Consider the following 46,050-nt stretch of genomic DNA (forward strand, 5'->3'; position numbering starts at 1 on the left):
TAATAAAGCTGAAGAAGTTAGCGCGGCAATACAGAAAGTAACAAACACAATAATCAGTGTTTTTTGGATAAAAGGCTTTCTTAGTTTTTTAATGATACAAGAAAAAAACGCTAAAATTCTATTCAACTTTTTGCACATCATATCATAAGGTCCCTTAAAGGATAATTATAAATTTTATAAAGACTTATTTTGCGATAAAACAACATATTCTACAACCACAAAAGAAAAATTTAAGTTGGTTCTGTCGTTGTGGCTCCGAATAAAGATATTCGATCTTGCTAAAATAAATTGGAAATGAAGAACCCGAATAAATTAAAACAAATTTATTAAAAAGGTTCTTATGAAAAACCAAAAAAATATGATCGAGAATTTAAGTTAAATATAATAACGTAATATAGAGAAAGCGAGAAATCCATGACATCGATATCCCTTGATGAGGTGTCTAGAAGCAATTTTTATCACTTTCTTCATAGTTTGATTCTACATTCCGATCGCGGATCCCAATATACAAGCGAAGATTTTAAGGAAGAAGAAAAAATCAAGATACCTTAATGAGAAGATTTTAAACAGGCTCTAAGAAATGCTTTTTCTTTAGCTTGCTGATGACGGTATCCTCGTTGCCCTTTATTTCTCTTAAGTTCCCTACTAATAGTGCTATGAACCTATCTTGAATTAAATTTACTGTTTTAAAGATACTTGCCGACTTAAGAAATTCATCCAATATCCCAGTAGTCCAAACATTAATAGTCCGTTCCAATATATTGCCTTTCTTTCCCAGCGCACTGTAAGACGACGGAAGCATGTCTTTAACCAAGAAATCGTTCTCTCAACGACCCAACGTTGCTTTTCAAGGTAGCAAATGCCTTTTATCTTATATCCCTTAGTGTTTCTTTTCCGAGCTATCAGAGGAAAAACCTCATGGGAAAGAACATCGATACGTGTTTGCTCTGAGTCATAACCTTTATCTGCTTCAAGTATGGGTACTTTTCCCTGATTCCATGCTTTTTTAATGAAGGGAATGACTTTCCTAAGCAGAGGGATCACTTGTTTTTTCTCATCCCCGGATGCTGATGTAAAAGTGATTGCAAGAGGCTTTCCTGATTTTTCTACCAGTAAATGCGATGTCACGCCTTTACCTTTGTAGCCATAATCAACTTGCTCTCCTCCTCCGCGTCCGCTGGAAAAAAAAACCATCTACAGAGAGTCTCTGGGCATCAATACACCCCAGCTGTTCGGCAAGCTTAAGCAGCTCTTCTAAAAATTGATCTAAAAATCCAGCAGATTGCATTCTTCCAAGCCATGCGTGTGCTGTTGAGGGATGAGAAAACTCCTTGTTTCTAGGTGCATCTTTCCAAGGAGCTCCTGTCCGAAGCACCCAGAAAATAGTATTCACTACAGGTCTCCATGGCGCTAATTTTCTTCCATAATGGTTACGATTTACCCATTTTTCCATTTGAGGTTCGAGTATTTTAAACTGTTCTTCATTTAATCCTTGCTTGCTCATGTCATCTGTCTTTAGTTAAAAAATAAAAAGATCTGGTATCATAGCGAAAATTTATATTCAATTCAAGATAGGTTCATGATGAACTTTTAGAATGGTTGCTATTGAGCTAGATGTATCTCCTCTAGCTTGTAAAATATAAATCTGACATCTTTGGTCATAGGTTAGGTGATGGTAGCCTTTAAGCAAGGTCTCTTTTTGTGTTTGATTGTTAAAAATCACAATAGAGATTCTTTCATCGCTTGCCTATTCTTTTTTTAATTCTTCTGTGCACTTCAAACTTGAAAAGACTGACCTTTTCCTGAATATGAGGTACCTTGCATAGTTTTCCCATCAAAACTAACGATTTCTCCAGATTTTTTTTCTTTTATAAAATCAGATAAAGTTTGCTGTATTTTCTCAAACTCACTTGGATCCAATATGGAAAAAACACGTTTAAAAGTTCTTATGCATAGGACTCCGTTTGTCATATCTACAAACTGATTCAACCATTCTTTGATTGAATGGGCCTGTAACACAATAGCTTCCCAATCATCAGCACCACACAAAGAACAAACGATTGTGATAAAAAGTATCGTTATAAGAGGATGAATAAAATTGCAGGATGCTCCTCTAGGATCAGTAATGGTATCAAGAGTTTGAATAAGTTTAAGATCAGGCTGAGGAGTCACTCCTGAATGTTTTTGAATGTGCCTGGGTGGTAATCGTTTTTTATTCATGAAGAGATCCATATTGTTTTTTTCGCAAAAGAAACAATAGGGCTGATTTCTACAAAAATTCAAATTACTCTTTTAATGTCCTGCAGGGTACAGGACATTAAAAGAGTAATTTGAATTTTTCTGGAAATTGTCCATTCCTTATTTTCCGCAGCCCTTATTATTGAAGCTATATTAAAAAAAATCATCTCATTTTTAAGTAAATTTTGTTTAGTTTTTGACAAACTAGAACATTCATTAACCTAATTTTTGATTTATAGGCGTCAAAGAAGATGGGTTGTAGAGCGTTCTTTTGCGTGGATAGAAAAATGTCGCAGGCTATGGAAAAATTGCGAAAGAAAACTACATACAAGTCTGAATATGGTGGTTCTCGCTTTTATTGCTCTACTTTTGAAAAGATTTTAAACAGGCTCTAAGAGAATTTATATTCCCCTTGTGTGCAATTAGAGAACTAAAACCCAAAACTGAGGTTCTTACCTAGAAAAAACCCTCTAGGTTAGTTGACTTTAATCTCCACCCAAATATCTCGCATTTTCTGTTGAGGAAGAAGATTTTTAAAAAAATGATACTTTTTAAAATCCTCTGCTAAACCATAAAAAATCTTATGTGCTTGAAGATCAAAATCCAGATCCTGCTTATCGTCTAAGGCAGGGAAAAGTCTAAAGGAATCCCAGTATACGCGTATGGATTCTTTTTGGTAGAGGTGATTGATAAATTGATAGACTAAAATCTCTTTATCGCACGTTTTAGGGATACAGAGATTTTCAATAGAAATAAAAGATCCTTCTTTAGGAACAACAAAATCAATAAAGTCAAAATTGCGTTTTGAGCGAAAAATATAGGAGCTAGAAGCCACTGCTAGGGGGGAGTTTTTAGTAGCTAGAAAGTAATCTGCTCGCGAGGTTGCATAGGCTGCTACCCATGGCTTTTGTTGTAACAAAAGGTCTTTTACTTTTTCGGCTTGATTTTTGGAGAGAGAAGAAATGGGGCCACATAGGTAAAATGCAGCTATTTCAATGGCTTCAATGGGATCATTCACCATAACAATGCGATAATCTACTAATTTTGGGTCAAAAATCATGCTCCAAGAGGGTATAAAAAGTTTGGTAAAAAAATCTCTATCGATTCCTAAGCCATAAACCTCCCAAAAAAGTGGAATAGAATAATGATTTTCCGGATCAAAGAAATGCCCTAATAATTCGGGAAGGAGCTGATGAAAGAAGGGAAGTTTCTTTCGATCTAATTCTTTGATTAATTGATTTTTAACCAAAATACTCACTGCATAATCAGAAGGTATGACCAGATCATAGCCTTGCCCTTCTGTTGCTTTTAGCTTCAGAATCAATTCTTCATTAGAGGAATAGTTATTAACATTCACTCTAATGCCTGTTTTTTTCTCGAAGCTTTGAATGATCTCCTCATTTAAAATACCACCCCATGTAAAAACATTAATCGAGTCTTTAGAAGCAGAAGAAAATTTAGGCCCATATAAAAAACATGCTAATAAAAAAATCCAAATAGAGATAATGAGCACTCGAGTAAGGGATTTGGGCATAAAAACCTTTATTATATCTTTTAGGAAAGAAGGTTTTAATTTTAGGATTAAACTGTTTTATTGCATAGCATTTTAAAAACCTTAAATCTAGTTTTTATGGTAATAAATTGATTCTAAATCGATAAGCCCATAGAATGTCTTAGAAAATTACCCATGTTTTAACCCATGTCAAAAACATCTTGCTGGAGAGCTATACAAAAAAAGAGTTTTACCAATTGGAAGTCTTTACTTTCCTATTTAAAACTTCCTTTAGAAGAAGCGGAAAAAAAAGTACTGATTTCTTCTCATTTTGTACTCAATCTTCCTTATCGATTAGCGAAAAAAATAAAAAAGGGTGATTGGAAAGATCCTTTATTACTGCAGTTTCTTCCCCTTAAACAAGAACTCCAGGATCACCCATTATTTGTATCCGATCCTGTTTTAGATAGCTCTTTTACAAAAACCTCTAAGCTTCTTCATAAATATACAGGAAGAGCTTTACTTCTGTGCACAAGCGCTTGCGCTATGCATTGTAGATATTGTTTTCGACAAAACTTCGCTTATGAAAAAGAAACCCTTGATTTTAATAAAGAGCTTGAAGAATTAGCACAAGATGTAAGCTTAACAGAGATTATCCTAAGTGGAGGAGATCCTCTTTCGCTAAGCAATGCAAAACTTAAACATTTATTGGAAGGATTAAATCAAATCCCCCACATTCAGAAGATTCGCTTTCACACGCGTTTTCCGATTGGAATTCCTGAGAGAATCGATGCTGAATTGATTTCTCTGCTTTCTTGTTTGGATAAACAAGTGATTTTTGTCATACATTCCAATCACCCAAAAGAACTAGATAATGCTATTTTTACAGCACTAAAACGGATTCAAAAGCTGGGAATTCCCCTACTTTGCCAAACGGTTTTATTGCATCAAATAAATGACGATCTAAAAGTATTAGCCGATTTATTTACTATGCTTAGTAACCATGGCATTCTACCTTATTACTTACATCAGCTCGATCGTGTAAAAGGCACACAACATTTTGAAGCATCTATAGAAAAGGGACGGGAATTAATCAAACAACTCTCTGCTAGACTTCCTGGGTATTGTATCCCCAAGTATGTACAAGAAATCCCCAACCAACCGAATAAGACTGTAGTCGATCTACATTCTTTCCAAAGTTCGCAAACCTAAAATAGACAACCCTTTTTTTAAAACCTGAGCCGTTGCCTCTGATAGCAATAACCGGCTGTTTTCTTCACTACTACCTTCTACCCTACAATCACGGAAAAAAGCATGAAACTTTTCTGCCAAGGCGTACAGATAATCACATAAACGGTTTGGTAAAAGATCTTGCGACATCCTTTGTAGCGTTTCTGGAAAAAGGCATAAATGAAAAGCCATCGCCACTTCAGAAGGATGAGAAAGTACAATAGGCCCTTTTACAACTTCTTTCCCTATTTTACGCTTAATGCCTTGAATACGTACATAAGCATATAATAAAAACGCAGCGGTATTTCCTTCAAATCTTAACATCCGATCATAGCTAAAAACATAATCTTTGATTCTATGGCAACAAAGATCTGCATATTTTACGGCATCTATGCCTAAAATTTTAGCGCTCTTTTCTAATTCTTCTTCTGATAGAAAGGGAAGTCTTGTCTCTAGAATTTGTTTAGCTCTTTGAATAGCACCCATTAATAGATCGATCAGTTTTTCCGTCTCACCAGATCTAGTTTTAAATTTTTTCCCATCAGGGCCTAATACAACACCAAAAGGGACATGATCTAATTGTAATTGTTTGGGATCAAAATAATCGGCTTTTTCAGCTGCTTTAAAAATCATGGCAAAATGCAAACTTTGCCCTGCATCGGTTATAATAATAATCCGAGTCGCTTTTTCTTTTTGCACCCGATGATAAAGCGCTGCCATATCTGTGGTTTCATAATTGTAGCCCCCATCTGATTTTTGCACGATCATAGGCAAGGGAGCGTTATCTCTTCCTATAAAACCATCTAAGAAGATACATTTTGCTCCATTAGATATCGCAACTAACCCTTTTTGCTCTAAATCCGCAACTATTTGCGCAAGATAAGGACTATAAAAAGACTCTCCTCTTTCTATTAAACGAACATTTAAAAGCCGATAAATTTCTCGAAAAGCAGCCTTGGAAACCTCACAAATTCTCTCCCAAATCTGAAAAGAGCTTTTATTTCCTTGTTGTAATTTCACCACTTCTAGTTGAGATAGTTTTTTAAATTCCGGATCTTGATCAAAATGGTGTTTTGCTTTTTTATACCAGCTCATTAAAGTGGAAAGATCGATCGCATCTTGAAAAGTATTCAATTCATATTTTTGAATATAAGCAATTAGCATGCCAAATTGCGTGCCAAAGTCCCCTATATGGTTTAAACGCAATACCTCATAACCTAAAAACTCAAATAGTCTAGCGAGAGCATCACCGATAATTGTCGATCGCAAATGCCCAACATGCAGCTCTTTTGCAATATTAGGAGAAGAGAATTCTACAATAATTTTTTCTCTTTTTGCTAAAGGAACCCCTAAGCGCTCATCTGAAAGCATAGATTCGATTCGCTTAGCTAAAAAATCTGGAGATAGAAAGATATTAATAAAGCCAGCACCTGCAATCTCTATTTTTTCAATCATTTTATGACCTGCTGGGTCGTAAAGATCTATTACATCCACAATCTGCTTTGCAATCTGCCTAGGATTCCCCTTTACTATTTTAGCAATTTTTAAAGCGCTATTACATTGGTAATGCCCAAATTGAGGCTGTGTGCTCTCTGTAATTTCTGCTTGCAAAAGCATGGGGTCTACCATTTCAGTAGAAAAACGGTTAGCAATCGCCTGCGTTGCTTTTTCCTCTATTAAACTAATTAAATGAGTCATAAATTACATGGATGCATGATGAAAATAAGGAGGTTCTATGCGCTTACCAATTTGATACTTTAGACGATAATCGCCAAAAGAAAGCGCTGCCCTATGAGTGGAGAAGCGATTTTGCTCGGCAATTTTATAAATAACCATGAGCTGGTCATAAATGCGATTTACGCGATTACGAGCTCGAATCGGACTATACCCTTCTGCCTCTAGCTCTAGCGATACATTGATTAATCCTCCTGCATTGATAATAAAATCAGGAGCATACAAAATGCCACGACTAGCTAACTCATCAGCATCGCTATCATTAAGTAGTTGGTTATTAGCACAACCAGCAACAGCTAAACAGCGCAAAAGAGGAATGGTGCGAGAGTTTAATATCCCACCCATAGCACAAGGCGCTAGCACATCGCATTCTGCTTTTAAGATTTCTTCTGTAGAGAGAATAACAGCACCGGTGAGCTGCTGAAGCTCTAAACATCTTTTTTGATCCAGATCGCTAATGATGAGATGGGCTCCAGCCCAAAAGAGCAACCTAGCCAATTCAAAACCTACCGTACCTATACCTTGAATTGCTATCTTACGACCTTCTAAATCAGAAGAATTGTATATTTTCTTGAGGGCGGATTGTATCCCTCTAAAAGTTCCCCAAGCTGTAAAAATAGCAGGATTTCCACTGCTTTTTTCATGAGGCAGACCTACTACATAAGGAGTGGTTTTGCTAATAAGCAGAACATCTTCAGGAGAACAACCTACATCTTCTGCACAAATGTATTCTCCTTTAAGTTGATGTACTGCTTCTGCAAAAGCAGAGAGTAGTTCTTTTGTCTTATCCACTTTAGGATCTGCTATAATAACAGCTTTTCCTCCCCCCCAGGAACACTCAGACAGAAGAGACTTATAAGTCATGGCTTTTGCAAGGCGCATTACATCTTTTAAAGCTATTTCTTCATTGGGATAGGGATAAATGCGTATACCACCTAAAGTGGGTCCTATAACGCTAGAGTGTATACAAATAATTGCATGTAGTCCCACTTCTGGATTTAGCACTCTAATTATTTTTTCATAACCAGAAACCGAAATTTCTTCTAAAGTAAGCGTTTTTTCACAGGCTTGGGCCATTAGATGCCTCCTAAAATAGCTAACAGAGGTTTTTTATACCTTTAAAGTAAAACAAGACGTTAAAATAATTTTTTTTGTTTACAATTTCTGCTAAAATAAACATTTTCACGGCATGATAACATAAACAGAAATGATTATCTACAAATTATTTATTTGTTAAGAGCCTTAGCAATGAACAAACACAATTATGTTTAGAGAGGCAATAGTTCTCGAACATTAGATTTCTTGCATAACCCCTTATTTTAAAGCTTTCATTTATAGATTCCTATCTTAACAAAAGCATTTCCAGCTATATCGCTTAAACAATCATATCTCATGGATTAAAATACTTTAAAATTTTAGATTGCTTATTGGTTATGCAAGAGATCTATTAACTTGAACATTAAATAGATCCTAAGATACTCTTTTCTTTTCCACAAATTTAATGATTTGACTGTAAGAGGGAAAAATGTCGGTTATTGCAATTCCAGAAACTATTAAAAGCGAAATGCTTAGATTCTTAAAAAAGAATAAAAAAGCGGATTTAATCACAACTTATCTCTTTTTTTTAGAAAAAAAATTTAACTTAAAGCCCGTACTCTTCATACGAGATAAAATGATCTATCAGAGCAGAGAAGATCTTATTCATAGATTGGAAGAAGCGGGTAAGCTTTGGCGTGAAACAGAAATTAAAATTCAATATGGACAGGAAAGTGTTAACGAACAGAGTAAAAAAATCTATATATGTCCATTTACAGGAAAGGTATTTGCAGATAATACACACCCTAACCCGCAAGATGCCATCTACGATTGGGTTTCCAAATGCCCTGAAAATACCGAACGGGTCGGTGGATTGAAAGCAAAAAGATTCTTGGTTTCAGAAGACTTCGACGTGATAAAAAACTATATTGTCAAGCGCAAAGAACCCATTAAAAAAATTGTCTTTTCCTCTGCTGTTACTGGTAAATTATTTAACAGTAAAGAAGCGGTAATTCAAGACTTTGTTCAAAACCAGCTAAAAAATATTCCTTTAGAAGAAGTGCCCAGTCAAAATCGCTATCAGATTGAAGAGCACTTCATGTCTTTTATTCAGACTCATTTAGAAGAAGGAAAAATTAATGCTTTTGTAGAAACCCTTGCTAATTACGATGAATTTTCTGCCTTTGTAGACTTATGGCTAGAAGAAGAGAGGGAAGAGACTTAAAAAGAGATTTTTGATGGAGCAGAGTTTTATTAGTAGGTCCGCTCAAGAAACGCTCTGCATCGGACAGAAAATCGGATCACTTCTTATTGACCTACATCCGATAATTGGATTATTTGGGGATTTAGGAGCGGGGAAAACAACGCTGCTTAAAGGAATTATTTACGGTGCTGCAGGGATTGATTCCCAAGATGTTTGTAGTCCAACATTTAACTATCTCAATATTTATCAAGGAAAACTTTCATCTGTGTATCATTTTGATCTCTATCGCCTTCTCGATGCAACCCAGTTTGTATCTGCTGGATTTGATGATTTCTTTTACTTAAAAGGGCTCTGTTGTTTGGAATGGGCTGAAAAAATTGATTCCTTGCTACCTAAAGAAACCATTCGCATCTACATGACCCATCTTAATGAGGCACAAAGGCAAATTGTAGTAATGGGGTTGCATGTCTAAAAAATCTTTTTTTTACAATGCACAATTTATCACAGCCGCTGCTTGCGTTTCTGACTTCCCCCATATTAACAATCCCCAAAAGCTCCCCCTTAAAGAAGTTGCTATTGTAGGAAAATCTAATGTAGGCAAATCCTCTCTAATCAACTACCTTCTTAATAATTATACGATTGCTAAAACATCTTCAAAACCAGGAAAAACACAAACCATTAATTTTTTTACTGTTGATCAGCAATTTCTTCTAGTAGATCTTCCTGGTTATGGTTATGCAAGAGTAGACAAAAAAACCAAAGAAAAATGGAGCGAATTAATCGATCTCTATTTAAAAACACGTTCGAGTTTACGTTTGATTTTATTTTTAGTAGATATTCGACGATCTTTTACTGAAGATGATTTGAGCTTCATCAAATGGGCTCATTTTTATCATAAAAACTTGTTAATTATTTTTACCAAAAGCGATAAACTGAAAATCCAAGAAATAAAAAAGCAAATCCATGCTGCTTCCAAAACACTCTCATCTGTTTTCCCCATGCAGTCTTTTGAATTTTTCACTTGCTCTATTAAGGAGCCACAAAACAGAATAATTCTTACCGAAAAGATCAAATCATTACTCCAAGAAAAATCATGACCTTACTTCACAAAGATGTGTTTGTTTGCCTAGACTGCGAAACAACTGGGCTGGATCCAGACAAAGATGAAATTATTGAATTTGCTATTGCACGCTTTAATTTTGATACCATCATAGATTCTTTTGAAACATTAATTGAACCCTCTTTTTCTATACCAGAAGAGTCAACAGCTATTCACCATATTACAGATCAAATGGTAAAAGGAAAGCCAAAAATTCAAGAAATTCTACCTCGCATTTTTGAGCTTATTGACAATTATATTGTTATTGGCCATGGCATTACTAACGATATTTCTTTCTTAAATGCCTCTGCAAAAAAATATGCTGTTCCCAATAATCTTTCCTCTATCCGCTATGTAGATACCTTGCGATTAGCCCGTTTATATGGAGAAAGTCCTACCAACTCATTAGAAATGTTACGCAAACATTTTAACATCGCAGAAGAGGGTGCCCATCGAGCTATGAATGATGTTATAGTAAATATTAAAGTGTTTAAATTTCTTGCTAAACGTTATAAAACAGTCACGCAAATCCTTGAACGTTTAAAAAGACCTATTTTATTAAAAACCATGCCTCTTGGAAAACATAAAAGACGTAAATTCTCTGAAATACCTCTTGAGTATCTACGATGGGCTGCGCGTCAAAACTTTGATCAAGATTTGCTTTTTTCGATCCATCACGAACTAAAAAAACGCAAACAAGGTACACGCTTTTGTCAAGAAGCAAATCCTTTTTCTTCACTTTAAATAAAAAGTATTCTGATGAATAAACTCTCCTTAAAACAGCTTGATGTAAAAAATAAAAAAGTACTCTTGCGTGTCGATTTAAATGTCCCTATAAATGAAGAGGGAATCATTACAGATGATACGCGAATTAAAGAAGCACTAAATTCCATCCAGTATATCTTAAGAAATAAAGGATCTGTCATCCTAATGAGCCATCTTGGTAGACCAAAGGGGAAACCCGATCCAAAACTCTCATTAGAGCCTTGTGCCAAAGCTCTTGCCTTTTTACTCAAACGCCCTGTTTTAATGGCTAAAGACTGTATAGGTCCTAGCGCACAAAACTTAGTTACTCATCTACAACCAAATCAAATACTTTTATTGGAAAATCTACGATTTGATCCCGCAGAAGAAAACCCTTCAAGCAATCCAGAATTTGCTAAAAAACTAGCTAGTTTTGGAGATTTATATGTAAATGATGCCTTTGGAACAGCGCATCGAGAACATTCTTCGACTACAACTATTACAAAATACTTTCCTGGTAAATCCGCTATGGGATTTCTCATGCAAAAAGAAATCGATTCCTTAAGTTCTTTAATAAAAAATCCACAGCGTCCTTTTTATGCAATCATTGGTGGGGCAAAAATTTCAAGTAAACTGGGCGTGTTAAAGTCTCTCTTAAAAAAAGTAGACGGCTTGTTTATTGGAGGGGGGATGGCTTATACTCTATTAAAAGCCCAAGATTATCAAATTGGAAAATCTATTTGTGAAGAAAATCAGCTAGATGAGGCCCTGCAACTGATCAAAAGCTGTAAAGATCAAAAGCTACCGCTTTGGCTGCCTGTAGATTTGCTAATAGCAGATAACTTTTCCAAAGAGGCAAACAGCAAATACATCCAAGTTAATCAAGGAATCCCAGATGGTTGGGAAGGAATGGATATAGGAGAAGAAACCATTGCTATTTGGGAAAAAGCTCTTACAAAAGCTTCTACTATATTTTGGAATGGGCCTCTAGGAGTTTTTGAATTTCCTGCGTTTGCAAAAGGAACAGAAGCAATTGCTCGATGGATTGCTTCTTCAAAAGCCCTTTCAGTAGTAGGCGGTGGAGATTCAGTTGCTGCTATCAATCAACTGCACCTTGCTAGCTCTTTTTCGCATATCTCAACAGGAGGCGGAGCCTCTCTAGAATACCTAGAGTTTGGGCATCTGCCTGGAATAGATGGATTATCAGATAGTTAAATAAAATATTTTAAACAATTGCCTTTTATCTGCTTTTTTTTTTTATTATTGAAAAATAAGTAAAAAAGGTTATAATTTAAGGCAACTTCAAGGCAGGAATATGTTTGCGGCAGCAAAATTTAGCAAGTTACGCGCTTGTATATGGCCAATCTACCGCCATGAGCTGCTCAAGTTTGTGCCTCTTTTGTGTTTATTCTTTCTTATTGGATTCAATTACAGTCTCTTAAGAGCAACAAAAGACGCTCTTGTCATAACAGCCCCTTCCTCTGGTGCTGAAGCCCTCCCTTTTATTAAGGTCTGGGCCATTGTTCCCATGGCCTTTCTATTTACCTTCTTATTTACTAGAGTATCGAATCGTCTCTCTAGAGAAAAAACCTTCTATGCTATGATGAGCATCTTTATCGGGTTTTTTACGATATTTCTCTTCTTTCTATATCCTTTCCAAGACACACTGCATCCACACCATTTAGGCGATCGCATACAACAATCCCTACCTATGGGCTTTCAAGGCTTTATCGCTTTATTTCGCAATTGGACATTCACCTTATTCTACGTCATGTCAGAGATGTGGAGCACAATTATTATGACGGTCTTGCTCTGGGGATTTGCTAATGACGTGACCTCTGTTGATGATGCTAAACGCTATTATGGTCTACTTGGAATTGGAATTAATATATCGGGAATCGTTGCTGGTCAAGTCGCTACCTCGATGTCTCGCTTAAATTATCACCCCTTCCTGCCTTTTGGTAATAACGCTTGGGACCAAGCAGTCTTTTTTCTTACCTCTTTAGTAATTATAAACGGGATTTTATGCATGTTGATTTTCCGCTATATGCATAAAAAGAAACAAGGCTATAACTCAGAAAGTTACTTTGCTCAGAATGGAAATGAAAAAATTAAAATGGGTATGCGTAAAAATTTTGGCTACCTAGCTAAGTCTCCCTATCTTATCTGTATTGCTGTCATTGTGATAACCTATAATATCGCGATTAACTTAATTGAAGTGGTATGGAAGGATCAAGTGAAACAACTCTATCCCAACCCTGCTGACTTTAATGCCTATATGGGGCAAATCCTTAAGTGGATCGGCATTGTTGCTACGGTAACCAGCATCTTTATTTCCAGCGTGATCATTAGGCGGTTCAGTTGGACTTTTAGTGCTTTAGCTTCTCCTTTTATTCTTTTATTTACCGGAGTCGCTTTCTTTGCCTGCTTTTTCTTTAAAGATGTAGGTTTTGCTTCTATCTCTGCTTTCTTAGGAATTACCCCTCTGGCGCTTTGTGTCTTTTTTGGTTCCCTGCAAAACTGTTTAGCTAGAGCTTCTAAGTACACCTTATTCGATGTCACCAAAGAAATGGCCTTTACCCCTTTAAGCAAAGAATGTAAACAAAAAGGGAAAGCAGCTATTGATGGTGTGGGTTCTCGTCTTGGAAAATCAGGAGGCGCCCTCATCCATCAAACCCTTCTTATGTTCTTCGGAACCGTTGCTCTCAGCACCCCTTATGTTGCTATCATTCTCTTAGGAGTAATCAGCGCCTGGATGGTCTCCGTTCGTTCTTTAGGCCACCAATTTGATAACCTCATTGCCCATCAAGAGACATTAAAAGATCCCTATGAGGAACTATCTACAGAACCTGTGCTTGCTGAATCTAGCAATACTTAACAAGCGTCTTTTCTATTAGAATATTTGAACAATATCTTTTATTTAGTTATTCTTATAAGGGATTGGTCTTGTCCGTTTTTATGATGAATCACTCTTGCAGGTTGTTAGAGAGGTTATTAGCAACATTAACGCAATTCGAAAGAAAGTCATTTGCTTGTTTGGAGAAACGATAATTCAAATCTATGGGCTAATTCCAAAAAAATGCCCTAGGGCTGGGAATGTAGGTTATATTCCCCTTATGTGCAATTAGAGAACTCAAATCTCTTAGATGTTTAGTTCCAAAGTGTGATGGAGTGGGTTAGTTCTAAAACTTTTTGGTTTTTTTTGCCAACTTTTGATAATATGTTCAAATGGTGTCAATCCCTTTAGAGCCTGTTTAAAATCTTCTCATTAAGGTATAATGATAGTTTTCATAAAACCTTTGGAGGTAGTTATGACCCGCTCTTATCCAAGCGATATTTCTCGTAAACAATTTAGCAAAATCCATCTAATACTTGAGTCTACACGCAAAAAAACACGTCCACGAAGAGTTGATCTATATGATATTTTTTGTGGAATTTTGTACATTTTAACAAGTGGTTGCCAGTGGCGTATGTTACCCATAGAATATCCTAAATGGGAATTATGTGATTATTATTTCCCTCTTTGGAATAAAAAAGATGATAAAAATTCTAAGAGTATTCTTGAAATAGTTTTAAAAAAAATTAGTTGGCGAGGTCAGAAAAAGCAGTGGTCGGAAAGAGAAAACAAGCTTTGTAATTATTGATGCTCAAAGTGTTAAAAATACTGATACAGCGGAGAAGATAAGGATATGATGCAGGGAAAAAAATATCAGGAATAAAAAGACATATAGCAGTCGATACCCAAGGGCTTCCTCATGCGATTCACATTACCACCGCTAATATCACTGACAGAAATGGGTGTATAGAAGCATTTTCACTACATAAAAACCATTTGTTCGTTGTAAAAAGTGTTTTAGCAGATGGAGGATATTCTGGAGAAAGATTTGCAAAGAGTGTGCAGGAAATATTAGGATGTATATTAGAAATAGCCAAAAGAAATGCACTTCACACTTTTACAGTTATCCCCAAAAGATGGGTTGTAGAGCGTTCTTTTGCGTGGATAGAAAAATGTCGCAGGCTATGGAAAAATTGCGAAAGAAAACTACATACAAGCCTGAATATGGTGGCTCTTGCTTTTATTGCTCTACTTTTGAAAAGATTTTAAACAGGCTCTAAGATGTCTGATAAGGAAAGTTTAGAACTAGTTATTTTCTAGAAAACCCAAAACTGAGGTTCATAGGGACAGGACATAAAGGCATAATTGTATCAATGGTAGAAAGAACTTCCAAGCTAACCTATGAAGGTTGAAAGGTCCATCTATTATAATGTTTTATTCTTTCCACAAATCTTTTAATCTCTGTTTTCTACCTGAATAGAAAGAATAGGATTCATATCTTGCAGGATCTTTTTTATAAAACTGTTGGTGATATAGCTCTGCCGGATAAAAGGTTTGCATTGGCAAAATTTGTACTAAGCAGGATAAGGGTAGCTCGTTTTTAGAGCACTCTGCTAACTCTTTTTGTTGTGCGTTGTGATAAAAAATCGTTGGTCGATATTGCGAACCAATATCACAAAATTGGCCATCGGATCTTGTAGGATCAATATGATGCCAATAAAAATCTAGAAGTTTTTCATAACTAATCTGCCTTGGATCATAGAGTATTTGAACAGCTTCTACATGTCCTGTTTTTTCTGAGCAAACCTCTTTATAGCTGGGATTTTTTATATCCCCTCCTGTATAACCAACCTGTGTTTGTAAAACACCTGACAAATGATCAAAATCATGTTGTATACACCAAAAACACCCTCCTGCAAACGTCGCTAATTCTTCCATAGTTCTCTTATAATAAAATAAATTTTTGGTAAATTTTCTCTGCAAAAGCGTAGCCTATTAAAAAAAAAGCCCCTCCCAAAAAACCCCAAAAATAGAGAGCAGAATGTTTTATCTGTAAAAGATAAGTCATGCTTAAACCAAGAACAAAAAAGATAAGATCTAAAAAAAAATACAGTGAAGAAGCGTGCGGAATGAGTGTTCCCATACAAGCACAGGGAAGTTTAATGCTATACCAAAAAATAGAATACCCAGCGAATGAAGCAAACATCACAGCTGTAATCACCCACATGGGCCAATGATTTCTGTAGATAAAAAGAGCTATGATAAAACATATTTCAAAAAAACTAACCCAATGCTCTAACTTTTTGATTTTTTCAGAGGGGTAAAAAACCTTTCCATAAATGGCCAATAATAAAAAACAAGAAATGAGAATAGTAGCGCTTAAAGCAATAAGGTTTTTATTTTTTTTAAAAAGCATACTCCCCTCTTTTAAAGTATATTCCTTACTAGGATATAATAAAAAGTTTTTTTATACAAGCTTAGCTCCGAGTTTTTAATGGATATTTTGTTTGAACAAATATCCAATTAATGGAAAGTGTGATATAAGGGAAAGCATATGGAATGTTTGTTGGAACTGATTACGCGCCATGCCCATAACGCACATTGGTATGTATTTGGAGGGATTATTTTAGCTGGTTTTAATATACCGTTAAGCACAGACCTGTTGATTTTGCTCAGTGCTTTTATCGCTGCTACTATTCTACCAGAACACACCTGGCATTTATTGATAAGTGTTATCCTTGGCTGTTACTTTTCCGCTTGGTGTGCTTATTGGATGGGCCGTCTTTTTGGCTTACAGCTGTCTCGTTTTAAGTGGTTTCAATCGATCTTTCATGTAAACCGGATGAAAAAAATCAAAAATTTTTATGAAAGATATGGATTTTTAACCCTTCTTATTGGACGCTTTATCCCCTTTGGAGTACGTAACTGCATTTTTATGTCTTCTGGAATGAGTCGATTTAATTTTCTTCGATTTATCTTTATGGACGCTTTTGCATGTCTTATTTGGAGCGGGGTCTACTTTTATTTATTTTACAGCTTTAGTCAATTTTATAAGGTCATATGGCAACACTTTAAAACCGCCAATATTTTTGTATTGATAGTTTTCGGTGTGACGGTAATTGCAGGAATTTGGTATAAGCAATGGAAAAGGGTCCAAAAGGCAAATCCTTCTATAAACTAGAACTAGCTTTTAAATCAAAATGAGTCAAAAACTAATATGATTGGTTTATCAAATAGCTTATCACTTTTGCGCGCTCCTTTAGCATTTTTATTTCTGTATGAAAGTATTCCTGTACGTATCACTGCTATTATTCTAGCCATGATAACCGATATCGTAGACGGTTACTTAGCACGCAAGCGTCGAGCTGTTACAAGGCTTGGAGCTATTTTAGATCCTGCCATGGATAAATTCTTTGTATTTTTTATTTTATCTATTTTGCTAATGGAAAAAAGATTGCCTATCTGGCAAGCTTGTGCAATTGTTTCACGTGATTTTTTCTTGTGTTTATTTGGGATCTATTTAAGTTTTCGATCAGCCTGGTCGGGATACCGTTTTGAATCGATTCGATGGGGCAAAGTATCTACAGCGTTGCAATTTTTTATTTTAATCGGGTTAGCTATGAGATATCGATTCTCTGCTTATTTATATTTGCTATTTATAACGCTTGGCCTTCTAGCTTTTATAGAGCTCTTTAAAAGACAACTATTAGTTGTTAAGCAAAATAAATCTTAAATCATTTTTCAATAACCATTATAGGGTTTGGCACCTGAATGCCCATTTGCTGAATTGTTTTATATAAAAGACACAGAATTTCTTGTTTTACTAGTAAATACTGTTCGTATCTTGTCTGTTTGGTATAGATTTCTACAAATAACTCTAATGAATACATTCCAAAAGAAGAGAAAATCACATTAATCGGTAAATAAGCATCTACCGATAGATGCTTTTCAAATACTTCTTTTAAGGTTTGTGTCAACTCTCCTAACTTCGCAAAATCCTCTTTTCTAATACCCACCGTAATTTGAATACGTCGATGACTCATTCTCGATATATTAATGACATGGATCGTAGAAAAAATGGCATTAGGTAAATAGGCCAAGCGTTTATCTCTATCTCTTATTACAGTTAAATACCAACCTAGTTCCTCTACAATCCCCTCTAAACCTCCACGATCAGGTAAGGAAATGGAATCGCCTAACACAAAAGGACGATTGATCCAAAGCATCATGCCTCCAAAAAAATTGGCAATAACCTCTTTAGCTGCAAATCCCAAAGCTGCTGCACCTACACCTCCAAAGGCAATTAGAGGAACTATATCTAATCCCCAAATTTGTAAAATGATCAACGAAAATATACAAATAACAACAATGGAAATTAATCGACCTATCATGAAAACATGTGGCATATCGATTTTTTTTTTGGTCTGCTTAAAGTAAATAAAATCTTTCTCTATTTCTTTTTTCCAACGCAAAAACACCCAAACTAAGGTAAAAATAACGATTGTTTTAAAAAAAGAATGACTATATTCGTAGATAAGAGGGAGTCGAAAATGAACTGCAACAAGAGAAGTGATCAAACAAATAGCACAAATCCATAGAAAAAGAAAACTGGGTAAATAAAAAATAGTATCGATCCTGCCTTTCCAACAATCTAAAGGAAAACGTCTTGCTATCTTCCTAAGGATTTTCTTGAGAAAAAAACTGATAAAAATTAGCAGCCCAAGATAAAATACAATTTTTAACCACCAAAACCGTTGCAAATCTGTAAAAGAAAAACTGATCATGTCTATTGCTCTATAAAAAAGTAAATCCTAGTATATAGTGGTTCCGATTCAATCGGATAGAAAAATACAGGATTAACGACAAGTTTCAAGTCGTTGACTTGAACCCCATTAAGCTAGCCGTTTGAATTGGCACTACTATATACTCTATGCGATTTTCTTAGACAAGGTAAAAAGCTGGATCAAAAAACTATACTTCTCTAAGATTCAAGAACCCATAATATCTATTGGAGATAAGAAATATGCACTACCCTAGAGAATCGATTATAACTTCTACTATTCGTTCTTTTTTTCGTTCTTTTGCTGTTTTTATCGGTTTTTTTACAGCCCTTATGCTTATCTTATTTGGTTTAATCAGTCTTTCTTCTCCCTATATACAACCAGAAAAAAGTACGCTTTTGCTCAGCCCAGATGCCAAGGGTCAAAGACAACTAATAGGCCCTACTTCCGATGTCATATTGAAGTTGGATATCTCTGGAATAATAGGCATAAAAAATCTTACCACAGAAAAAATCACTTCTTTATTAATCGATGCCCAAGAAGGTGTATTGAAAAACGATCGAGTAAAGGCGGTTGTGCTTTACATAAATACACCAGGAGGAACTGTAACGGATTCCGATGGGATTTATCGCGCTATAATGAACTTTAAAACAAAGCATAAATTATCTGTTTATGCGTATGTAGATGGCATGTGTGCATCAGGTGGTATGTATATTGCCTGTGCTGCAGATAAAGTGTTTGCCTCTTCTAATAGTGTTATAGGGTCTGTCGGAGTGCGTTTTGGTCCGGCTTTTAATTTCTCTACTTTGATGCAATGCTACGGAGTAGAGGCTTTGACAATCACACAAGGTAAAGATAAGGATGCGTTAAATCCTTTTAGACCTTGGAAAGAAGATGAAGACCTCTCCTATCGCAACTTAACCTCCGCCATGTATCAGCAATTTGTAAATCTTGTTACATCAGCACGTCCTGCTTTGAACAAACAAAAACTCATTTCCGATTATGGTGCTCATGTATTTATATCTGAAGAAGCGTTGGAGTATGGTTACATAGATGTAGCAAATAGCAGCTATAATGAAACGCTAGAAGCACTTGCCAGCCGAGCAAACTTAGAATCGTATCAAGTGATGACTATCCAACTCGCTCATAATTTTCTATCAGAATTATCCCAGGCTAGATGTTCTTTCATAGAAAAAATGAGTCATTTATTTTCCCCTAGACCTCATTCTCTTCATCCAGAATTAGAAGGTAAGTTTCTTTATCTTTATCAACCAGGACAACTTCTCTAACCCTGCTTTTTCCTCCCTAAAAGTAGGGAGGGTTTTTTATATTCATGAATAAAATTTATATTGTCGACGCAGTTAATCTTTTGTTTCGAGCCTATTACGCCATTTCTCCTATGACCAATTTAAAAGGAGAATCCACTCATGCGTTATATGGGTTTATTCGCTCTCTCTATAAATTAATCAAAGATTTTTCCCCTGAATATGTAATCTGTGTCTTTGATGGTCCAGATAATAAAAAATCACGAACCAAGATCTACAGCGAATATAAAAGCCATCGTACTTCTATGCCGCTAGATTTGGTAGAGCAATTACAAAGGTCTCTATACTTTTGTGAAATCGCAGGGATCCCTTTCCTGTCAATAGAGGGAATAGAAGCGGATGATACAATGGGAAGTATTGCAAAATGGGCTGAAAAAGAAGGCTCTGAAGTATTCATTTGTTCCAGTGACAAAGATTTGTGCCAACTTATTTCAGATAAAATCCATATCATTCACCTACACAAAGATAACCTACTAATCGATGAACAAAAAGTAAAAGATCAATATGGAGTTGAACCATCAAAAATCGTTGATTTTCTGGCTATAACAGGGGATTCCTCCGATAATATTCCTGGATTAGAGGGTTTTGGACCAAAAACAGCATCCTTGTTGCTCAATCAATATGGTTCTCTAGAAGGAATTTTAGCAAACGTTAGCAAGATCAAAGGGAAAAAAGGAGAAATCCTGCTTAAACAAGAAGAAATCGCTTTGATGAGCAAACAACTCGCAAGAATTGATATACATATTGAAACCCCCACGCAACCATCTTTTTTTCAACTTAAGAACCCCGATACTGCAAAAATTAAGCAATTTTTTCAAGAGATGGATTTTCTTTCTTTATTAAAAGAGCTTCCTCTTAATACAGAGGCATCCCAGGAAAACTATTCCCTAGTCAATGATGTAGAATCCTTAGAACAGCTTCTTAAAAAATTAGAACGAGAAACAAAGATCTGCATAGATACAGAAGCAACTCATTTACATCCTATGTTAGCCCAACTGGTAGGGATTGGATTTGCTGTTCAAGCAGGACATGCTTGGTACGTCCCTTTAAATGGATTTTTAAGTAAAGAAGTTGTCATTAAAAAAATCAAACCCCTTTTAGAAAAAAAAGAAATTGGTTTTATAGGCCATAATATTAAATATGATCTGCATGTATTAAAAAACGAGACTATTTCTCTGCAATCGATTCACTTTGATACCATTCTAGCCTCTTATTTGTTACATCCTAATACACAGAGACATAGTCTCGATGAACTATCTCTAAAACGATTAGGCAGAGAAAAAATATCTATTGAGAGCTTAATAGGTAAGGGGAAAAAACAAACATCTATGTTAGACGTCTCTCTTGATCTGATAAAGGATTATTGTTGTGAAGATGTAGATTGCACTCTGCAATTAAAAGAACAATTGGAGCCAAAACTACAAGAACAAGGCTTATTTACTTTATTTACAGAAGTAGAGATTCCTTTAATTTTTGTTCTTGCAGAAATGGAACGCAATGGTATTTATATAAATGTAAACACTTTAGAAAAGACATCTCTTGCTCTGTCTTCTAAAATTTTACATCTTGAGCAACAAATTTATGAACTATCAGGTCAGAAATTCAATGTAAATTCACCTAAACAATTAAGCTCTGTTCTATTTGAAAAACTACAAATCAAACCTCCTAAGAAGACAACAACTGGTTACTCTACATCTATAGATGTGCTAGATACACTTAAAAAAGAATATCCCATCGTTAAAAAAATTATAGAATACCGAACTCTTGAAAAACTGCGCTCTACTTATGCCGATTCATTACCTCTGCAAGTAAATCCTGTAACAAAACGGGTTCACTGCACATTCAATCAATCTACAGCAGCAACAGGGCGTCTATCTTGTCAAAATCCCAATTTACAAAATATTCCGGTTCGAACAGAAGAGGGGAAAAAGATCCGCCAAGCATTCGAGCCTCAAGAACTCGATTATAGTTTTTTATCCGCTGATTATTCACAAATCGAGCTAAGAATCTTAGCCCATCTCTCAGAAGACCCTGCTTTAATTCGAGCATTCAACAATCAAGAAGATATCCATAGCTATACCGCGTCCTTGGTCTTTGGAGTGCCTCTTTTGGAAGTAACTCCTACCATGCGCTATCAAGCAAAAGCGGTTAATTTTGGAATCTTATATGGGAAACAAGCTTTTAGCTTATCTCAAGATCTTAATATTTCCTACAAAGAGGCAGAAATCTTTATTGTAACGTATTTTCAGCGTTATCAAAAAGTAAAAGATTTTATTGAATTTTGTGAAGAAACCGCTCGAAAAACAGGTAAAGTTGTAACCATTACCGGTCGTCAGCGCCCTATTGCAGAGATTCATAATAAAAATCCCTCTATTCGAGCATTTGCAAAAAGATTAGCTATTAATACCCCTCTTCAAGGAAGTGCTGCGGATTTAATTAAAATAGCGATGATCCGAGTAGATAATTATTTAAAACAGTCTTCTAAAAAAGCTAAAATGCTTCTGCAAGTTCATGACGAGCTCTTATTTGAAGCTCCCGACCAAGACATTTTATTACTGGGAAAAGAAGTAAAACAGATTATGGAGAGTGTCATGTCTTTAAAAGTTCCTTTAGTAGTAGATATTGCTATTGGAAAAAATTGGAGTGAATGCTAAAATTGAAAAAGCTAGCTATAACTGGTGGGCTATCCTCTGGAAAAACAACTGTGTGCCATTTATTTAAAGACTTGGGTGCCTTTGTTGTAAGTGCTGATGAGATTGTCCATAATTTACTAGTACCGGACAGCATAATTGGTCAGAAGCTTGTCCAATTATTTGGTCCAAGCATTGCTGAAAATAATTATTTAAATAGAAAAAAAATTGCACAACAAGCTTTTATTGATATAAGGCTTTTAAAAGTCTTAGAAGCATTAATTCATCCTGTTGTGTATACTGAAATTGAAAAAGAATATCAACATGCTAGGCAGGCTGGTAAATACCCTTTATTTATAGCTGAGATTCCCTTACTTTATGAGCTATTTAAACAAGACGAATTTGATATTGTCATTACAGTTACAGCTGATCTATCCATATGCCAAAAGCGATTCATCAAACAAACACATCAAACAATAAGAGAATTTGAGCAACGCATGGCTCAACAAATCGATCCTGAAAGTAAAGCAAAAAAGTCTGACTATGTGATTAAAAACAATGGAAGTTTAGCCTACTTAAAAGACCAAGTGACCAAATTGTATTCCTTGCTAACCACTCAATAAAAATTTATGGGCAATTTAAACGAAGGAGCCTTAACTTCAATGACAAACGAAGACACCACTCAAGGGTTCCAGGACCCAGAACAAAATAATTCTTCCCTTTTCATGACCACTCCCGTCGAGTCGATTACGAAAATAGCAGATCTTCAAAGAATGAATATGGACCAACTTACCCTTTTTGCACGCAATATTGGTCTGAAAAATCTGGGTGCGCTCACAAAATCTCAGATGGTTTTCGAAATCGTAAAGTTTTTATCTGAAAAACCTCAAGAGGTTTTGGTAGGAGAAGGAGTTCTTGAAATTCTGCCAGATGGATTTGGCTTCTTACGTTCTCCTAATTATAACTATCTTCCTTCTGCTGAAGATATCTACGTTTCGCCAGCACAGATTCGTCGTTTTGATTTAAAGAAAGGAGATACGGTGTATGGAACCATCCGCTCTCCTAAAGAAAAGGAAAAATACTTTGCTCTGTTAAAAGTAGAAAAGATTAACAATAAACCCCCTGAAAAAGCAAGAGACCGTATTTTATTTGAAAACCTTACCCCTCTTTATCCCGATGCTCGCCTTGTGATGGAATGTGGTAAGGAAAAACTCAGCCCGCGAGTTCTTGATTTAACAGCTCCTTTTGGAAAAGGACAAAGAGGGCTTATTGTAGCCCCTCCTCGTACGGGGAAAACAATGATTTTACAGACCATTGCTAATTCTATTGCTGTCAATCATCCAGAAGTATTTCTCATGGTCTTATTAATTGATGAGCGCCCAGAAGAGGTCACTGATATGATCCGTAGCGTCAAAGGAGAGGTTATTTCCTCTACTTTTGATGAGCCTCCCGAAAGACACGTTCAAATAGCTGAAATGGTGATTGAAAAAGCAAGGCGTCTTGTTGAATATGGCCATGATGTACTGATTCTCTTAGATTCTTTAACCCGTCTAGCGCGTGCTTATAACACCGTTCAGCCTCATTCTGGTAAAATTTTAACAGGAGGAATCGATGCAAATGCTTTGCATAAACCGAAAAGATTCTTTGGCGCAGCAAGAAATATAGAAGAGGGTGGCTCTTTAACAATTATTGCAACTGCATTGATTGATACCGGATCTCGTATGGATGAGGTAATCTTTGAAGAATTCAAAGGAACTGGAAATATGGAGTTAGTTCTAGATCGACGCTTAGCGGATCGTCGAGTATGGCCAGCTATTGACCTGATTAAAAGCGGAACTCGTAAAGAAGAACTTTTATATCATCCAGAAGAGCTTGAAAAAATTTATGTTATGCGCCAAGCATTAGCAGATCTAGCTCCTTTAGATGCTATGAACTTGCTGCTTGGCCGTCTTAAGAAAACCGGTAGCAATGCTGAGTTTCTTCTCACCATGAAAGAATAATTTTCCTTTAAATTACACATCTTAATTCCTTATTAAGATGTGTTTGTTTTTTTGTGCTTCAACACTGTGATCTTTTAGGTTATAGAAAACCATATAAGGGGTGCCCCTTGAGAAACTGCAATACTGATATTCGCAGATTTCTCTTAGGTACTTTTCTTCTTTTTCAGAGGACGGTTCCTTTCTTCCTACAAACCTCAATGTTGAGTTTATCTCTTTGTTTTTCAAATAGATAAGATGAAATAGCAACATGAAACTTTTGGAAGTAAACCAATCACTAGCGATAGCACATGCTATGAAGGAACAGATCAGATTATAAGTTATGCCCAAATTCTTAGCTATCTCTAATCTAGTTTGTGCGCCTGATCCTAGTTCTCGTGCTTGAATATCATGAAATAGAAACAAAATGAATAGATTGCTAAGTCAACCTTATTGTACAATAATTGGTAACATATCAAAGATTTTGCACACACACTAACAGCAGACAACGGAAAAGAATTTGCCTATCACCAAATGTTTAGTTTCGAGCTAGAGACAGACTTCTACTTTGCAACGCCCTACCATTCTTGGGAAAGAGGCTTAAATGAGCATACAAACGGACTTAGTTAGGCAATATTTTCCTAAAACACAAAGCTTTTTAGAGCCTGTTTAAACTCTTTTCAAAAGTAGAGCAATAAAAGCAAGAACCACCTATTCAGGCTTGTATGTAGTTTTCTTTCGCAATTTTTCCATAGCCTGCGACATTTTTCTATCCACGCAAAAGAACGCTCTACAACCCATCTTTTGGGAATAACTGTAAAAGTATGAAGTGTATTTCTTTTGGCTATTTCTACTATACATCCTAATATCTCCTGCACACTCTTTGCAAATTTTTCTCCAGAATATCCTCCATCTGCTAAAACATTTTTTACACCGAACAAATGGTTTTTATGTAGTGAAAATGCTTCTATACATCCATTTCTGTCAGTGATATTAGCGGTGGTAATGTGAATCGCATGAGGAAGCCCTTGGGTATCGACTGCTATATGTCTTTTTATTCCTGATATTTTTTCCCTGCATCATATCCTTATCTTCTCCGCTGTATCAGTATTTTTAACACTTTGAGCATCAATAATTACAAAGCTTGTTTTCTCTTTCCGACCACTGCTTTTTCTGACCTCGCCAACCAATTTTTTTTAAAACTATTTCAAGAATACTCTTAGAATTTTTATCATCTTTTTTATTCCAAAGATGGAAATAATAATAACATAATTCCCATTTAGGATAATCTATGGGTAACATACGCCACTGGCAACCACTTGTTAAAATGTACAAAATTCCACAAAAAATATCATATAGATCAACTCTTCGTGGACGTGTTTTTTTGCGTGTAGACTCAAGTATTAGATGGATTTTGCTAAATTGTTTACGAGAAATATCGCTTGGATAAGAGCGGGTCATAACTACCTCCAAAGGTTTTATGAAAACTATCATTATACCTTAATGAAAAGATTTTAAACAGGCTCTTAGATACGACTTCCAAGGATATGGAAAGGGTGGAAACTTATACTAAATAACAGACCTAGAAAGGCTCTCAACTTCGAAACTCCACTAGAAGTGTTTAGGAGATTATCTACAAACATGCTATGCTCGGTTGCACAATAGATGTTTTTTCAAGTATTTATATGTTCTTTTTTGTGCACTTCGAGGTTGAAAGGGCCCTTCAAAGAACTCTATTCTAATTGTATAAATCTAAAAAAAGTTTCTTTTCTATAAATATTTCACTTAAAGATCTCCGGCTAGATTTCTAAAAACTTTCTTGGTTGGCCCTTTCAACCTTGAAGTGCACAAAAAAGAACATATAAATACTTGAAAAAACATCTATTGTGCACCCGAGCATAGCATGTTTGTAGATAATCTCGTAAACACTTCTAGTGGAGTTTCGAAGTTGAGAGCCTTTCTAGGTCTGTTATTTAGTAAAGTTTCCACCCTTTCTATATCCTTGGAAGTCGTATCTAAAAAGCTTTGTGTTTTAGGAAAATATTGCCTAACTAGTCCGTTTGTATGCTCATTTAAGCCTCTTTCCCAAGAATGGTAGGGCGTTGCAAAGTAGAAGTCTGTCTCTAGCTCGAAACTAACCATTTGGTGATAGGCAAATTCTTTTCCGTTGTCTGCTGTTAATGTGTGTACAAAATCTTTGATAGGTTTAAGTTGTTCAATTAACGCTTGACTTACTTCCTCTGCAGTTTTATGAGAAACTTTGGCGAGCTTAGTTAGCTTGGAAGTTCTTTCTACCATTGATACAATTACGCCTTTATGTCCTGCCCCTATGACTGTATCTAGTTCCCAGTCTCCTAAACGAGTCTTTTTTTCTACAATACAAGGCCGTTGCTTAATATCTATACGACCAGGCATGTTCCCTCTTCCAGAAGCTCCCTTTCTCTGCTTGTTATATTTTTTCCCTCGATGACGGAGCTCTCTATAAAGCTGTCCTCCCTGTCGTTTATCTTTCCAGATATGATTATAGATGGTCTCATGACTAACATGTTCTTTACCATGTCTTTTAAGCCATCCGGATATTTGTATAGGGCTCCATTGCAACTTGATTTTTTCTTCAATACGGGTAACTATTTGAGGAGTCATTTTTTTATTGGGCTGAGAATTTTTTCTAAGAAATGCTTTTTCTTGAGCTTGCTGATGACGGTATCCTCGTTGCCCTTTATTTCTCTTAAGTTCCCTACTAATAGTGCTATGATGAACTTTTAGAATGTTTGCTATTGAGCTAGATGTATCTCCTCTAGCTTTTAAAATATAAATCTGACATCTTTGGTCATAGGTTAGGTGATGGTAGCCTTTAGGCAAGGTCTCTCCTTGTGTTTGATTGTTAAAAATCACAATAGAGATTCTTTCATCGCCTGCCTATTCTTTTTTTAATTCTTCTGTGCACTTCAAACTTGAAAAGACTGTTTAAAAAAACTTAAGAAAATAAAATTAACTTTCCCATTTTGAAACCATCCTTAGTTAAAATTAAATTACATCTTTATGATTTACAAATAATCTTATAAAAGATTATGCTCGCCCTTTTTTTGATACGTCAATCTAAGGATATCTCCTATGAAAAAGATGATATTTTTTCTATTTCTTATTGTTTCTACTTTTTTTTTCATTAAACGTCAAAATCTAGAGCGACAAACTCAAAAACTTCATTTACATATGAAAGCAGAGCCAAAAACAATGGATCCTCGTAAAGGAGGAGATTGGTATTCCTCGCAAATGCATTCTCTATTTTTTGAAGGACTTGTAAAACTCTATCCAGACCAATGCTTTAAACTAGCTCAAGCCGAATCGTACGAAGTATCAGAGGATTATCTCATCTATACTTTTCACTTAAGAGATACGGTTTGGTCTAATAACACTCCCGTTACGGCCTATGATTTTGAGCAGTCTTGGAAAGATATTTTAAATCCTAATTTTCCCTCCATGAATGCCCAATTATTTTATCCGATAAAAAACGCAGATTTAGCAAAAAAAGGACTTATTTCTCTTGATGAAGTAGGAATTAAAGCAGTAGATACAAAAACCCTTGTGATTACTTTAGAAAAGCCTACCCCTTATTTGATTAATTTGCTTTCTTTTTGTGTTTTTTCGCCTGTCAATATCAAAAATGATAGAGAAAATCCTAATTGGGCTCACTCTGCAGGCCCTAACTTTATATGCAATGGTCCTTTTGTATTAGAAAAATGGGAATATGGGGATGAAATTATTGCTACCTCTAATCCTCATTATAGAAAAACAGAAGATGTGCATTCAGAAAAAATTATCTTCCACATCGTTGAAAATGAAGCAACCACTTTACAAATGTTTGAAAAGGGTTTAGTGGACATCATTGGAGATTCTCTAACCTCTATTCCTTTAGAAGCCATTCCCGATCTAGAGAAAAAATGGAAAATTTCTAGAGAATCAACTCCTACTACTATGATCATTGCTTTCAATACTGATAAAGCTCCTTTTCACCATTCTAAAATCCGTAGAGCTTTTAGCTTAAGCCTTAATCGTCAAGAACTAGTAGATAATATCGTCTATCAAGCAAGTTCCATTGCAACAAATATGATTCCTCCTTTTTTAAAACAAAATCGCAACCGTTCTTTTTTTAAAGACAATGATGTAAGCCAAGCTAAGATCTTACTAGAAGAAGCAATGGAAGAACTAGGCATTACTAAAGATGCCTTTGATGGGGTTACCTTATATTATCAATCTCTCTCTTCTACAACAAGCAAAGTCATGCAAACCATCCAACAGCAGTGGTTAGATGCTTTAGGCATCTTTATTAAAATAGAATCTTTGGACTATAGAATTGTTGTGGATAGGCTAACAAGTGGAGATTATTTCATGTGTTATACTCTTTGGAGCGCGATGTATCACGATCCCATGAGTATTCTTGAGAGATTCAAATATAGAACCTATGCGAAAAATTTTACAAATTGGGAAAATGCAGAATACATTCAACTACTCGATCGTTCTTTTTATGAGCAAGGCAAAACACGCTTTCGCACTCTAGAACAAGCAGAGGAGCTTTTCTTAAAAGAAATGCCTCTCATCCCTCTATATCATATGGACTTTGTTTACATTGTAAATCCACGCTTGAATATACCGTTGTGGGGAGATCGATTATTACTGCCGATACCTTCTAAAGATAAAAAAAGTAGAAAGAAATGAATATGCTTATGTATCCAGATTCTGATTCTATGAAAAAACCTTGCAATTTGAGTGATTATATAAAAATTGTAATCGCTGCTGACGAAAAAGATATAGAAAACCTTGATCTCTTTTCAAAATTTATTAGTAAATCTTTGGAAAAGGTTTTACCCGATGAATTTATGAAAGATTTTCTAACAAATCCCTCTCAAGAAAAAATGCGTTCTATGGTTTTAGAACTTAGGAAAAAACAACCTCTTATCTCATGGGATGATCCTTATAAAGCTCCTTGCTCCATTAAAATGAGTCTAATCTGTGCTTCTGAATTTACCACAGGTATAGGAAGATATTTTTGCGATATTTTAAGTCAATGGTTAATCCCTGGAAAGCTTTTAAACATCTCTTGCTCTTGTGGAGCAAATATTGCTTTTCATTGCTCTCCTAAGCAATCCTTTTATTTTCATCAAATTTACATAGATATATTAGACAGCAATGATCTGATGCTTTTAAAAAGCAATATATCTAGCCTTCAAAAAGAGATTTATCTGAATATTTTAGCAGTGAGATATGCTCGTCGAGTGATTTCAATTAAAAACCTATCCGCTGAACAAAAACGTTTTATGATTAAAGAGAATATCGCCTCTTCTTTGAATCGCTCTACTAAAGAGCTCGATAGCAGTATGTTTAATTTGATGCATAGTTTGTTTTTGCAACTTAACGCTGAAAAAAAGATTTCTCGTATACAACCTAAATTTAATCCTTCTTTAAGACAGAAAGCAAAAATTTTTGATCGAGATATCTTTGAAGAGATTAGATATTATTCTTTTTTATTTGGCAGCCGATTTACCGCGGCAAGAGAAATCCGGCATCTCATTCGTTTAGTTTCCTTTCAGTATTTATTTAGGAAAAATTTACTCTATCAACTTGCTAAAAACCCTGAAAAAAGACACTTAATTTTAAAAATTTTCCGCGCTTATCTCTTCTCTAACTCTACTCAAGAGCATAAGCCTGTACTAGGTATTATTGGTGGTATTAATGTATTAAAAGAAAGCGAGCTATTTGAAGAGCGTCACATATTAGAAGCTATTCGCCATTGTTTACCTAATGTTTCCAAAGTAGAAAATTCTTTTGTTCTTGATCGTAGAACCCATGATCCTATTCGTCTTTTCTATCTAGAAATTGAGAAAAGAGACAACACTCCATTTAGGATGGATGAAATTAAAGAGTTACGTAAAAGTTTAAATCGAGAATTAAAAGAAAATATAGAAAGTATAATTCATCCTGTTTTAATGCCTCGTAATGAAGAAGAAATCATACGAAGCATTGTATTGCTCAGCCGCCAACTAAAATATATTAATGATCTACCTCAGGTCACTATCTCTTTTAATACCCAAACAAAACATCAGCTCATATTTACCGTTATTTTGCTAAGAGTTCTTAATGATTCTTCCCCAGATATTATCCAGTTATTCAGCAAAGCGAACACCTCCCTTAAAATTGAGCGGTTAGAGGTTAAATCTGCGGGATTAGTTAGAAAGAAATATCAAAAGGAAGCAAATATCTTCTATGTAGCTCTTAGTAAAACTCCATTCCTGCGTAGGTTTTCTATTGATCTGTTTAAAGCCCGTCAATTTCTTTCTTCTGAACTCAATCGTATTTTCAAAGGGGGCATTCGCGACTTCAATGGAGGTATTCTTTCTAAACAACAAGAGGTTTTCCACGAGCTTTGTAGCTCTTTTAAAGAGCTCTCTTCCCATGAAAATTTTTTACTAGAAAATTTCTTCTATTCACTTACTCCTCCTTTAAGCCAAACCTTAATTATGCCTTCTATACTAAAGATGCTTTTTAACATGATGCTTAAAGCAATTAACGCAGACTATACCCACACCCCTATTTTTTATAAAACTCAAACTAAAGATGAATTCTTTTTAATTATGGTTGCTTCCCCCTTTACAGTTATTAAAGAAAAAATAGGGCACCTCGTCAATAAACTCTGCATTCCTCCTTCCGATCTATGTCATACTCAAGTAAGCATCTACGATACTCATTGCATCGGTTATATTTACCGCAGAAATGATCAAACCTCTTATCAAAAGCTCTGTTCTAATTTTGATGAATTTCTACAACAAGATCTTAGCTGGTTACTTTCCCAAGAAAAATTAAATCTAAACTAAAGATTTTTTAGTTTAAGCTAAATTTGACTTGCATGGAAATAGGGCCCTTTCAACCTCGAAGTGCACAAAAAAGAACATATAAATACTTGAAAAAACATCTATTGTGCACCCGAGCATAGCATGTTTGTAGATAATAGATTTCTTGCATAACCCCTTATTTTAAAGCTTTCATTTATAGATTCCTAATCTTAACAAAAGCATTTCCAGCTATATCGCTCAAACAATCATATCTCCTGGATTAAAATACTAGTCTTTTCAAGTTTGAAGTGCACAGAAGAATTAAAAAAAGAATAGGCAGGCGATGAAAGAATCTCTATTGTGATTTTTAACAATCAAACACAAGGAGAGACCTTGCCTAAAGGCTACCATCACCTAACCTATGACCAAAGATGTCAGATTTATATTTTAAAAGCTAGAGGAGATACATCTAGCTCAATAGCAAACATTCTAAAAGTTCATCATAGCACTATTAGTAGGGAACTTAAGAGAAATAAAGGGCAACGAGGATACCGTCATCAGCAAGCTCAAGAAAAAGCATTTCTTAGAAAAAATTCTCAGCCCAATAAAAAAATGACTCCTCAAATAGTTACCCGTATTGAAGAAAAAATCAAGTTGCAATGGAGCCCTATACAAATATCCGGATGGCTTAAAAGACATGGTAAAGAACATGTTAGTCATGAGACCATCTATAATCATATCTGGAAAGATAAACGACAGGGAGGACAGCTTTATAGAGAGCTCCGTCATCGAGGGAAAAAATATAACAAGCAGAGAAAGGGAGCTTCTGGAAGAGGGAACATGCCTGGTCGTATAGATATTAAGCAACGGCCTTGTATTGTAGAAAAAAAGACTCGTTTAGGAGACTGGGAACTAGATACAGTCATAGGGGCAGGACATAAAGGCGTAATTGTATCAATGGTAGAAAGAACTTCCAAGCTAACTAAGCTCGCCAAAGTTTCTCATAAAACTGCAGAGGAAGTAAGTCAAGCGTTAATTGAACAACTTAAACCTATCAAAGATTTTGTACACACATTAACAGCAGACAACGGAAAAGAATTTGCCTATCACCAAATGGTTAGTTTCGAGCTAGAGACAGACTTCTACTTTGCAACGCCCTACCATTCTTGGGAAAGAGGCTTAAATGAGCATACAAACGGACTAGTTAGGCAATATTTTCCTAAAACACAAAGCTTTTTAGATACGACTTCCAAGGATATAGAAAGGGTGGAAACTTTACTAAATAACAGACCTAGAAAGGCTCTCAACTTCGAAACTCCACTAGAAGTGTTTACGAGATTATCTACAAACATGCTATGCTCGGGTGCACAATAGATGTTTTTTCAAGTATTTATATGTTCTTTTTTGTGCACTTCAAGGTTGAAAGGGCCACTTTAAAATTTTAGATTGCTTATTGGTTATGCAAGAGATCTAATCTCCTAAACACTTCTAGTGGAGTTTCGAAGTTGAGAGCCTTTCTAGGTCTGTTATTTAGTATAAGTTTCCACCCTTTCCATATCCTTGGAAGTCGTATCTAAGAGCCTGTTTAAAATCTTTTCATTAAGGTATAATGATAGTTTTCATAAAACCTTTGGAGGTAGTTATGACCCGCTCTTATCCAAGCGATATTTCTCGTAAACAATTTAACAAAATCCATCTAATACTTGAGTCTACACGCAAAAAAACACGTCCACGAAGAGTTGATCTATATGATATTTTTTGTGGAATTTTGTACATTTTAACAAGTGGTTGCCAGTGGCGTATGTTACCCATAGATTATCCTAAATGGGAATTATGTTATTATTATTTCCCTCTTTGGAATAAAAAAGATGATAAAAATTCTAAGAGTATTCTTGAAATAGTTTTAAAAAAAATTGGTTGGCGAGGTCAGAAAAAGCAGTGGTCGGAAAGAGAAAACAAGCTTTGTAATTATTGATGCTCAAAGTGTTAAAAATACTGATACAGCGGAGAAGATAAGGATATGATGCAGGGAAAAAAATATCAGGAATAAAAAGACATATAGCAGTCGATACCCAAGGGCTTCCTCATGCGATTCACATTACCACCGCTAATATCACTGACAGAAATGGGTGTATAGAAGCATTTTCACTACATAAAAACAATTTGTTCGGTGCAAAAAATGTTTTAGCAGATGGAGGATATTCTGGAGAGAAATTTGCAAAGAGCGTGCAGGAGATATAAAGAAATACACTTCATACTTTTACAGTTATTCCCAAAAGATGGGTTGTAGAGCGTTCTTTTGCGTGGATAGAAAAACGTCGCAGGCTATGGAAAAATTGCGAAAGAAAACTACATACAAGCCTGAATATGGTGGTTCTTGCTTTTATTGCTCTACTTTTGAAAAGATTTTAAACAGGCTCTTAGGAAAATATTACCTAACTAGTCCGTTGCAAAAATCTCAAATGAACAAATCACGTGTTTGTTTTCCCCTTCCTTTTTTGGAAAAATCTCTAATTTTTATCATGTCTTTGATCCTGTTAGCGATCTAGAAGTAATGCATTTCCTAAACCATTCTTCTTATGATCTTGCTACTTTCTAAACAGAATATTTGTTTGTCCTAATAAACTCATAAACGGTTTGGATCTAGAAAACTATTCAACTTACCCTCATAATGGATGAAAATCATCCAATTAGTTACATCATTTTCTAAAATTTGATATATCATTAACAAACGGGCAGACAAGGAGAATAGATGCGTCTTTTATTTAGTTTATTTAGCCTAGGAGCTCTTGGCTATGGTCTATGGTGGGCCTCTTATAACAAACCCGATTGGAAAAATAAAGTAGAAGATGTACTAAACATAGGACATTTTCATACACTAGAGATTCGCTATACAGCAGAACAAATCATGGAGTCTCAACAAAAGATTTTGCTTAAAGATGCTAAACATCAATATCTCGAACCTTCTTTGAAATTCTATCCTTATTTACTTTTAGAAGTTAAATACAGCGCATCTGATGCGAAAACAAAAGAAGGGATTATATTATGGGATTTAACCGATGGAGAAATGGTAATTAATGCTAAGGATTGGGATAAAACACATGGGTTCGCTGATTGCATTAATGCAAATGTAGATCGTCGTGAGTTCAAAATCATCAATGCAATCGCTCAAAAAGGAGGCGTGATCCATCGAGAGGATTTACGTAAAAATATTCATGTAGAAACAGAGGTAATCGATGCACTGATTGAAACCTGTCGTCGTAAGCAATTGATTGTACAACACGGAGGGCGTTATCGACTGCATTTAGAAAATCCTAAATTAAAAATTACTCCCTCTACTCTCATTGAAGAGCGTTTAGTCACTCAACCCTACCGCCAAGCTCTTTGCGTATCTAGGCGTTATTCTCTTTCACAAATTGAAAGAATTACTAGCTCAGCTTTTGGTGAAGACTTTGCTATTCGAAAAACCGCTTCTGTCTACCTTCCGGTTCATTGTATTGTTGTACAAAATCCCGATGGTTCCTTGCATACCAGCCATTGGAATGCCCTCAATGGAAAACCGTTAGAATCAAATGGGATAGATTGAGAGTTGCTTGTAAATCTATTTGCATATAAACTAGCTAGCATCATCTTAAGGAAAGATGGCTGAGTGGCCGAAGGCACGTCCCTGCTAAGGACGCGTACCCTCACGGGTACCGTGGGTTCAAATCCCACTCTTTCCGATCTTTGGCTGCGTTTCTTAAAACACAGCCTTTTCTTATATTGCTAAATAAAAGATACTGCAGTTTGAGGTTTTTTATGTCAAAGTCATCGCCCAAAATAAAATCAGCCCCTCACTCTAAAGAATCAGAGATGATGGTGCTAGGCTCTATGTTAACCAATATTAATAGTCTCAATGTAGCAGCTGACGGCCTTGACGAAGCAGATTTTTATTTCACAGAACACAAAATCATCTTTCAAGCCCTAAAGACCGCATACCGTAATGATAAACCAGCTGATATCCACTTAATTGCAGAAGAGCTTAAAAGACAGCAAAAACTCTCCTATGTAGGTGGAATTGCCCATTTAACAGTATTAGCTCAATACGCTGGTAGCTCTGCTTATATTGAAGAATATGTAGATCTTGTTCGCAGCAAATCCACCTTAAGAAGAATGGTCGTAGCTGCACAAGAGGTGGAAAAAGCAGCTTTAAATGAACCCAGTGATGTTAGCATCTTATTAGATGAAGCTCAGGGTAAATTTTTTTTAATCAGTCAATCAGCTAGTCCATGCGCTGGGGTTTCTATTAAAGATCTGCTTTCAGGCGTGCGCTCTGAAGTGCAGCTCCCTTATCTAAAAGCATTACAAGAAAAGCAAGAGAAATATCAACAAAAAGGACCCGAAGATCTAGGAATCACAGGCATCCCTTCTCATTTTATAGATTTAGATAAAATGATTAATGGTTTAACCGCTTCAAATCTGATGATTTTAGCTGCAAGGCCTGCCATGGGAAAAACAGCACTTGCTTTAAATATAGCAGAAAATGTTGCTTTTAAAACCGGGCTGCCCGTTGGTGTATTTTCTTTAGAAATGACCGCTGAACAATTATTACATCGCATGATTTGTAGCCAATCTGAAGTAGCCTCTGATAAGATTCGCACAGGTTCTTTAAATGGCATAGAATACCAAAGAATTGTTGCTGCTGTAAATTCTATGATGGAAGCGACTGTTATCATAGACGATCAACCTGGGTTAAAGATTACAGACTTAAGAGCTAGAGCTCGTCGTATGAAAGAGAGTCATAATATCCAGTTTTTGGTTGTTGACTATTTACAACTCATTACTGGATCTGGTCTTTCCCGAAGTCAAGAAAACCGTCAAAATGAAATCTCTGAAATCTCTCGTATGATGAAAACACTTGCACGAGAACTTTCTCTGCCTATTCTTTGTCTATCGCAACTCTCTCGTAAGGTAGAAGAAAGAACAGGGCATAGACCTATGATGAGTGATTTAAGAGAATCTGGCAGTATTGAACAAGACAGCGATATTGTGATGTTTTTATTACGCCGTGAGTACTATGACCCTTATGACAAACCTGGCCAAGCAGAGCTAATTGTTGCTAAAAATCGGCATGGAGCTATTGGTAATATAAATTTAACTTACCGTAAAGAATTAGCACAATTTGTCAATTATTCCCCTTTACAGGCTGATTCTGATTTCTCAGACAACGCAGAAGCCTTTGCTGCATTTAACCCAAATTAAAAACTTTTTTTTCAACAACTCTTAAAAAACACTTTACAAAAACTTTAGAGCTTTACTTTTTTTCACTCTCTGCTGTAGGATAAGTCTTTATTTTTTAATTAAATGGATTAAAAAAACGGGAGAAAATCTCTTTTTATGGCATCTGTAAAGAAAAAGCGCCGCGCAAAAATTGCTAAGCACAAAAGAAAAAAAAGAAGACGTCGCGATCGTCATAAAAAATCTTAAAAGTATCTAAAATTTAAGATACCATCAACTATGTGGAAATATCCTGAAATATTTGATGTAATCGTTGTTGGAGCAGGACATGCGGGCTGTGAGGCTGCTCATGTTTCTGCTTGCATGGGAGTAAAGACATTACTCATTACCATGCAGCTCGATACGGTTGCTAAAATGAGTTGTAATCCAGCTATTGGAGGTACAGCAAAAGGACAAATGGTTCGAGAAATCGATGCAATAGGTGGCATTATGGGCAAGATAGCTGATCAAACAGCTATCCAACGTCGTATGCTCAATGCATCAAAAGGGCCTGCTGTTTGGTCTCCTAGAGCTCAATGCGATAGGTTTGCCTATGCATCTCTTATGAAGCATCGCCTGGAAAAAACCCCCTTCCTAGAAATTAAACAAGGCAGCATTGAAACACTCCTTGTTGAAGAAGATCACATCCTAGGGGTTACCACTTTAGAAGGGATCGCTTTTTATGGAAAAACCGTAATTATCTCTTCTGGCACCTTTATGCGAGGATTGATTCATATTGGTCATACGCAAATCCCAGGAGGAAGAGCTGGTGATCAATCTTCGATGGGTCTTTCTAAAACCTTAGAAGAGCTTGGCTTTGTATTAGGTCGCCTAAAAACAGGGACTCCTCCTCGTATCAATAAACGCAGTGTTGATTTCTCTCAGCTTGAACCACAAGAGGGTGATGAAAATGTATATTTTTCTTATGACCCTCCTGAAATACCTGGGCTGACCCAAATCCCTTGTTGGATCTCATATACCAACGAAGAAACCAAAAAGCTTGTTCGCGATAATTTACATCTATCTCCGATGTATTCTGGAATTATTCAAGGCATTGGGCCACGGTATTGCCCATCGATTGAAGATAAAATCGTTCGTTTCCCCGATAAAGAACGCCATCAAATCTTTTTAGAACCAGAGGGTTTAGAAACAGAAGAAATTTATGTAAATGGCATCTCTTCCTCGCTTCCCTTTGATATACAAATCAAGATGCTACACACCATTGCAGGTCTTGAAAAAGCCGAAATCATGCGCCCTGCTTATGCCATTGAATATGATTTTGTAAAAAGTGGTCAACTATACCCTACTTTAGAAACGAAAAAAATCAAAGGTTTGTTTTTCGCTGGCCAAATTAACGGAACAACTGGATATGAAGAAGCTGCAGCGCAAGGATTGATTGCAGGGATTAACGCTGCTACGCAAGTGAAAAACCAGCCTGCATTTATTTTAAAAAGATCAGAAGCCTATATTGGAGTTATGATTGACGAACTGATTTCTCAAGAGCTCGATGAACCCTATCGCATGTTTACAAGTAGAGCGGAGTATCGTCTTTTGCTAAGACAAGATAACGCCGATCTTCGTTTGCGCGAATATGGGCATTCTTTGGGTCTGATCGATCAAAAGCAGTATCAACGTCTCTTAGAAAAAAAAGCAGCGATTGAAAAACAAATTTCTATTCTATCCCAAAACCATCACACTATCCGAGACAAAAGCAGCAGCCTTGCGCAGCTTCTTTGCCGTCCGGAATTTACCTATCAAACCCTCATTCAGCAATTCCCTGCTATCGCAATGGATTTAGGAACAGAAATAAATACACAAGTCGAATTGCAGCTCAAATACGCAGGCTATATTCAAAGACAATCTCTAGAAGCGGAAAAATTGGAAAAAATCGAACAAATTGCTATCTCCAAAGAATTTAACTTTCTAAACGTTACAGGCCTTAGCAATGAAGCTAGAGAAAAACTACACCGCGTGCATCCTATTACTTTAGGTCAAGCCTCTCGAATTTCAGGGGTTTCCGCAGCAGATATTTCCGTTCTCTTAGTCTCTCTAAAAGCTAGGCCTTAATGCCTATTCATCTACTAGAGCTAAAAAATACCCCCATTTTTGATCAACTGCTTTTAGAAGAATCTCTTTTAAGAGACCACACAGAAGATTTTTGCCTGATTAATCACGGCTCTTCTGCCGCTATTGTGCTTGGAATTTCGGGTAAAAAAGAGGAATTGGTCCACATAGAAAAAGCCACTTCTTATCATATTCCCCTTATTAAAAGATTCAGCGGAGGAGGGACTGTTGTAGTAGATCACAACACTCTTTTTGTTACCTTTGTCTTCTCCAAAAACACACATTCTTTTCCTGCCTACCCAGAACCGATTATGCGTTGGAGCGAAGGCTTTTATCGTCCTATTTTTGCTAATGCTGATTTTTGCTTAAAAGAAAATGACTATGTCTTAGGAGATAAAAAATTTGGAGGCAACGCACAATATGTAAGAAAAGAGCGTTGGCTACATCACACCAGTTTTTTATGGGATTACAATCCTAACTATATGGATTGCTTATTACATCCTAAAAAAACACCCTCTTATCGCGCTGGTAGAGCCCATCATGAGTTTATCTGTAAGCTCTCCGACTACTACCCAGATTTACAGACATTAGTTACTGCTATTAAAAAACATTTACAAACCCTTTATCCAGTGATTGTTCCCCTAGAAAAGTTCTTTTCTCAAAACATATCTAGACGCACAACAAGTTTTCTATAATGGAAAAATGATTAATTTCTCTCTTTAAAAATCCTCAAGGGAAAACCATTTTTTCTAGATTACATACAAAGCATCCCTATACTTTTTTATTTGCAAATAAGTCTAATTAAAATTTAACATGCCTTTATCATTTGAAAGATAAATCTTTATGAAGAATACATGGAAATGTGCTTCACAAATGTAAATATGTATCTTTCAAAGATTTTAAGCAGAGGTATTAACATGGAAATTCAACAGAGAATAACTAACCTAAGTCACACATTAGCAATAACAGATACAGAAAAACCTGTTGTTGTAGATGGAATATCATCTAAAATTAGCAACTTCTTCTTAGAGAAAAACCCCATCATAGGAAACAGAAGATCCCTTAAAACAAATCAACCTAATTTTGCTGCTAAGCATTTAGTAGGTAAGGAAGAATTAGCTCCCTATTTCGCAGCTGATAACACCAAGTATGCTCCTGCAGCAGTAGCAATAGCTATTGTAACTCTCTTTTTAATCACAAAATCCGGAAGAGACGCTGAGAATTTTCAGCTTCCTATAGATCCCGAAAATACTCCAACATCAAAGTTAGATGTAAACCAATTGTTAGACATGAGACAAAATATTCTTAACAAATAAGAACCTATAAACGATATCCCCTTAACCGGGGATATTTATAAAATATCTCAAAAATGAGTAGGTCATCAAATGATTGTATTTATCAAAGGTATTTTTTGTTTTATTCTTCTATTAAGTTTCTTAAGAGGGTTTAAAAAACTGAGTTTCCTATGGAACCGCTTCCCTATGTGTACACAGCTTATTCCCGGCTGGAGTTTTTTCGCTCCTACTCCAAATACATTTGATTATCACTTATTATATCGAGAGATTAACAACCAAGAAGTAGAAGAATGGCAAGATCTCTATATCCTGAAAGAAAAACGCTCTATCTATTCTTTCTTCTGGAACCCAGAGCACAGATTTACCAAAGCTTTTGTAGACCTTGCAGTAGATCTTATTAATTTCAGTCATGCAGCACAAGATAAAAGACAAGTATATATTAGTCTCTCTTACTTACAAATCTTAAATTACGTAGATTCTCTAGATCACAAGCCCTCTTCCGAGAAAATGCAATTTCTCATTCTCACCAATTCCAGGGTACATGATTACAAAGTTATGTTTCTATCCGATGTGCATCCTATAAGCAAAAGGTAATCCATGAATCCTTATTTAGCGTTTAAAAATATTGCTTTTACCTATCAAGTTACTTTATGTATTTTATCGATGGGTTTATTCATTGCATCTTTGGAAGATTTGAAAAGTTGGTCTATTTTCCAGCCAACGGGATTGCTTAGTTGGAAAGTAGCAAAACTTAGCTTCAAATGGCGTGCAAAAGACTTAAGGCAAAGACTCTTTAATGTACTATTACAAGATCATGTCTTCAAATGCTCTATCTATTTAAGAGCATTTGCTTCTCTCTTATTATTCATATTTTCTTTGTTAAACATTATCTCTCCTACTCTTATTTGCTCTGTCTTTTTTTTGAACTTATTAATGAATTTTAGAACTCCTTACGGTTTGGATGGATCATATCAAATGACTCTAGTGATTTTATTTGCGCTATCCATAGGGAGCTTATTTGGAGTGGATTCTTCCATTTCAACAGCGTGCCTACTGTTTATAGCAGGCGAGCTTCTCACCTCTTATTTCATAGCTGGATTTAATAAACTAATCTCTCCCATGTGGCGTACATCATCCGCTCTACATGGAATTTTTAGCACAAAATGTTATGGTCATGGTTTCTTTTTTCAACTCATTAGCTGCAAGCATCTGTTGACCACTTTCTTAAGCTGGTTTGTATTCTTATTTGAAATGCTATTTTTTACAGTGCTCTTTTTTCATCCGATGTATACGATCCTATTCTTTGCCATTGGATTTCTCTTTCATGTATTCAATGCAATTTTCATGGGGCTGAATAACTTCTTATTTTCTTTTTCTGCGGCGTATCCCGCTCTTTTTTATTGCGTCAATTACATCCATGGAACCTAGCAAATGAGATCATTACGAACAAGAAATCGCTGATTAAATGTTATAGGAATGCCTTCTCCCATAAATAAAAAGTCTCCTATATGATTTAATACCGCATGAATATGTAGATAGGGCTCTGATGTAAGACCGGAGTTCCCGACTCTAGCAATGAGTTGACCTTTTTTAACTACATCTCCTCTTTTAACCAGAAGAGATCCCTTCATCAAATTTGCTAAAATAACAATGATTTCATTTTCACTTTTATGAATAGCCAAGTAATTCCCGGCTGGATTTTTTATATCCATGATCATGGGCTCAAGATCTTCAAATTGATCTAGAGATTAGATTTCTTGCATAACCCCTTATTTCAAAGCTTTCATTTATAGATTCCTAATCTTAACAAAAGCATTTCCAGCTATATCGCTCAAACAATTATATCTCCTGGATTAAAATACTTTAAAATTTTAGATTGCTTATTGGTTATGCAAGAGATCTAATATTTCCATCACAAGGACTATAAAGAGCAGAACCAAAAATACAGAAATCGTTTAATTTTTTTGGAGACCATTTATTAGCTCTAAGCGCCTGTTTAAAATCTTCTCATTAAGGTATTATGATATTTTTTGTGGAATTTTGTACATTTTAAAAAGTGGTTGCCAGTGGCGTATGTTACCCATAGGATATCCTAAATGGGAATTATGTGATTATTATTTCCCTCTTTGGAATAAAAAAGATAATAAAAATTCTAAGAGTATTCTTGAAATAGTTTTAAAAAAAATTGGTTGGCGAGGTCAGAAAAAGCAGTGGTCGGAAAGAGAAAACAAGCTTTGTAATTATTGATGCTCAAAGTGTTAAAAATACTGATACAGCGGAGAAGAAAGGATATGATGCAGGGAAAAAAATATCAGGAATAAAAAGACATATAGCAGTCGATACCCAAGGGCTTCCTCATGCGATTCACATTACCACCGCTAATATCACTGACAGAAATGGGTGTATAGAAGCATTTTCACTACATAAAAACCATTTGTTTGGTGTAAAAAATGTTTTAGCAGATGGAGGATATTCTAGAGAAAAATTTGCAAAGAGTGTGCAGGAAATATTAGAGACTGTTTAAAATCTTTTCAAAAATAGAGCAATAAAAGCGAGAACCACCATATATCAGGCTTGTATGTAGTTTTCTTTAGCAATTTTATTCCAAAGATGGAAATAATAATCACATCATTCCCATTTAGGATAACCTATGGGTAACATACGCCACTGACAACCACTTTTTAAAAAGGGCCCTTTCAACCTTGAAGTGCACAAAAAAGAACATATAAATACTTGAAAAAACATCTATTGTGCACCCGAGCATAGCATGTTTGTAGATAATCTCGTAAACACTTCTAGTGGAGTTTCGAAGTTGAGAGCCTTTCTAGGTCTGTTATTTAGTAAAGTTTCCACCCTTTCTATATCCTTGGAAGTCGTATCTAAAAAGCTTTGTGTTTTAGGAAAATATTGCCTAACTAGTCCGTTTGTATGCTCATTTAAGCCTCTTTCCCAAGAATGGTAGGGCGTTGCAAAGTAGAAGTCTGTCTCTAGCTCGAAACTAACCATTTGGTGATAGGCAAATTCTTTTCCGTTGTCTGCTGTTAATGTGTGTACAAAATCTTTGATAGGTTTAAGTTGTTCAATTAACGCTTGACTTACTTCCTCTGCAGTTTTATGAGAAACTTTGGCGAGCTTAGTTAGCTTGGAAGTTCTTTCTACCATTGATACAATTACGCCTTTATGTCCTGCCCCTATGACTGTATCTAGTTCCCAGTCTCCTAAACGAGTCTTTTTTTCTACAATACAAGGCCGTTGCTTAATATCTATACGACCAGGCATGTTCCCTCTTCCAGAAGCTCCCTTTCTCTGCTTGTTATATTTTTTCCCTCGATGACGGAGCTCTCTATAAAGCTGTCCTCCCTGTCGTTTATCTTTCCAGATATGATTATAGATGGTCTCATGACTAACATGTTCTTTACCATGTCTTTTAAGCCATCCGGATATTTGTATAGGGCTCCATTGCAACTTGATTTTTTCTTCAATACGGGTAACTATTTGAGGAGTCATTTTTTTATTGGGCTGAGAATTTTTTCTAAGAAATGCTTTTTCTTGAGCTTGCTGATGACGGTATCCTCGTTGCCCTTTATTTCTCTTAAGTTCCCTACTAATAGTGCTATGATGAACTTTTAGAATGTTTGCTATTGAGCTAGATGTATCTCCTCTAGCTTTTAAAATATAAATCTGACATCTTTGGTCATAGGTTAGGTGATGGTAGCCTTTAGGCAAGGTCTCTCCTTGTGTTTGATTGTTAAAAATCACAATAGAGATTCTTTCATCGCCTGCCTATTCTTTTTTTAATTCTTCTGTGCACTTCAAACTTGAAAAGACTAACTGTAAAAGTATGAAGTGTATTTCTTTTGGCTATTTCTACTATACATCCTAATATCTCCTGCACACTCTTTGCAAATTTTTCTCCAGAACATCCTCCATCTGCTAAAACATTATACCTTACTGAAAAGATTTTAAACAGGCTCTTAGAAATATTTCTTGTGTAGAGTAATTGGGGATTATTTATTAGATCTCTTGCATAACCAATAAGCAATCTAAAATTTTAAAGTATTTTAATCCAGGAGATATGATTGTTTGAGCGATATAGCTGGAAATGCTTTTGTTAAGATTAGGAATCTATAAATGAAAGCTTTAAAATAAGGGGTTATGCAAGAAATCTATTGACTAAAACCCAAAACTGAGGTCCATAAGGATAAAAACATTCTTAACAGTTTTTTGATGTAAATTAAAAAAAAATTATATATAGCAGTGCCAATTCAAACGGCTAGCTTAACGGGGTTCAAGTCAACGACTTGAAACTTGTCGTTAATCCTATATTTTTCTATACGATTGAATCGGAACCAATATATACTAGTGCCGATTCAAACGGCTAGCTTAATGGGATTTAAGTCAACGACTTGAAACTTGTCGTTTATCCTACATTTCAAAATATCTGTTATTTTCGGTATCTCTTCTAAGAAGAATCCTCTAATTGCCTGAAAAAAAGTCACCGACGTTTCGTAATATCGATTGTATACCGTCTTTTCCTTTAAGATCTTCCACAAGCGTTCAATAGGATTCAAATTCGGCGAATAAGGAGGGAGATAGTGCACTTTAATCCTAGAAGACATCAGAAACTCTTCTAGTTTCTTATTTTTGTTTGATCTTGCATTATCCAAAATTACATGAATAATTCGAGCCTCTGTCTGTTTTTCTAGCTTCTTGAAAAAATCGAGCATTGCATCGGCATCAACTGTCTTATATTCCTCTGTAAAAATCTTCATTCCTGTCAGGCAAAGAGCTCCAGCAAAATGCAATCGCAATTGTTTCCCGGATGTCTGCAAAGTCTTTTGAACGCCTTTTTTGATCCATCCACATACGGCTTGGGACTGATGTTCAGGATGCACAGCATCTATGAAATAGATCTCTTCATCAGGGTTTAAGGTCTCCTTTAAAGCCCTATATTGTTCTATGAAAATTCGTTGTTTTTCAGGATCTAATTTCCCAGGAATCTTTTTAGGACGTTTATAAACAAATCCGTGCTGTATGAGCCAATCTGTCATGCCACTTCGGGAATATTTTATCCCATATTGCTCATGCACATAAGCTATGATCCCTTTGACTTTAAGATAGGTCTTTTCCTGTAGGTGTTTTAGTAGAGACTCTTTTTGGTCTTGTGAAAGTTTTGATTTGCTACCGCCTCGAGGGCTACTTCCAGTTTTATTTTCGGAATCATATTCTCTGAGGTATTTCTGAACAGTGATAGGGCTTATCCGGAGTGTTTTAGCAAGATTTTTTGTTGAGATACCCTCATCATAGCCCAAAATTACACAAAGCCTATTCCGTTCAGAATAGTCTTTTGGATGCTTTAACTTGTGTTCTAAGTCAGCTCTCTGGCTAGGGATCAGTTTTTTCATACTCAATAGCTTAACACAAAACAAAATATTTTTCTATACGATTGAATCGGAACCACTATAGATGCCTTTGCAAGCATGCAAGAATGTTTAATTCCTGCATGCAATATAGCGTTTAGATTACTTGGGAAAAAGAAGAACTCTCTTCTACTTGAGGTTTAGCAACTGTGTCACCAATTATGATCATGACTCGTTCTTTTGTTATAGGAAGAGTTTCTTCTTTTAAACAATCAAAGAGCTTAGAAACACAATCTTGAACTGCTTGATCTAATTTTTGAAGCTGTGTTTCATTTGGGAATGTTATTTCCCTATTAAGAGGGTCAAATACAACAGATCCGTCTTGGTTAGCTTTATTAATGTTAAATTTTGCTCCATTATTTTCCCAAAATCGTATAACCATCTTTTTTGTTTCAGGGCATTCTGGATAAAAATTGTCTGCTGTTCCATTACAAGCAGATGTAGAAATGTTATGTATGCGGCAAACGTCTTGAAAAGCTGAAATAGACATACTTACCTTCCTATTTTTTTGATTAAAAGGTCGTTTTCAAGCAATAAAACCAGATATCAATTAAATATTTATTTTTCAATCGAAAATTGAAAATCAATTAAATATTTATTTTAAGTTAACCTTAAGATTTTGGGAAGGAGCACTATTTTTTAATATAGGAAGTATGTTCTACAGTAAAACTATCCTTAGGAAAATAACAGGGCCAACGCATGAAGATTTTTCTTGATAATTGAGAGATAAAAAATGATTCTGGCTCCTTTTTCATAAGGAGTATAAAATGGAAGGATTCATTCATTCTTCATCTATTATGATGCATTTTTCGAAATTACCAGACCCAAGAAAGACGCGCAATCAACTATATAGCCTTCATGATA

41 protein-coding genes, 1 tRNA gene and 6 pseudogenes (1 of these 48 cut by a window edge) are annotated in these 46,050 nt (G+C 35.6%); 30 read left to right on the top strand and 18 right to left on the bottom strand.

All coding sequences use genetic code 11. From position 1 onward, the window contains the following. From RHABOEDO_RS10145 to RHABOEDO_RS10165, 5 genes are all read right to left on the bottom strand, one after another. A protein-coding gene (locus RHABOEDO_RS10145; protein WP_215217732.1) for a peptide ABC transporter substrate-binding protein crosses the window boundary here: on the bottom strand, positions 1-48 show its beginning. 1,623 nt of this gene lie to the left of the window's left edge; the window shows 48 of its 1,671 coding nt (coding positions 1-48); it begins with the start codon at positions 46-48; its stop codon lies beyond the left edge, outside the window. Positions 49-678: 630 nt separating this feature from the next. Next, entirely contained in the window at positions 679-1,194 is a 516-nt protein-coding gene (locus RHABOEDO_RS10150) for a transposase (RefSeq protein WP_215216393.1), read from the bottom strand. After that, positions 1,151-1,504, bottom strand: a complete 354-nt coding sequence (locus tag RHABOEDO_RS10155) for a transposase (RefSeq protein ID WP_215217041.1) — start codon at positions 1,502-1,504, stop codon at positions 1,151-1,153. The genes RHABOEDO_RS10150 and RHABOEDO_RS10155 overlap by 44 nt, the downstream gene beginning before the upstream one ends. A gap of 57 nt (positions 1,505-1,561) precedes the next feature. Then, positions 1,562-1,723: a helix-turn-helix domain-containing protein gene (locus tag RHABOEDO_RS10160; protein WP_215217806.1), complete on the bottom strand. Its 162-nt coding sequence runs from the start codon at positions 1,721-1,723 to the stop codon at positions 1,562-1,564. Positions 1,724-1,776: 53 nt separating this feature from the next. Continuing rightward, on the bottom strand, positions 1,777-2,220 hold the full coding sequence (locus tag RHABOEDO_RS10165; RefSeq protein ID WP_215217805.1) for an ISAs1 family transposase: 444 nt from the start codon (positions 2,218-2,220) through the stop codon (positions 1,777-1,779). A 264-nt stretch (positions 2,221-2,484) separates the two neighbouring features. Here RHABOEDO_RS10165 and RHABOEDO_RS10170 point away from each other — a divergent pair. Next, positions 2,485-2,622, top strand: a pseudogene (locus RHABOEDO_RS10170) (transposase); the annotation flags it as partial. A gap of 91 nt (positions 2,623-2,713) precedes the next feature. Here the strand turns inward: RHABOEDO_RS10170 and RHABOEDO_RS10175 are convergent. Continuing rightward, positions 2,714-3,772, bottom strand: coding sequence for an ABC transporter substrate-binding protein (locus RHABOEDO_RS10175; protein ID WP_215216620.1), 1,059 nt, complete (start codon positions 3,770-3,772; stop codon positions 2,714-2,716). Positions 3,773-3,937: 165 nt separating this feature from the next. Between RHABOEDO_RS10175 and RHABOEDO_RS10180 the strand changes: the two genes are divergently transcribed. After that, positions 3,938-4,942, top strand: coding sequence for a KamA family radical SAM protein (locus RHABOEDO_RS10180; protein ID WP_215216621.1), 1,005 nt, complete (start codon positions 3,938-3,940; stop codon positions 4,940-4,942). On the opposite strand, the gene argS is transcribed toward RHABOEDO_RS10180, so the two are convergent. Together argS and RHABOEDO_RS10190 are read right to left on the bottom strand one after the other, a co-directional pair. Next, positions 4,913-6,658 carry an arginine--tRNA ligase gene (gene argS / locus RHABOEDO_RS10185; protein ID WP_215216622.1) on the bottom strand — a complete coding sequence of 582 codons (1,746 nt, stop codon included), beginning with the start codon at positions 6,656-6,658 and terminating at the stop codon, positions 4,913-4,915. The two genes, RHABOEDO_RS10180 and argS, sit on opposite strands and share 30 nt — an antisense overlap. Positions 6,659-6,661: 3 nt before the next feature. Then, positions 6,662-7,771: a Glu/Leu/Phe/Val family dehydrogenase gene (locus RHABOEDO_RS10190; RefSeq protein WP_215216623.1), complete on the bottom strand. Its 1,110-nt coding sequence runs from the start codon at positions 7,769-7,771 to the stop codon at positions 6,662-6,664. A gap of 457 nt (positions 7,772-8,228) precedes the next feature. Between RHABOEDO_RS10190 and RHABOEDO_RS10195 the strand changes: the two genes are divergently transcribed. From RHABOEDO_RS10195 to RHABOEDO_RS10225, 7 genes and pseudogenes are all read left to right on the top strand, one after another. Beyond that, complete coding sequence (locus tag RHABOEDO_RS10195) at positions 8,229-8,954, top strand: DUF2709 domain-containing protein (protein ID WP_434062189.1); 726 nt, start codon at positions 8,229-8,231, stop codon at positions 8,952-8,954. Between the two features lie 13 nt (positions 8,955-8,967). Continuing rightward, entirely contained in the window at positions 8,968-9,405 is a 438-nt protein-coding gene (gene tsaE, locus RHABOEDO_RS10200; RefSeq protein ID WP_215216632.1) for a tRNA (adenosine(37)-N6)-threonylcarbamoyltransferase complex ATPase subunit type 1 TsaE, read from the top strand. Continuing rightward, complete coding sequence (gene yihA / locus RHABOEDO_RS10205; protein ID WP_215216625.1) at positions 9,398-10,030, top strand: ribosome biogenesis GTP-binding protein YihA/YsxC; 633 nt, start codon at positions 9,398-9,400, stop codon at positions 10,028-10,030. The genes tsaE and yihA overlap by 8 nt, the downstream gene beginning before the upstream one ends. Continuing rightward, positions 10,027-10,776 carry a putative quorum-sensing-regulated virulence factor gene (locus tag RHABOEDO_RS10210; protein ID WP_215216626.1) on the top strand — a complete coding sequence of 250 codons (750 nt, stop codon included), beginning with the start codon at positions 10,027-10,029 and terminating at the stop codon, positions 10,774-10,776. The genes yihA and RHABOEDO_RS10210 overlap by 4 nt, the downstream gene beginning before the upstream one ends. 15 nt (positions 10,777-10,791) lie before the next feature. Further along, complete coding sequence (locus RHABOEDO_RS10215; protein ID WP_215216627.1) at positions 10,792-11,991, top strand: phosphoglycerate kinase; 1,200 nt, start codon at positions 10,792-10,794, stop codon at positions 11,989-11,991. A gap of 100 nt (positions 11,992-12,091) precedes the next feature. Continuing rightward, a complete protein-coding gene (locus tag RHABOEDO_RS10220) occupies positions 12,092-13,654 on the top strand; it encodes an Npt1/Npt2 family nucleotide transporter (protein ID WP_215216628.1) in 1,563 nt (520 codons plus the stop codon). Between the two features lie 433 nt (positions 13,655-14,087). Then, positions 14,088-14,881: pseudogene (locus RHABOEDO_RS10225) on the top strand (IS5 family transposase). Between the two features lie 165 nt (positions 14,882-15,046). Here RHABOEDO_RS10225 and msrA read toward each other — a convergent pair. Together msrA and RHABOEDO_RS10235 are read right to left on the bottom strand one after the other, a co-directional pair. Then, positions 15,047-15,550 (bottom strand): peptide-methionine (S)-S-oxide reductase MsrA, encoded by a 504-nt coding sequence (msrA, locus tag RHABOEDO_RS10230; protein ID WP_215217146.1) that lies wholly within the window; start codon positions 15,548-15,550, stop codon positions 15,047-15,049. Between the two features lie 7 nt (positions 15,551-15,557). Further along, positions 15,558-16,028 (bottom strand): hypothetical protein, encoded by a 471-nt coding sequence (locus tag RHABOEDO_RS10235; RefSeq protein WP_215217145.1) that lies wholly within the window; start codon positions 16,026-16,028, stop codon positions 15,558-15,560. 147 nt (positions 16,029-16,175) lie between these two features. Between RHABOEDO_RS10235 and RHABOEDO_RS10240 the strand changes: the two genes are divergently transcribed. Beyond that, positions 16,176-16,793 (top strand): DedA family protein, encoded by a 618-nt coding sequence (locus RHABOEDO_RS10240; RefSeq protein WP_220017611.1) that lies wholly within the window; start codon positions 16,176-16,178, stop codon positions 16,791-16,793. A gap of 36 nt (positions 16,794-16,829) precedes the next feature. Continuing rightward, entirely contained in the window at positions 16,830-17,345 is a 516-nt protein-coding gene (locus tag RHABOEDO_RS10245; protein WP_215217143.1) for a CDP-alcohol phosphatidyltransferase family protein, read from the top strand. 1 nt (position 17,346) lies between these two features. On the opposite strand, the gene RHABOEDO_RS10250 is transcribed toward RHABOEDO_RS10245, so the two are convergent. Continuing rightward, positions 17,347-18,396: a mechanosensitive ion channel family protein gene (locus RHABOEDO_RS10250; protein ID WP_215217142.1), complete on the bottom strand. Its 1,050-nt coding sequence runs from the start codon at positions 18,394-18,396 to the stop codon at positions 17,347-17,349. A gap of 239 nt (positions 18,397-18,635) precedes the next feature. Here RHABOEDO_RS10250 and RHABOEDO_RS10255 point away from each other — a divergent pair, with 239 nt between their 5' ends. From RHABOEDO_RS10255 to RHABOEDO_RS10275, 5 genes and pseudogenes are all read left to right on the top strand, one after another. Continuing rightward, the gene (locus tag RHABOEDO_RS10255; protein WP_215217141.1) at positions 18,636-19,682 is read left to right on the top strand and encodes a S49 family peptidase; all 1,047 of its coding nucleotides are present in this window, start codon (positions 18,636-18,638) and stop codon (positions 19,680-19,682) included. Positions 19,683-19,726: 44 nt separating this feature from the next. Next, a complete protein-coding gene (gene polA, locus RHABOEDO_RS10260; protein ID WP_215217140.1) occupies positions 19,727-22,372 on the top strand; it encodes a DNA polymerase I in 2,646 nt (881 codons plus the stop codon). Positions 22,373-22,374: 2 nt separating this feature from the next. Then, complete coding sequence (gene coaE / locus RHABOEDO_RS10265) at positions 22,375-22,971, top strand: dephospho-CoA kinase (RefSeq protein ID WP_434062173.1); 597 nt, start codon at positions 22,375-22,377, stop codon at positions 22,969-22,971. A gap of 102 nt (positions 22,972-23,073) precedes the next feature. Further along, positions 23,074-24,348: a transcription termination factor Rho gene (gene rho, locus RHABOEDO_RS10270; protein WP_256439911.1), complete on the top strand. Its 1,275-nt coding sequence runs from the start codon at positions 23,074-23,076 to the stop codon at positions 24,346-24,348. A gap of 450 nt (positions 24,349-24,798) precedes the next feature. After that, positions 24,799-24,982 (top strand): annotated as a pseudogene (locus RHABOEDO_RS10275) (IS30 family transposase); the annotation flags it as partial. 11 nt (positions 24,983-24,993) lie between these two features. Here the strand turns inward: RHABOEDO_RS10275 and RHABOEDO_RS10280 are convergent. Further along, a pseudogene (locus RHABOEDO_RS10280) lies at positions 24,994-25,785 on the bottom strand (IS5 family transposase). A gap of 420 nt (positions 25,786-26,205) precedes the next feature. Further along, entirely contained in the window at positions 26,206-27,219 is a 1,014-nt protein-coding gene (locus RHABOEDO_RS10285; protein ID WP_215216525.1) for an IS30 family transposase, read from the bottom strand. 219 nt (positions 27,220-27,438) lie between these two features. Between RHABOEDO_RS10285 and RHABOEDO_RS10290 the strand changes: the two genes are divergently transcribed. The 13 genes and pseudogenes from RHABOEDO_RS10290 to RHABOEDO_RS10350 all read left to right on the top strand — a co-directional run bounded on the left by RHABOEDO_RS10290 (position 27,439) and on the right by RHABOEDO_RS10350 (position 41,194). Next, entirely contained in the window at positions 27,439-29,040 is a 1,602-nt protein-coding gene (locus RHABOEDO_RS10290; RefSeq protein WP_215217620.1) for a peptide ABC transporter substrate-binding protein, read from the top strand. A gap of 2 nt (positions 29,041-29,042) precedes the next feature. After that, positions 29,043-31,193 carry a hypothetical protein gene (locus RHABOEDO_RS10295; RefSeq protein WP_220017612.1) on the top strand — a complete coding sequence of 717 codons (2,151 nt, stop codon included), beginning with the start codon at positions 29,043-29,045 and terminating at the stop codon, positions 31,191-31,193. A gap of 318 nt (positions 31,194-31,511) precedes the next feature. After that, positions 31,512-32,525 carry an IS30 family transposase gene (locus tag RHABOEDO_RS10300; RefSeq protein WP_215216525.1) on the top strand — a complete coding sequence of 338 codons (1,014 nt, stop codon included), beginning with the start codon at positions 31,512-31,514 and terminating at the stop codon, positions 32,523-32,525. 268 nt (positions 32,526-32,793) lie between these two features. Continuing rightward, positions 32,794-33,563, top strand: a pseudogene (locus RHABOEDO_RS10305) (IS5 family transposase). 340 nt (positions 33,564-33,903) lie between these two features. Next, positions 33,904-34,737, top strand: a complete 834-nt coding sequence (locus RHABOEDO_RS10310) for a hypothetical protein (protein WP_215217260.1) — start codon at positions 33,904-33,906, stop codon at positions 34,735-34,737. 49 nt (positions 34,738-34,786) lie between these two features. Then, positions 34,787-34,873: transfer RNA gene (locus tag RHABOEDO_RS10315), tRNA-Ser, on the top strand. A gap of 76 nt (positions 34,874-34,949) precedes the next feature. Next, complete coding sequence (gene dnaB / locus RHABOEDO_RS10320) at positions 34,950-36,392, top strand: replicative DNA helicase (RefSeq protein WP_215217261.1); 1,443 nt, start codon at positions 34,950-34,952, stop codon at positions 36,390-36,392. A gap of 135 nt (positions 36,393-36,527) precedes the next feature. Beyond that, positions 36,528-36,617 carry an AURKAIP1/COX24 domain-containing protein gene (locus RHABOEDO_RS11640; protein ID WP_138107291.1) on the top strand — a complete coding sequence of 30 codons (90 nt, stop codon included), beginning with the start codon at positions 36,528-36,530 and terminating at the stop codon, positions 36,615-36,617. Between the two features lie 30 nt (positions 36,618-36,647). Then, entirely contained in the window at positions 36,648-38,474 is a 1,827-nt protein-coding gene (gene mnmG / locus RHABOEDO_RS10330; RefSeq protein ID WP_215217262.1) for a tRNA uridine-5-carboxymethylaminomethyl(34) synthesis enzyme MnmG, read from the top strand. Continuing rightward, the gene (locus tag RHABOEDO_RS10335; protein ID WP_215217263.1) at positions 38,474-39,166 is read left to right on the top strand and encodes a lipoyl protein ligase domain-containing protein; all 693 of its coding nucleotides are present in this window, start codon (positions 38,474-38,476) and stop codon (positions 39,164-39,166) included. Before mnmG ends, RHABOEDO_RS10335 begins: the two co-directional genes overlap by 1 nt. 222 nt (positions 39,167-39,388) lie before the next feature. Then, the gene (locus RHABOEDO_RS10340; protein WP_215217264.1) at positions 39,389-39,787 is read left to right on the top strand and encodes a hypothetical protein; all 399 of its coding nucleotides are present in this window, start codon (positions 39,389-39,391) and stop codon (positions 39,785-39,787) included. A gap of 69 nt (positions 39,788-39,856) precedes the next feature. After that, entirely contained in the window at positions 39,857-40,360 is a 504-nt protein-coding gene (locus RHABOEDO_RS10345) for a hypothetical protein (RefSeq protein ID WP_215217265.1), read from the top strand. A 363-nt stretch (positions 40,361-40,723) separates the two neighbouring features. Beyond that, positions 40,724-41,194: a hypothetical protein gene (locus RHABOEDO_RS10350; protein ID WP_220017613.1), complete on the top strand. Its 471-nt coding sequence runs from the start codon at positions 40,724-40,726 to the stop codon at positions 41,192-41,194. Here the strand turns inward: RHABOEDO_RS10350 and RHABOEDO_RS10355 are convergent. Next, positions 41,191-41,484: a M23 family metallopeptidase gene (locus RHABOEDO_RS10355; RefSeq protein ID WP_215217267.1), complete on the bottom strand. Its 294-nt coding sequence runs from the start codon at positions 41,482-41,484 to the stop codon at positions 41,191-41,193. The genes RHABOEDO_RS10350 and RHABOEDO_RS10355 overlap by 4 nt on opposite strands. Positions 41,485-41,785: 301 nt before the next feature. Between RHABOEDO_RS10355 and RHABOEDO_RS10365 the strand changes: the two are divergent. Beyond that, positions 41,786-42,278: pseudogene (locus tag RHABOEDO_RS10365) on the top strand (IS5 family transposase); the annotation flags it as partial. 233 nt (positions 42,279-42,511) lie between these two features. Here RHABOEDO_RS10365 and RHABOEDO_RS10370 read toward each other — a convergent pair. The 4 genes from RHABOEDO_RS10370 to RHABOEDO_RS10380 all read right to left on the bottom strand — a co-directional run bounded on the left by RHABOEDO_RS10370 (position 42,512) and on the right by RHABOEDO_RS10380 (position 45,676). After that, positions 42,512-43,525 carry an IS30 family transposase gene (locus RHABOEDO_RS10370; protein WP_215216525.1) on the bottom strand — a complete coding sequence of 338 codons (1,014 nt, stop codon included), beginning with the start codon at positions 43,523-43,525 and terminating at the stop codon, positions 42,512-42,514. A gap of 13 nt (positions 43,526-43,538) precedes the next feature. Beyond that, positions 43,539-43,661: a hypothetical protein gene (locus RHABOEDO_RS11905; RefSeq protein WP_434062174.1), complete on the bottom strand. Its 123-nt coding sequence runs from the start codon at positions 43,659-43,661 to the stop codon at positions 43,539-43,541. A gap of 475 nt (positions 43,662-44,136) precedes the next feature. Beyond that, on the bottom strand, positions 44,137-45,171 hold the full coding sequence (locus tag RHABOEDO_RS10375; RefSeq protein ID WP_220017502.1) for an IS630 family transposase: 1,035 nt from the start codon (positions 45,169-45,171) through the stop codon (positions 44,137-44,139). A 112-nt stretch (positions 45,172-45,283) separates the two neighbouring features. Continuing rightward, entirely contained in the window at positions 45,284-45,676 is a 393-nt protein-coding gene (locus RHABOEDO_RS10380; protein ID WP_215217317.1) for a hypothetical protein, read from the bottom strand. Between the last annotated feature and the right edge of the window lie 374 nt (positions 45,677-46,050).

Source organism: Candidatus Rhabdochlamydia oedothoracis (genome assembly GCF_019453995.1).
GTDB lineage: Bacteria > Chlamydiota > Chlamydiia > Chlamydiales > Rhabdochlamydiaceae > Rhabdochlamydia > Rhabdochlamydia oedothoracis.

Coding starts and splice junctions, on each gene's coding strand:
- rho (WP_256439911.1), top strand. CDS start 23,074: ATGACCACTCCCGTCGAGTCGATTACGAAAATAGCAGATCTTCAAAGA.
- RHABOEDO_RS10255 (WP_215217141.1), top strand. CDS start 18,636: ATGCACTACCCTAGAGAATCGATTATAACTTCTACTATTCGTTCTTTT.
- RHABOEDO_RS10150 (WP_215216393.1), bottom strand. CDS start 1,194: ATGGTTTTTTTTTCCAGCGGACGCGGAGGAGGAGAGCAAGTTGATTAT.
- RHABOEDO_RS10245 (WP_215217143.1), top strand. CDS start 16,830: ATGATTGGTTTATCAAATAGCTTATCACTTTTGCGCGCTCCTTTAGCA.
- RHABOEDO_RS10380 (WP_215217317.1), bottom strand. CDS start 45,676: ATGTCTATTTCAGCTTTTCAAGACGTTTGCCGCATACATAACATTTCT.
- RHABOEDO_RS10250 (WP_215217142.1), bottom strand. CDS start 18,396: ATGATCAGTTTTTCTTTTACAGATTTGCAACGGTTTTGGTGGTTAAAA.
- RHABOEDO_RS10210 (WP_215216626.1), top strand. CDS start 10,027: ATGACCTTACTTCACAAAGATGTGTTTGTTTGCCTAGACTGCGAAACA.
- RHABOEDO_RS10215 (WP_215216627.1), top strand. CDS start 10,792: ATGAATAAACTCTCCTTAAAACAGCTTGATGTAAAAAATAAAAAAGTA.
- yihA (WP_215216625.1), top strand. CDS start 9,398: ATGTCTAAAAAATCTTTTTTTTACAATGCACAATTTATCACAGCCGCT.
- mnmG (WP_215217262.1), top strand. CDS start 36,648: ATGTGGAAATATCCTGAAATATTTGATGTAATCGTTGTTGGAGCAGGA.
- RHABOEDO_RS10335 (WP_215217263.1), top strand. CDS start 38,474: ATGCCTATTCATCTACTAGAGCTAAAAAATACCCCCATTTTTGATCAA.
- RHABOEDO_RS10295 (WP_220017612.1), top strand. CDS start 29,043: ATGCTTATGTATCCAGATTCTGATTCTATGAAAAAACCTTGCAATTTG.
- RHABOEDO_RS10165 (WP_215217805.1), bottom strand. CDS start 2,220: ATGAATAAAAAACGATTACCACCCAGGCACATTCAAAAACATTCAGGA.
- RHABOEDO_RS10310 (WP_215217260.1), top strand. CDS start 33,904: ATGCGTCTTTTATTTAGTTTATTTAGCCTAGGAGCTCTTGGCTATGGT.
- RHABOEDO_RS10375 (WP_220017502.1), bottom strand. CDS start 45,171: ATGAAAAAACTGATCCCTAGCCAGAGAGCTGACTTAGAACACAAGTTA.
- RHABOEDO_RS10190 (WP_215216623.1), bottom strand. CDS start 7,771: ATGGCCCAAGCCTGTGAAAAAACGCTTACTTTAGAAGAAATTTCGGTT.
- RHABOEDO_RS10345 (WP_215217265.1), top strand. CDS start 39,857: ATGATTGTATTTATCAAAGGTATTTTTTGTTTTATTCTTCTATTAAGT.
- RHABOEDO_RS10155 (WP_215217041.1), bottom strand. CDS start 1,504: ATGAGCAAGCAAGGATTAAATGAAGAACAGTTTAAAATACTCGAACCT.
- RHABOEDO_RS10355 (WP_215217267.1), bottom strand. CDS start 41,484: ATGATCATGGATATAAAAAATCCAGCCGGGAATTACTTGGCTATTCAT.
- RHABOEDO_RS10235 (WP_215217145.1), bottom strand. CDS start 16,028: ATGCTTTTTAAAAAAAATAAAAACCTTATTGCTTTAAGCGCTACTATT.
- polA (WP_215217140.1), top strand. CDS start 19,727: ATGAATAAAATTTATATTGTCGACGCAGTTAATCTTTTGTTTCGAGCC.
- tsaE (WP_215216632.1), top strand. CDS start 8,968: ATGGAGCAGAGTTTTATTAGTAGGTCCGCTCAAGAAACGCTCTGCATC.
- RHABOEDO_RS10290 (WP_215217620.1), top strand. CDS start 27,439: ATGAAAAAGATGATATTTTTTCTATTTCTTATTGTTTCTACTTTTTTT.
- RHABOEDO_RS11640 (WP_138107291.1), top strand. CDS start 36,528: ATGGCATCTGTAAAGAAAAAGCGCCGCGCAAAAATTGCTAAGCACAAA.
- RHABOEDO_RS10340 (WP_215217264.1), top strand. CDS start 39,389: ATGGAAATTCAACAGAGAATAACTAACCTAAGTCACACATTAGCAATA.
- RHABOEDO_RS10220 (WP_215216628.1), top strand. CDS start 12,092: ATGTTTGCGGCAGCAAAATTTAGCAAGTTACGCGCTTGTATATGGCCA.
- dnaB (WP_215217261.1), top strand. CDS start 34,950: ATGTCAAAGTCATCGCCCAAAATAAAATCAGCCCCTCACTCTAAAGAA.
- msrA (WP_215217146.1), bottom strand. CDS start 15,550: ATGGAAGAATTAGCGACGTTTGCAGGAGGGTGTTTTTGGTGTATACAA.
- RHABOEDO_RS10180 (WP_215216621.1), top strand. CDS start 3,938: ATGTCAAAAACATCTTGCTGGAGAGCTATACAAAAAAAGAGTTTTACC.
- argS (WP_215216622.1), bottom strand. CDS start 6,658: ATGACTCATTTAATTAGTTTAATAGAGGAAAAAGCAACGCAGGCGATT.
- RHABOEDO_RS10175 (WP_215216620.1), bottom strand. CDS start 3,772: ATGCCCAAATCCCTTACTCGAGTGCTCATTATCTCTATTTGGATTTTT.